General features: G+C 53.6%; 60 protein-coding genes and 1 other RNA gene (2 of these 61 only partly in view). 24 read left to right on the top strand and 37 right to left on the bottom strand.

Annotation, left to right across the window (positions count from 1 at the left end; translation table 11 throughout):
* Nucleotides 1–1101, bottom strand: partial view of a proton-conducting transporter membrane subunit gene (locus tag JWZ98_RS02905; protein WP_205453160.1) — the 5' portion only. Its footprint begins 492 nt before the window's first position; 1101 of the gene's 1593 nt are visible here — the first part of the coding sequence; its start codon is at nucleotides 1099–1101; the stop codon falls past the left edge of the window.
* 188 nt (nucleotides 1102–1289) lie between these two features.
* Between JWZ98_RS02905 and JWZ98_RS02910 the strand changes: the two genes are divergently transcribed.
* The 9 genes from JWZ98_RS02910 (at nucleotide 1290) to JWZ98_RS02950 (ending at nucleotide 13249) form a co-directional block, all read left to right on the top strand.
* Nucleotides 1290–2219: a LysR family transcriptional regulator gene (locus JWZ98_RS02910; RefSeq protein WP_205453161.1), complete on the top strand. Its 930-nt coding sequence runs from the start codon at nucleotides 1290–1292 to the stop codon at nucleotides 2217–2219.
* Nucleotides 2220–2619: 400 nt separating this feature from the next.
* Nucleotides 2620–2934: a hypothetical protein gene (locus JWZ98_RS02915; RefSeq protein ID WP_205453163.1), complete on the top strand. Its 315-nt coding sequence runs from the start codon at nucleotides 2620–2622 to the stop codon at nucleotides 2932–2934.
* 339 nt (nucleotides 2935–3273) lie between these two features.
* On the top strand, nucleotides 3274–3960 hold the full coding sequence (modB, locus tag JWZ98_RS02920) for a molybdate ABC transporter permease subunit (RefSeq protein WP_205453165.1): 687 nt from the start codon (nucleotides 3274–3276) through the stop codon (nucleotides 3958–3960).
* Nucleotides 3957–5048, top strand: coding sequence for a molybdenum ABC transporter ATP-binding protein (modC, locus tag JWZ98_RS02925; protein WP_205453167.1), 1092 nt, complete (start codon nucleotides 3957–3959; stop codon nucleotides 5046–5048). The genes modB and modC overlap by 4 nt, the downstream gene beginning before the upstream one ends.
* 266 nt (nucleotides 5049–5314) lie before the next feature.
* Nucleotides 5315–7351, top strand: coding sequence for a TonB-dependent receptor (locus tag JWZ98_RS02930; protein WP_225893006.1), 2037 nt, complete (start codon nucleotides 5315–5317; stop codon nucleotides 7349–7351).
* Between the two features lie 27 nt (nucleotides 7352–7378).
* On the top strand, nucleotides 7379–8467 hold the full coding sequence (locus JWZ98_RS02935; RefSeq protein WP_033156015.1) for a lipocalin family protein: 1089 nt from the start codon (nucleotides 7379–7381) through the stop codon (nucleotides 8465–8467).
* A 183-nt stretch (nucleotides 8468–8650) separates the two neighbouring features.
* On the top strand, nucleotides 8651–9286 hold the full coding sequence (locus JWZ98_RS02940) for a YfiR family protein (protein WP_033156016.1): 636 nt from the start codon (nucleotides 8651–8653) through the stop codon (nucleotides 9284–9286).
* A 4-nt stretch (nucleotides 9287–9290) separates the two neighbouring features.
* The gene (locus JWZ98_RS02945) at nucleotides 9291–12323 is read left to right on the top strand and encodes a response regulator (protein ID WP_205453169.1); all 3033 of its coding nucleotides are present in this window, start codon (nucleotides 9291–9293) and stop codon (nucleotides 12321–12323) included.
* A 2-nt stretch (nucleotides 12324–12325) separates the two neighbouring features.
* Nucleotides 12326–13249 carry a diguanylate cyclase gene (locus JWZ98_RS02950; protein WP_033156018.1) on the top strand — a complete coding sequence of 308 codons (924 nt, stop codon included), beginning with the start codon at nucleotides 12326–12328 and terminating at the stop codon, nucleotides 13247–13249.
* Nucleotides 13250–13288: 39 nt separating this feature from the next.
* On the opposite strand, the gene JWZ98_RS02955 is transcribed toward JWZ98_RS02950, so the two are convergent.
* Together JWZ98_RS02955 and JWZ98_RS02960 are read right to left on the bottom strand one after the other, a co-directional pair.
* A complete protein-coding gene (locus tag JWZ98_RS02955) occupies nucleotides 13289–14143 on the bottom strand; it encodes an SIR2 family protein (RefSeq protein ID WP_033156019.1) in 855 nt (284 codons plus the stop codon).
* A 196-nt stretch (nucleotides 14144–14339) separates the two neighbouring features.
* Nucleotides 14340–14891, bottom strand: coding sequence for a hypothetical protein (locus tag JWZ98_RS02960; protein ID WP_205453170.1), 552 nt, complete (start codon nucleotides 14889–14891; stop codon nucleotides 14340–14342).
* A 159-nt stretch (nucleotides 14892–15050) separates the two neighbouring features.
* On the opposite strand from JWZ98_RS02960, the gene JWZ98_RS02965 reads away from it, so the two are divergent.
* Both JWZ98_RS02965 and JWZ98_RS02970 read left to right on the top strand, forming a co-directional pair.
* Nucleotides 15051–15533: a YajQ family cyclic di-GMP-binding protein gene (locus JWZ98_RS02965; protein ID WP_026602211.1), complete on the top strand. Its 483-nt coding sequence runs from the start codon at nucleotides 15051–15053 to the stop codon at nucleotides 15531–15533.
* Nucleotides 15534–15733: 200 nt separating this feature from the next.
* Entirely contained in the window at nucleotides 15734–16390 is a 657-nt protein-coding gene (locus JWZ98_RS02970; protein WP_205453171.1) for a TlpA family protein disulfide reductase, read from the top strand.
* A 239-nt stretch (nucleotides 16391–16629) separates the two neighbouring features.
* Here JWZ98_RS02970 and JWZ98_RS02975 read toward each other — a convergent pair whose 3' ends face one another.
* Nucleotides 16630–17370: a hypothetical protein gene (locus JWZ98_RS02975; protein WP_205453172.1), complete on the bottom strand. Its 741-nt coding sequence runs from the start codon at nucleotides 17368–17370 to the stop codon at nucleotides 16630–16632.
* 490 nt (nucleotides 17371–17860) lie between these two features.
* Between JWZ98_RS02975 and JWZ98_RS02980 the strand changes: the two genes are divergently transcribed.
* The 7 genes from JWZ98_RS02980 (at nucleotide 17861) to JWZ98_RS03010 (ending at nucleotide 24488) form a co-directional block, all read left to right on the top strand.
* The gene (locus tag JWZ98_RS02980; protein ID WP_205453173.1) at nucleotides 17861–19366 is read left to right on the top strand and encodes a helicase HerA-like domain-containing protein; all 1506 of its coding nucleotides are present in this window, start codon (nucleotides 17861–17863) and stop codon (nucleotides 19364–19366) included.
* A gap of 82 nt (nucleotides 19367–19448) precedes the next feature.
* On the top strand, nucleotides 19449–19823 hold the full coding sequence (locus tag JWZ98_RS02985) for a VOC family protein (RefSeq protein WP_205453174.1): 375 nt from the start codon (nucleotides 19449–19451) through the stop codon (nucleotides 19821–19823).
* Between the two features lie 49 nt (nucleotides 19824–19872).
* Nucleotides 19873–20559: a YafY family protein gene (locus JWZ98_RS02990; RefSeq protein WP_205453175.1), complete on the top strand. Its 687-nt coding sequence runs from the start codon at nucleotides 19873–19875 to the stop codon at nucleotides 20557–20559.
* A gap of 100 nt (nucleotides 20560–20659) precedes the next feature.
* Nucleotides 20660–21922, top strand: coding sequence for an ATP-binding protein (locus JWZ98_RS02995; RefSeq protein WP_205453176.1), 1263 nt, complete (start codon nucleotides 20660–20662; stop codon nucleotides 21920–21922).
* Between the two features lies 1 nt (nucleotide 21923).
* Nucleotides 21924–22529 carry an RloB family protein gene (locus JWZ98_RS03000; protein WP_205453177.1) on the top strand — a complete coding sequence of 202 codons (606 nt, stop codon included), beginning with the start codon at nucleotides 21924–21926 and terminating at the stop codon, nucleotides 22527–22529.
* A 21-nt stretch (nucleotides 22530–22550) separates the two neighbouring features.
* Nucleotides 22551–23969, top strand: a complete 1419-nt coding sequence (locus tag JWZ98_RS03005; protein ID WP_205453179.1) for a phosphomannomutase — start codon at nucleotides 22551–22553, stop codon at nucleotides 23967–23969.
* A gap of 72 nt (nucleotides 23970–24041) precedes the next feature.
* A complete protein-coding gene (locus tag JWZ98_RS03010) occupies nucleotides 24042–24488 on the top strand; it encodes a hypothetical protein (RefSeq protein ID WP_205453181.1) in 447 nt (148 codons plus the stop codon).
* A 75-nt stretch (nucleotides 24489–24563) separates the two neighbouring features.
* On the opposite strand, the gene cysN is transcribed toward JWZ98_RS03010, so the two are convergent.
* Genes cysN through cysD form a run of 5 tightly spaced genes read right to left on the bottom strand, consistent with a single transcriptional unit; the run spans nucleotide 24564 to nucleotide 28211 of the window.
* Nucleotides 24564–26189: a sulfate adenylyltransferase subunit CysN gene (cysN, locus tag JWZ98_RS03015; RefSeq protein ID WP_205453183.1), complete on the bottom strand. Its 1626-nt coding sequence runs from the start codon at nucleotides 26187–26189 to the stop codon at nucleotides 24564–24566.
* A 55-nt stretch (nucleotides 26190–26244) separates the two neighbouring features.
* Nucleotides 26245–26613 carry a type II toxin-antitoxin system death-on-curing family toxin gene (locus JWZ98_RS03020; protein ID WP_205453184.1) on the bottom strand — a complete coding sequence of 123 codons (369 nt, stop codon included), beginning with the start codon at nucleotides 26611–26613 and terminating at the stop codon, nucleotides 26245–26247.
* A gap of 11 nt (nucleotides 26614–26624) precedes the next feature.
* Nucleotides 26625–26828 (bottom strand): DUF2281 domain-containing protein, encoded by a 204-nt coding sequence (locus JWZ98_RS03025; protein ID WP_205453185.1) that lies wholly within the window; start codon nucleotides 26826–26828, stop codon nucleotides 26625–26627.
* Between the two features lie 18 nt (nucleotides 26829–26846).
* Nucleotides 26847–27266 (bottom strand): DUF4124 domain-containing protein, encoded by a 420-nt coding sequence (locus JWZ98_RS03030; RefSeq protein ID WP_205453186.1) that lies wholly within the window; start codon nucleotides 27264–27266, stop codon nucleotides 26847–26849.
* Nucleotides 27267–27302: 36 nt separating this feature from the next.
* A complete protein-coding gene (cysD, locus tag JWZ98_RS03035; protein ID WP_033156035.1) occupies nucleotides 27303–28211 on the bottom strand; it encodes a sulfate adenylyltransferase subunit CysD in 909 nt (302 codons plus the stop codon).
* A 90-nt stretch (nucleotides 28212–28301) separates the two neighbouring features.
* On the opposite strand from cysD, the gene JWZ98_RS03040 reads away from it, so the two are divergent.
* Both JWZ98_RS03040 and JWZ98_RS03045 read left to right on the top strand, forming a co-directional pair.
* The gene (locus JWZ98_RS03040; protein WP_205453187.1) at nucleotides 28302–28724 is read left to right on the top strand and encodes a hypothetical protein; all 423 of its coding nucleotides are present in this window, start codon (nucleotides 28302–28304) and stop codon (nucleotides 28722–28724) included.
* Between the two features lie 115 nt (nucleotides 28725–28839).
* Entirely contained in the window at nucleotides 28840–30210 is a 1371-nt protein-coding gene (locus JWZ98_RS03045) for a UDP-N-acetylglucosamine-peptide N-acetylglucosaminyltransferase (RefSeq protein ID WP_205453188.1), read from the top strand.
* On the opposite strand, the gene trxC is transcribed toward JWZ98_RS03045, so the two are convergent.
* Genes trxC through JWZ98_RS03065 form a run of 4 tightly spaced genes read right to left on the bottom strand, consistent with a single transcriptional unit; the run spans nucleotide 30205 to nucleotide 32909 of the window.
* Nucleotides 30205–30639, bottom strand: coding sequence for a thioredoxin TrxC (trxC, locus tag JWZ98_RS03050; RefSeq protein WP_205453189.1), 435 nt, complete (start codon nucleotides 30637–30639; stop codon nucleotides 30205–30207). The genes JWZ98_RS03045 and trxC overlap by 6 nt on opposite strands.
* Before the next feature lie 57 nt (nucleotides 30640–30696).
* Entirely contained in the window at nucleotides 30697–31650 is a 954-nt protein-coding gene (locus JWZ98_RS03055) for a zinc metalloprotease HtpX (RefSeq protein WP_205453190.1), read from the bottom strand.
* A 2-nt stretch (nucleotides 31651–31652) separates the two neighbouring features.
* Nucleotides 31653–31961 (bottom strand): chaperone modulator CbpM, encoded by a 309-nt coding sequence (locus JWZ98_RS03060; protein ID WP_171696580.1) that lies wholly within the window; start codon nucleotides 31959–31961, stop codon nucleotides 31653–31655.
* A gap of 3 nt (nucleotides 31962–31964) precedes the next feature.
* Nucleotides 31965–32909 carry a DnaJ C-terminal domain-containing protein gene (locus JWZ98_RS03065; RefSeq protein ID WP_205453192.1) on the bottom strand — a complete coding sequence of 315 codons (945 nt, stop codon included), beginning with the start codon at nucleotides 32907–32909 and terminating at the stop codon, nucleotides 31965–31967.
* A 358-nt stretch (nucleotides 32910–33267) separates the two neighbouring features.
* Between JWZ98_RS03065 and ssrA the strand changes: the two genes are divergently transcribed.
* Together ssrA and JWZ98_RS03075 are read left to right on the top strand one after the other, a co-directional pair.
* Nucleotides 33268–33648, top strand: a transfer-messenger RNA (tmRNA) gene (ssrA, locus tag JWZ98_RS03070).
* Nucleotides 33649–33908: 260 nt separating this feature from the next.
* Nucleotides 33909–34373 (top strand): hypothetical protein, encoded by a 465-nt coding sequence (locus JWZ98_RS03075; protein WP_205453193.1) that lies wholly within the window; start codon nucleotides 33909–33911, stop codon nucleotides 34371–34373.
* 2 nt (nucleotides 34374–34375) lie between these two features.
* Here JWZ98_RS03075 and JWZ98_RS03080 read toward each other — a convergent pair whose 3' ends face one another.
* The 24 genes from JWZ98_RS03080 to JWZ98_RS03200 form a co-directional block, all read right to left on the bottom strand.
* Nucleotides 34376–35299 (bottom strand): site-specific DNA-methyltransferase, encoded by a 924-nt coding sequence (locus tag JWZ98_RS03080; RefSeq protein ID WP_205453195.1) that lies wholly within the window; start codon nucleotides 35297–35299, stop codon nucleotides 34376–34378.
* 285 nt (nucleotides 35300–35584) lie between these two features.
* A complete protein-coding gene (locus tag JWZ98_RS03090; RefSeq protein WP_205453197.1) occupies nucleotides 35585–36460 on the bottom strand; it encodes a hypothetical protein in 876 nt (291 codons plus the stop codon).
* Between the two features lie 81 nt (nucleotides 36461–36541).
* Nucleotides 36542–37231 carry a hypothetical protein gene (locus JWZ98_RS03095; protein ID WP_205453198.1) on the bottom strand — a complete coding sequence of 230 codons (690 nt, stop codon included), beginning with the start codon at nucleotides 37229–37231 and terminating at the stop codon, nucleotides 36542–36544.
* A complete protein-coding gene (locus JWZ98_RS03100) occupies nucleotides 37228–37788 on the bottom strand; it encodes a hypothetical protein (protein ID WP_205453199.1) in 561 nt (186 codons plus the stop codon). Before JWZ98_RS03100 ends, JWZ98_RS03095 begins: the two co-directional genes overlap by 4 nt.
* Entirely contained in the window at nucleotides 37785–38477 is a 693-nt protein-coding gene (locus JWZ98_RS03105) for a hypothetical protein (protein WP_205453200.1), read from the bottom strand. Before JWZ98_RS03105 ends, JWZ98_RS03100 begins: the two co-directional genes overlap by 4 nt.
* Nucleotides 38477–39223 carry a hypothetical protein gene (locus JWZ98_RS03110; RefSeq protein WP_205453201.1) on the bottom strand — a complete coding sequence of 249 codons (747 nt, stop codon included), beginning with the start codon at nucleotides 39221–39223 and terminating at the stop codon, nucleotides 38477–38479. Before JWZ98_RS03110 ends, JWZ98_RS03105 begins: the two co-directional genes overlap by 1 nt.
* Before the next feature lie 9 nt (nucleotides 39224–39232).
* A complete protein-coding gene (locus tag JWZ98_RS03115) occupies nucleotides 39233–40549 on the bottom strand; it encodes a phage tail protein (RefSeq protein WP_205453203.1) in 1317 nt (438 codons plus the stop codon).
* Nucleotide 40550: 1 nt separating this feature from the next.
* Complete coding sequence (locus JWZ98_RS03120; protein ID WP_205453205.1) at nucleotides 40551–41075, bottom strand: phage tail protein; 525 nt, start codon at nucleotides 41073–41075, stop codon at nucleotides 40551–40553.
* Nucleotides 41075–42241, bottom strand: a complete 1167-nt coding sequence (locus JWZ98_RS03125; protein WP_205453207.1) for a baseplate J/gp47 family protein — start codon at nucleotides 42239–42241, stop codon at nucleotides 41075–41077. Before JWZ98_RS03125 ends, JWZ98_RS03120 begins: the two co-directional genes overlap by 1 nt.
* Nucleotide 42242: 1 nt before the next feature.
* Entirely contained in the window at nucleotides 42243–42569 is a 327-nt protein-coding gene (locus JWZ98_RS03130) for a DUF2590 family protein (protein WP_205453209.1), read from the bottom strand.
* A complete protein-coding gene (locus tag JWZ98_RS03135; protein ID WP_205453210.1) occupies nucleotides 42569–44317 on the bottom strand; it encodes a phage tail tape measure protein in 1749 nt (582 codons plus the stop codon). Before JWZ98_RS03135 ends, JWZ98_RS03130 begins: the two co-directional genes overlap by 1 nt.
* 182 nt (nucleotides 44318–44499) lie before the next feature.
* The gene (locus JWZ98_RS03140; RefSeq protein WP_205453211.1) at nucleotides 44500–44784 is read right to left on the bottom strand and encodes a putative phage tail assembly chaperone; all 285 of its coding nucleotides are present in this window, start codon (nucleotides 44782–44784) and stop codon (nucleotides 44500–44502) included.
* Between the two features lie 9 nt (nucleotides 44785–44793).
* Nucleotides 44794–45066: a hypothetical protein gene (locus JWZ98_RS03145; RefSeq protein ID WP_205453212.1), complete on the bottom strand. Its 273-nt coding sequence runs from the start codon at nucleotides 45064–45066 to the stop codon at nucleotides 44794–44796.
* A gap of 4 nt (nucleotides 45067–45070) precedes the next feature.
* Nucleotides 45071–45529 (bottom strand): phage protein, encoded by a 459-nt coding sequence (locus JWZ98_RS03150; protein ID WP_205453213.1) that lies wholly within the window; start codon nucleotides 45527–45529, stop codon nucleotides 45071–45073.
* Between the two features lie 28 nt (nucleotides 45530–45557).
* Nucleotides 45558–46685 (bottom strand): DUF2586 domain-containing protein, encoded by a 1128-nt coding sequence (locus JWZ98_RS03155; protein ID WP_205453214.1) that lies wholly within the window; start codon nucleotides 46683–46685, stop codon nucleotides 45558–45560.
* On the bottom strand, nucleotides 46675–47346 hold the full coding sequence (locus JWZ98_RS03160; RefSeq protein ID WP_205453215.1) for a phage virion morphogenesis protein: 672 nt from the start codon (nucleotides 47344–47346) through the stop codon (nucleotides 46675–46677). Before JWZ98_RS03160 ends, JWZ98_RS03155 begins: the two co-directional genes overlap by 11 nt.
* Nucleotides 47343–47807, bottom strand: a complete 465-nt coding sequence (locus JWZ98_RS03165; protein WP_205453216.1) for a phage tail protein — start codon at nucleotides 47805–47807, stop codon at nucleotides 47343–47345. The genes JWZ98_RS03160 and JWZ98_RS03165 overlap by 4 nt, the downstream gene beginning before the upstream one ends.
* Entirely contained in the window at nucleotides 47804–48136 is a 333-nt protein-coding gene (locus tag JWZ98_RS03170; protein ID WP_240348190.1) for a phage holin family protein, read from the bottom strand. The genes JWZ98_RS03165 and JWZ98_RS03170 overlap by 4 nt, the downstream gene beginning before the upstream one ends.
* 9 nt (nucleotides 48137–48145) lie before the next feature.
* Complete coding sequence (locus tag JWZ98_RS03175; protein ID WP_205453217.1) at nucleotides 48146–49993, bottom strand: hypothetical protein; 1848 nt, start codon at nucleotides 49991–49993, stop codon at nucleotides 48146–48148.
* Between the two features lie 11 nt (nucleotides 49994–50004).
* On the bottom strand, nucleotides 50005–50505 hold the full coding sequence (locus JWZ98_RS03180) for a head completion/stabilization protein (RefSeq protein ID WP_205453219.1): 501 nt from the start codon (nucleotides 50503–50505) through the stop codon (nucleotides 50005–50007).
* 103 nt (nucleotides 50506–50608) lie between these two features.
* On the bottom strand, nucleotides 50609–50872 hold the full coding sequence (locus JWZ98_RS03185) for a hypothetical protein (RefSeq protein WP_205453221.1): 264 nt from the start codon (nucleotides 50870–50872) through the stop codon (nucleotides 50609–50611).
* Between the two features lie 13 nt (nucleotides 50873–50885).
* Nucleotides 50886–51653, bottom strand: coding sequence for a phage terminase small subunit (gene gpM, locus JWZ98_RS03190; protein WP_205453223.1), 768 nt, complete (start codon nucleotides 51651–51653; stop codon nucleotides 50886–50888).
* 2 nt (nucleotides 51654–51655) lie between these two features.
* Nucleotides 51656–52744 carry a P2 family phage major capsid protein gene (locus JWZ98_RS03195; RefSeq protein WP_205453225.1) on the bottom strand — a complete coding sequence of 363 codons (1089 nt, stop codon included), beginning with the start codon at nucleotides 52742–52744 and terminating at the stop codon, nucleotides 51656–51658.
* A 25-nt stretch (nucleotides 52745–52769) separates the two neighbouring features.
* A complete protein-coding gene (locus JWZ98_RS03200) occupies nucleotides 52770–53648 on the bottom strand; it encodes a GPO family capsid scaffolding protein (RefSeq protein WP_205453227.1) in 879 nt (292 codons plus the stop codon).
* Nucleotides 53649–53826: 178 nt separating this feature from the next.
* Here JWZ98_RS03200 and JWZ98_RS03205 point away from each other — a divergent pair, with 178 nt between their 5' ends.
* Nucleotides 53827–55722, top strand: coding sequence for a terminase family protein (locus tag JWZ98_RS03205; RefSeq protein ID WP_205453228.1), 1896 nt, complete (start codon nucleotides 53827–53829; stop codon nucleotides 55720–55722).
* Nucleotides 55723–55729: 7 nt separating this feature from the next.
* On the top strand, nucleotides 55730–56020 hold the 5' portion of the coding sequence (locus JWZ98_RS03210; protein WP_205453229.1) for a phage portal protein. 759 nt of this gene lie beyond the right edge of the window; only the first 291 of its 1050 coding nucleotides appear in the window; its start codon is at nucleotides 55730–55732; its stop codon lies beyond the right edge, outside the window.

A 56020-nucleotide genomic window follows, 5' to 3' on the forward strand; every position in this document is an offset into this window, starting at 1 on the left:
GAACGCCAGCAACAGTTCGCCTGGATGGCGATTGTCACGAGGCGCCGGCGCCCAGGCAGCCCTGGCAATGTCCACCACACTGCCGCTGGATAAAAAGGCGTGTGCTTTGTACAAGGCGTGGGCGACGATATGCAGCATCGCAGAAGAAAATGCGCCGAGCCCACATTGCAACATCATGAAACCCATCTGGCCGACGGTGGAAAAGGCCAGCGATTTTTTGATACTGGTTTGAGTCAGCATCACCAATGAGCCGAAAAGAGCGGTAATGGTGCCGATGACTGCCACCACGTGCAGTGCGGCGGGCGCCTGCACCAGTATGCGGCTCATGCGTAGCACCAGAAATCCGCCGGCGTTGATGATGCCGGCGTGCATCAGCGCCGATACGGGCGTTGGGGTTTCCATCACCTCCGGCAGCCAACTGTGAAATGGAAACTGCGCCGATTTGATCACAGCCCCAATCACCAGGGCAAAGGCTGCGGCGTTCAACAAGCCGGTGTCCGCAACCGGTTTGTCTGCAAGTGCGAACAATTCCCTGAATTCAAGGGTGCCGAAGACTTGATAAAGCCAAACCCCTGCCAAAATCAGCGCGCAATCGCCTAAGCGGCTGAAGACAAACTTCTTGCGCGCGGCGATGCGAGCCCCCTGGCGTTCCGGATAAAACAACAATAATCTGTGCAAACACAGACTGGTGAGAATCCAGGCCAGCACGAATAATATGAAATGGCCGGCGATGACCAGGGTCATGACTGCCGCGATAGTCCATGCCAGCCACTTAAAAAATCGGCCCTGACCGGGATCGCCATCCAGATAATGACGCGAATAGCGGATGACCACGGCACCTATGAACGCCACCAGCATCAGCATGATGACCGAGAGTCTGTCGATGTATAAGCCGTTATCTGCGACACTAACAGGCGATGAATCCTGGTAGAAAATGCCGATGCCGGAAAGCCCGGCTGTGAGTACCGCCATGATGGATAAAGTGCCGCACAGTTTGCCCATTTGCTGCAGGTGGCGTGTCGCCCAGGCGGAGGACGGAGTGCCGGATAGAAACAACAGCAGCGGAGTCGAAACAGCCAAGTAACTGATCAAGGATGTCATGGCAGCAACTCCTGTTTGATTAACAATGCAGCGTTGCTGTCAGATTGTTCGATGCATAAGATTGCCCAGCGGATAGTGCGGTTCATGAGAATCTCCGAAGTGTTGAGAGTAGGGTCATGCTAGCAACCGGCTATTGATTCATCCAATATATGTATTTAATCTAAACGTTCTTTTTTGTTAATGTGTAAATGGCCTCTCTGAACTATCACCATCTGCGTTATTTCTGGATGATCGCCAACGAAAACAATTTGACGCGGGCTGCTGAACGCTTACATGTGTCACAGTCGGCGCTGAGTATTCAATTGCGTCAGCTAGAAGAATCGTTTGGGCAAAAGTTGTTTGAACGCGAAGGCAAACGCCTGCAATTAACGGAAGCCGGACGAATTGCCTTGGATTATGCCAACGCCATTTTTCGCGCCGGGGATGAATTGATCAGCTTGATGCATGGCCGTTCGGCGGGCGAGCGGCAGTTATTGCGGATTGGTGCAGTCTCGACCCTGTCGCGTAATTTTCAGCTGGAGTTGGTCCGCTCCTTAGTCCTGCGCAGCGATGTCGAACTGGTGTTGCATTCCGGCAGCCTGCGCGAATTGCTGGCGCAAATGCATACACACACCATCGATCTGGTGCTGTCCAACCGGCCGGTTCCGCGAGATGCGCAAACCAATTGGCATTGCCATCTGTTGGACGAACAGCCGGTGAGCTTGGTGGGTAAACCCTGCGCCGACAATCTGCCGTTTCAATTCCCGCAGGATCTGCATGGCAGACCCCTGCTGTTACCGAGCATTGAAAGCGAAATTAGGGCCGCGTTCGACTTCTTGCTGGAACAAGCCGGCGTGAGGCCGTTGGTGGTGGCCGAAGTCGATGACATGGCGATGCTGCGCTTGCTGGCGCGCGAGTCCGGCCATTTGACCCTCGTACCGCCGGTGGTTGTGCTGGATGAATTACGCCAAGGTCTGTTGGTGGAGCGCTACCGTATCGCGGATATTCGCGAGCGCTTTTATGCCATCACGCCGAGCCGGCGTTTCCCGAATGCTTTAGTCAAAGATTTGCTGGCCAGCTCGTCTGAATCAAGGGTTTCTGACGGTGATCATGTTTCAACAGCTGGCAGCAAGGCTTAAGTCAGAATGGGCGTGCGTAGTGGGTTTGCATGCCAATTTGCCGAGGCGGCTTGGCAAGGCCTGAAGTGCGGGAGTAAACCATCAATGCAATAGCGGAATGTGTTGCCTGGGTGCTAAGTCTAGTGACTGGCAAAGGCATCGCTCCCATGAAGACGTCTGCATTTGTATCACTGACAATTTTTCTGAATGTTGCGGTCTTGTCGCATTCCTGTCTCAAAACAATACACTCAAACTGTGACACATCCCTGAAAGTCCTTGTGTTCCGCGGCTTGCGGGCGCTGAGTTCCATGGCATTGATATTGCTGTGGGTCAATTGAAAATCACTGGGATTTTCAAGAGGGCGGCAGGCGCGTGCCAAAGCCGGTCGCCGATTTTTTGGCAATGTCATTAAGGTGATGAGATGAGTGAAGTGATATGGGTCGGTTTGATTATGTTGATTGTGGCTGCCTGTGCATTCGCGCCCTTGGGTTGCATGCTGTCGGCTTACGCAAAGTCCAATAAATCCAGCGGCACTAGTAAAGCAGTAGGCGATGTCGGTGGGTCGGCAGAGGGACTGCCCGAGGATTCGGTCCTCAAACGGCATTTTTTGACGCAATTGCAAAGCGAGATTGAGGCAACCTTGTTTCCGCGGCCAACCGATTCGATGCTGCAACGGCATTACGATGCCTTGGTGGCGGCCAAGCTGGAAAACCGCTTGCAGATTATCGGAAAATAAGCCCTTGTTGTTGATTTAACTGCAATAACTTTAAATCTTTAAGATATACCCTCTTTGAAAAAGAGGGGGAAGCAGCAAGTCGAAGACTACTCCGGCCCTTAAAATCGGCGCTTCCGCCTTTGCAGGCACGACGACGCCTGGGAATTTAAGGGCCGGGCGAATAACTTAATCGGGATAGGCGCTGATAATGTCGCGCCTATTGTGCCGATACTCGTCGTAGCTGCGGGTTTTCTATACGCCATTGCGTATTTTGCTGGCGTTCTACCAGCCCGATTAGCGAAAATAGACCGCAGATGTGTCGCCTTGTCGCGATTCCCCGTCACTTAGACCAAGCCTTGCATGCTAAACGCCGCCGATCTCGACACCTTGTTTTTGACCTTTCGCGTCGCCAGTCTGGCTACCTTACTGTTGCTATTGTTGGGCACGCCGCTGGCCTGGAGGTTGGCGCGCAGCCGCTCGCGCTGGAAAGGCGTCATCAATAGCGTGGTGGCATTGCCGCTGGTATTGCCGCCGACGGTATTGGGCTTTTACTTATTGGTGTTGATGGGGCCGGCTGGGGTGGTAGGGAAATTCACCCAGTGGTTGGGTATCGGCACTTTGCCGTTCAGCTTTGGTGGTTTGGTGGTGGCGTCGGTGTTGTATTCGCTACCGTTCGTGGTGCAGCCTTTGCAGAACGCCTTCGTGGCGATGGGTGATGCGCCGCTGGAAGCGGCCGCGACCTTGGGAGCCGGACCGCTGGATCGGTTTTTCAGCGTGGCGCTGCCTTTGGCGAAGCCGGGATTTTTAACCGCCGGCGTGCTGGGGTTTACCCATACCGTCGGTGAATTCGGCGTGGTATTGATGGTGGGCGGCAATATTCCCGACAAAACCCGCGTGGTATCCGTGCAAATTTACAATCATGTCGAAGCCTTGGAATATGGGCAGGCGCATTGGCTGGCCGGTGGCTTGCTGATCTTTTCTTTCTTGGTGTTACTGCTGCTGTACAGCAGCCAACAAACCCAAACGCTGACGCAATCCTTGAAATGATTATGTCCCCAGTGCCCAGCATTCAGGCGCGCTTGCGCTTGGCGTACGACCAATTTGCTTTGGATGTCGATTTAAACCTACCCGCCAGCGGCGTGACGGTGCTGTTCGGGCATTCCGGTTCCGGCAAGACCACCTTGTTGCGTTGTATCGCCGGCTTGGAACGGCCGACGCAGGGCTTTTTGAAAATCGGCGCAACGCTTTGGCAAGACAGTGAACACGATTTTTTCCTGCCCACCCATCGCCGTAATTTGGCCTATGTGTTTCAAGAAGCCAACCTGTTTCCGCATCTTTCGGTGCGCGGCAATCTGGATTATGCCGTGCGGCGCTTGCGAACTAAAGATAGGCTGTTTTCCCTGGGGCAAGCGATTGAATTACTGGCGATAGGACCGTTGCTGGAGCGTTTGCCGGACCGCTTATCCGGTGGCGAACGGCAACGGGTAGCGATAGCCAGGGCCTTGGCCGCCAGTCCGGATGTGTTGTTGATGGATGAGCCGCTGGCCGCGCTGGATGAGCAACGCAAGCAGGACATCCTGCCTTACCTGACCGGCTTGCATCAGAATCTGCAAATCCCGATTCTGTACGTCACCCACTCCTTGCAAGAGGTCAATCAACTCGCAGACCATCTATTGGTGATGGCTGCCGGCAAAGCAGTAGCGTGCGGGCCGTTGGCAGAAACCTTGACGCGGCTGGACGGGCCTATGGCCTTGGACCGGCAAGCGGCCAGCGTCTGGCAGGGCAAGTTGATCAGCCACGAAGCCGAATATCATCTTAGCCATGCCGAATTCGCCGGCGGCAGCTTGAGTTTGCCGTATTTGGACATGCCGGTCGGTAGCCCGGTGAGAATCAGAATTTACGCCCGCGACGTCAGTATTACCCTGCAACCGCCGGAAGCCTCCAGCATCCTGAATATTCTGCCGGCCAGGGTGCTGGCGCTCAGCGAAATGGGGCAAGGCCAAACCGTCGTGCAACTGGCGGTCGGCGACGAGGTTTTATTGGCGCATATCACCCAAAAATCGGCGATGTTGTTAGATGTGCAGCCAGGTATGGGCGTCTACGTACAAATCAAGGGTACTTCCATAGTTCGGTAAGGATTACCACTCACTTTTACGGATCGGCTGCAAATTGCGCTGCCTTAGCGCCGTGCCGATTACTTGTCGCTGGTGCGCAATTCCGCCGCATGAAATGTGATAGCCCTCAAAAAACGCGATGAATTTGTCGATGTTGGCGCATTGCGGACGCCTTATCGGCATTTAGCGACTATCTTGATAAACGGTTTGCCGGAGAAGGTATCGCTGGATGGATAGCCGACGGCCCTCCGCGTCAAAATAGTTGTCACCTCAAAATAATAAAAAAAATGAAATCAACGATATGGCTGACTGGCCGGTATCAAACACAAGCGACGAATCGATTAAACCTGTTTCTGTTCGGTGTGGCGCTTAACGTCAATATCTTCGGTAGCGCGGTAGCCGATAACGCGCCGGATATCGAAGCTTTTTCCATCAACGAACTGATGCAAATGGAAGTGTCCTCGGCGTCCAGAAAGTCGCAGACCGTATCCGATACCGCGGCGGCGGCGTTCGTGATCAGTCAGGAAGACATTCGCCGTTCCGGTGCCACCAGTATTCCCGACGCACTGCGCCTGGCGCCCGGTCTTGAGGTAGCGCAAATCAACGCCAGTGTCTGGGCGGTGACCGCGCGTGGCTTCAATAGCCGTTATGCCAATAAATTGCTGGTACTGATGGACGGCCGCAGTGTTTATACGCCTTTATTTTCCGGGGTGTTCTGGGATTTGCAGGACACCCTGATGGAAGACATCGAGCGTATCGAGGTCATCCGCGGACCGGGCGCGGTGATGTGGGGCGCCAACGCGGTAAACGGTGTCATCAATATCATTACCAAGAAGGCCAAGGACACCCAAGGCAATTTGTTCGTGGCCGGTGGCGGCAATCAGGAGCGCGGCTTTGCCGGTTACCGGCACGGTGGCCGTATCGGCGACGACGGCAGTTACCGGGTGTACGCCAAAACCTTTGAACGCGATACTTTTGTTAATGCGGCCGGAGACAGGCTGCACGACGATTGGCGCTCGGTGCAGGGCGGTTTTCGTATCGATGACCGGATCTCCAACGACAGCCGTTACACGATACAAGGCGATGTTTACCGCAAGACCATAGGCAATACCGTCACGCCGCAAACGGTGCTGCCGCCGTTTAACCGCGAGTTCAATTTCGACGACCATGCCGACGGTGCTAACCTGCTGGCGCGTTGGGAAGGTAATTTCAGCGACGGTTCGGAATTTATGCTGCAAGGCTATTACGACCGGGTCGCTTTCAGTGCCGCAGCGTTGTCCGACAGTCAGGACATGGTGGACATCGATTTTCAGCATCGCCTGCATCCCAATGCCGACCACGATTTGATGTGGGGCGCCAGTTACCGATTCATTCACAGTACCACGGTCAACACTTCGGCTATCGCCTTCACACCCAACAGCTTGGGTTACCACAACGGCAGCGTGTTCGTACAAGACGACATCACGTTGATCGACAACACTCTGCGCCTGACGCTGGGTACCAAATTGGAAGAAAGCCATTTCGGTAACACGCAAGTGCAGCCCAACGCCCGTTTAATGTGGACGCCGGACCAAGTGCATTCGGTATGGGCCTCGGTTTCCAGGGCGTCGCGCACCCCGGCGCGCGGCGAAGCGCAGGCCAACGTGGGGCTGGGCGGCGTACCGACAGGTTTGCCGGCGCCTTTTGATCAGATCCAGGTCATCGCGCAGCCCGACCCCAAGCTACGCGCAGAAAAAATCTTTGCCGCCGAAATCGGTTACCGCACCCAGTGGACCGAAAAATTCTCCACCGACATTACCGCCTTCAGCAATCATTATTCCGACTTGGTGATGTTCCGCCGCGGCGAGTTGGTGGGGCTGACCCAGTCTTTGATCTGGAGTAACGCCCAGCAAGACTTCACCACACGCGGCATCGAGATTGCCAGCGAATGGCATGTGTTGGATTGGATGCGCTTCAGCGGCAATTACAGCCATTTGAAAATGGAAATCCCCCAGGACCCGCTCAATCCGGATATCGCCGGTCTGAGTCCTCGCCATCGCGGCTCTTTGCGCTGGCAGATGGATTTGCCGGAAAAAATCAAGTTGGACTTTACCCTCAGGCATGTCGGCCGCTTGCATTCCAACAGCCAGGCCGTACCGGCCTACACCACCTTCGACGCCAGACTGGCTTACGAACCCTATAACGGTGTGGAGTTTGCCGTCATCGCCCAAAACCTGTTCTCGCCCAGCCATCCGGAATATAAAGACTCATCCGCGCTGTCCTTGCCGAGTAGCGCGGTGGAAGTCCCGCGCTCGATCTACGGCAAACTCAGCTGGCGCTTTTGATTTTTCAACCCGTAAAGAGTATCGACCATGCGTAAGCTCTGGAAAAAATTGCCCTGGATTATTGCCGGGATTGTGTTGATTGTCGGCCTGCTGAAGCCGCCTTTATTGCCTTGGCTGTTGTTAGTATTAACCGTGCTCGCGTGTTTGTTCCTGCCGCGCCGCGGGTTGATCGGCCCGGTCGAATTACCGGCCGACGATGCGTTTTTACCCAGTGAACAAGTGCAGTGGTGGTATTGGACCGGGCATTTGTTCACCGACGACGGCCGCCGCTTCGGCTTCGAAATCGTGTTTTTCTCGTTCGATAGTTTGGTGATTTTTCGCGATCAGCTGGTGCAGGCGGCGGTGACCGATGTGAATGGTCAACGTTTCTCGTTCGAAGAGTTCGTTGAATTCCATCTGCCCAAGCGCATTCCCAACGGCTTTAACCTGACTTCCGGCGCCGACAATAAAGTGACGGCGGTTGGCGGCGACGGCCATGACCGCTTGCACGCGCAAGTCGGCGATTATGTGCTGGATCTGGAACTGAAAGCCACGCAGGCTCCGGCTTTGCATTACGGCGGCGATCCCCATCCTTACCGTTTCGGCGGCTACACTTATTATTACTCGCGGCCGAAAATGGCGACTACCGGCACTATCAGTATCGGCGGCCAGACTTTTCAAGTCACCGGCAACAGCTGGTTCGACAGACAATACGGCGAACTCTATCAAGCCATTCTGCAGGGTTGGCAATGGTTTGCGATTGAACTCGATGACAACCGGCAAATCATGTTGTTCGACTTCAAGGGCAGCGACACGTCGGTCGAAAAATCCGGCTCGATTACCGATGCCCAAGGGCAAACCGTCACGCTGGCGGCACACGAATTTACGGTTACCGTGCTGGGCGAATGGGTCAGTCCGAATACCGGCTGTACCTATCCTTCCGGTTGGGAAGTCGAGGTGCGCGGCGAAAAATTTACCGTGCAGCCCTTGGTGCTGGACCAGGAATTACACGCGCAGCATACTTTTTGGGTGGGGCCTACATACTGGGAAGGTGCGTGCAGCGTAGCCGGTGCCTCCGCCGGAAATGCCTACGTAGAATTGAACGGTTTTTGCCGTTGCCCCGGCCGAGGCGGTTAAACTATTCAATCATTCGACATCAAGCATAGAAACGCAAGCCGGTCCCCGACAGGACTGCTGGGGTTTGCGTTTCTACTTTCACAAACTTGATTGCCGGCTTCCGCCAAACCACATCGTCGTAAAGCTACCCGGACGGTTCTTAACCAAAACCCGATGCAAAAAGGATCTCGCATACATTCCGAAATGGCCGGACAGAAACGTTTAGCTGACGCGATGGGCGTGATGCGGGGTATTGTCAAAAACTATCTGCGCCCGCGTTTTTTCGCGCCGCAATCCAGACGCTATCTGGCGCGCCAATGGGTTTTCGCCTGTCTTTGCCTAGTGGTGCCAGGCTGGCAGGTATTGCCGGCCGCCAGCCTGTCGGAGGCGCAGATCAAAGCCGCCTATCTCTACAATTTTGCCAAATTCGTGGAATGGCCCGCCGACGTATTGCCGCCTGGTGCGGACATTTTGCTCTGTGTGGTCGGCAATAGCGCGCTGGACAGCGAGTTGCAAGCCCTGGACGGGCGCAAGGCCGGCGAACGCATTTTGCGGTTTGTCCAACATAGCAATACCGATCCCGACTTGACTACTTGCCATCTGTTGTTTCTCGGCAGCTCCGAGAAATCTCACTTTGTGGTGACCTTAAAGGCACTAGGCGATGCGCCGGTGCTGACCCTATCCGACATCGACGACTTTGCCGAAAAAGGCGGCGGTATCAGCTTGCTGTTTCGCGAAAACAAGGTGGTATTTGAAGTGAATCTGGAACCGATTCGTAACGCCCGGCTGCATTTGCCCGGCCAACTGTTGAATATTGCCGCCATTGTTTACGGGAGATAGTGTGATGCGCGTTTTGCCCAATTTTGCCGACTGGTCTCTGCGGCGCAAACTGGTGTCCATCATCATGTTCAGTTGTGCGGTATGCCTGTTCGTCAGTCTATCGGTGATGGTGGTTAGTTCGGTGGTGAGCCGCTATCGCAGCGTATTGCACGAATTGTCCAGTTTGGCGGACGTGTTGGCCGAAAACGGTCAAGCCGCGTTGGTGTTTGCCGATAAATCCGAAGCCAGCCGTTTGCTGGAGTCGTTGAAAGACCGGCCGGAGCTGTATGCGGCCTGGATGGTGTCTGTCGATGGCAGCGTACTCGCTTCATGGAGCCGGGGAACGGCGAATATTGATGTACCCAGCGACTTTCGCCGGCCGTTCCGCGAACTGCGCACCAACTTCTGGAGCCGGCGCGCCGAGCTATTCACGCCGGTGATCAAAAATACCGAGTTGGTCGGTTATGTGTTGTTGCAAGCCGATTTCACCGCGCAATGGAACGATCAACTGGTCGATTTAGGCAAGAGTTTGGGGGCGGCGGGGCTGGCGCTGATATTGGTTTATCTGTTGGCAATCCGCTTGCAGCGCATCATTTCCAGACCGATAGAGGAGTTGGCGACGGCCGCGCGGCTTATCGCTGAGGATAAAAATTACACTTTGCGGGTGACGCAGCGCGACCGAGACGAGATTGGCGATTTGGTGCAGGCCTTTAATACCATGTTGGGCGAGATCCAATTGCGCGATGAAACCCTTACCGGGCATCGGGACCGCCTGGAAGCCGAAGTGGCGCAGCGTACCGAAGAATTATTGCAAGCCAAAGACGAAGCGGAAGCCGCCTCGCGCTCCAAAGGTATGTTCCTGGCAAATATGAGTCATGAAATCCGCACACCGATGAACGCGATCATCGGCTTGTCGGATTTGGCCTTGAACAGCGATCTGTCGCCCAAGCTGCGCGATTATCTGCGGAAAATTCACACCTCATCGCTGGCCTTGCTGGGGATTACCAACGACATTCTTGATTATTCCAAGGTCGAAGCCGGCCGCATGGAATTGCAGGCCGAAGCGTTTAGTTTGGAGGATGTGCTGGAGAATGTGCTGAATCTGTTCATCGTCCGCGCCGAGGAAAAAGGCCTGGAACTGGTGCTGGAACTGGATTCCGCTTTGCCGCCGCGCTTGATTGGCGATGCGTTGCGCTTGGGGCAAATATTGAACAATCTGGTTGGCAATGCGGTGAAATTTACCGAGGTCGGGGAAATTCATATCAAAGTTTCCCAGTTGGCAAAAACCCACGGCTACTCCACTTTGAGTTTTTCGGTACGTGATACCGGTATCGGTATGTCTGCGGAGCAGCTCGAGCATTTGTTTCATGCCTTTACCCAGGCCGACGGTTCGATTACCCGCCGCTTCGGCGGCACCGGGCTGGGATTGACCATCAGCAAGCGGTTGGTGGAAATGATGGGCGGTAATTTAGCCGTGCAGAGCCAGCTTGGCGAAGGCAGTCTATTCGAGTTTACGCTGCTGCTGCCGTTTCCGTCCGAGCAGAAAGCCCGACAAATTCCCGGCCATCTGCAAAGCATGCGGGTGTTGATCGTCGACGATTTGGACATTTCCCGGCAGATGTTGCGCGATATTTTGCTGGCCTGGGGCTTTCAGGTCGAGGAAGCGGCATCCGGCGCACAAGCCTTGGAAGCGCTGCGCGCGGCCAACGACGCTGATCGGGACTTCGAATTGGTGTTGCTGGATTGGAAAATGCCCGGTCTGGATGGTGTGCAGGTCACCAGGGAGATTCGGGAGATGGTGCGCCGCACCGAAATCCGCAGCGCCCCGGTAGTGATTATGGTGACTGCCTTCAGCCGTGAGAAATTGTTAAGTGCGGCCGGCGATGCGGTACCCGATGATATTTTGGTCAAGCCGGTGATGCCATCCACCTTGCTGGAAGCCTTGACGCGCTTGCAGGGCGGCAATCCCGAGCAAGGCAATGAACAAAGCCGGCCGCTGTTGGCGGGTATGGCCGCTTCGATACGCGGGGCGCGCATTTTGTTGGTGGAGGATAACGAGGTTAACCAAATGGTAGCCAGGGAATATCTGGAAAGCTCCGGCTTGCGCGTCACTGTAGTTAACAACGGCCGGGAAGGGGTGGGGGCGGTCAGGAAAAATCGTTACGACGCGGTGCTGATGGACTTACAAATGCCGGAGATGAGCGGTATCGAAGCGACCCGGCTGATCCGCCAGGATGCGCGGTTTGCCGATTTGCCCATCATTGCCATGACGGCTGCGGTGCAGGAGCGTGAGCGCAACGATTGTTACGCTGCCGGCATGAACGATCATATAGGCAAGCCGGTGTTGCCGCAGACTTTGATGGCTGCCCTGTTGCGCTGGATAAAGCCGTCCGAACGAAGTGTGTCGGTCGAGCCGGTGCCGCCGAAACCGGAGTCTATAGTCTCCGGCCTATCCAGGGAGCTGCCTGGATTCGATATGGGGTATATTCGGATTATGATTGGCGAGGACAGCCATAAATTGCAACTTTTGTTCGAGTGCTTTCGAGATAAATTTGCCGATACCATGCAACGCCTCAGAGCGTTGCATGGCGCCGGAAAAACCGAGCAGGCGGTTGATTTGCTGCACAATTTGAAGGGCGCAGCCGGCGTGCTTGGCGCTGTAGAACTGAGCCGGGCCGCGGCGAACTTGGAGGAAGCTTTGCATGTCGGTATGCCGTTTGACGCTAGCCTCCCCGCATGCGAGGCCAGTCTGACGGCCACCCTGAACACGATTGCCGATTTCACCGCTATGGGTGCCGTTGCCGAGCCACAGAATCAAGCCGCCGATTGGTCGGCGGCAGACGAGTTGGCCGGCCAGTTGCGCGACTTGTTGGAAGGTAGCGATTTTGTCCCCAATGATTTGATCGAGCAATTGAAGGCCGCGCTACCTTGTCCGGAAACCCGGCTACTGATAAAAAAAATAGAAAAACAGGTCGGCAATATCGACTACGGTCAGGCTAGAGTGACCTTGGCGGAGTTGCTGGCCTTGATAGCGTCACAGCGACAAAACAGAGGATAGTCATGACTGCCGAGATCTCCAAGCCCTTGATTTTGATCGTAGACGATACGCCGACCAACATTCAGGTGTTGGCTGAAAATTTGATCGACGAGTATCGCATCAAGGTGGCGGTCAGCGGCGAGGCGGCGCTGGAGGCCATCGACCGGCAAGGTCCGCCCGATTTGATCCTGTTGGATGTGATGATACCGGGCATGGACGGTTATGAAGTCTGCCGGCGTCTGAAAAGCGACCCGCAAACTGCGGCAATCCCGGTGATATTTGTGACGGCAATGAACGCGGCGACCAACGAAGAATACGGGCTGAATTTGGGGGCGATGGACTACATTACCAAGCCGTTTTATTTGCCGGTGGTTAAGGCGCGGATCCGCAATCATATCCGCCTGAAACGGATGACGGACATGTTGGAAGCGATGGCCTGGATGGATGGCCTCACCGGTATCCCCAATCGCCGGCGCTTCGATCAGGTCTTGGAAAACGAATGGAAGCGCGCGCAGCGCAATCAGTTGCCCTTGGCTTTAGTGATGGTGGATGTCGATTATTTTAAAGCTTATAACGATTGCCACGGCCACGGCGCGGGCGACATTTGTCTGCGGCAGGTGGCCACCATATTGGCGGCTTCGGTGAGTCGCTCCGGCGATTTGGTGGCGCGTTACGGTGGGGAGGAGTTTGTGATGCTGATGCCGGAAACCGACATTGAAGGCGCGCAGCGCGTATCCGAATTGCTGTGCCGGCGTGTTGAAGCGCAGCAAATTTCACATACCCGCTCCAGCGTTTCGCCTTGGGTGACGATTAGCGCCGGTTTTGCGGTGGTGGTGCCGGCGCTGCAACAATTGCCGTCCGAATTACTGGACGAGGCTGATCGGCAGTTGTATTTGGCTAAAGAAAACGGTCGAAACGGCGCCCGCGGAAGCTATTCGACCGTTTAGCCCGGCCGCGTGTCCTCACCGGCCGAGCTGCGGGATTTTTTAAGCAGCCACAGCCGAAGCTTGCACCGATTGCAGGAAATCCTGGCAGTCGGCGTTAATCAGTTCAAAGCCCATTTTCGCACTAAAGCGTTTTTCCTTGTCGGTAGGGTTTTTTCTTAAAAACCAGCCTCTATGTTCGTCGGCGCCATAGGTGATGTCGCTCATCACCATCCGCTCGGAATCGCGATTGAGCGGCAAACCCAACAACAGGTATTTTTTGCCTTTGCGGTACTCCTTTAAAAAGTCCGGAATCGCGAAACCGCCCATCAGCTCGGTGATGTAATCCACATAGTCGGCATCGGAGGCGATGTAATTGGCTTCGGGTTTTGGCGTGCCCATCGGTTTAAACAAAATCGGCAGATTTCTATCGACTTGTTCCTGCGGAATCTCGAAATATTGGCTGCCATCGTAATGATAAATTTTGAAGCGAAAGGCGGTAGCGACGATGCGGGCTACGCCGACGATTAGCGTGTGTTCTTCGTCGGCATAACTGTCTTGCAATTGGGTATCCCGATTAATGTCGATCACATATTTGGGCCGCCATTCTTTCAGCCAGTCGTGCATCGATGCGCGGGTGTATTGAATTTGTCCGTAGGTTTTGTCAAGAAACTGCGATACATAGTTGCGGCCGCGCTTCAGTTCCTGGTTCATCGCTGCGCGCGGAAACTCGTACATCAGTTTCGGCGCCATCGGTTTGCCGCCGTTCATCGCCAAAATCAGGCTGTCGCTGTCGGCAGGCATCGGCTCTTGCGTCAGTTTGCTTTTGGCGTCGAACACCGCTCCCGGCCCCAGATAGGGAATGACTTGGTTATCGTACAAACCGCTTAGAATTTCCGAAAATACCGTATTTGACATGGTTGGCCCCAACTAAAAATGAAAAGTAATGCTTAGCCGAAGCAAAATTCAATCCACTTTAGCAGGATGGGTCACCAAGCCCCGATGTGGCTGAGATGTGGCCCGAGTGGTCAGTCGGAGATTAAGGTAACAACCGTACGAATTGGCGGTGATTTGTCGTAAGCCCGACAATTGCCGCTGTTGCCGGGGTAGTGCGCTAATGCCAGCCGCCATACTGGGTAGTAGGGTCGCCACGAAAACCGGATGTGGTTTTATTGGCATCGGGCACATGTGCGGTGCTTTCCGCTGCTTGCACCATATTGTTATGGGTATAACCGCCCATGGCCTTGGCTTGTTTGGCGATGGCGGTGGTCGTGGGGTTTATGTCGTATTTGCTGGCGTCGGGATGGATCACCACACTGATTAATTGTGCCTCTTTCGGCGCATTGGGGCCCGGTGTGTAACTTAGAATGACCGGTAAATCGGTGCCGGCGGGTACTTGAATTTCATAGCGCTGGCTATTGTTGAGTTCGGTGCTGGCAAGCTTTTTCCCGCTTTCGGATAGTAAGCTGACAGTGCCGGTTTTCAGCGGTCCGGCGTTATCGCTGACCGCGCCGAGCAACGATGTAGTGCGCAGGGTTTGTTTGACGGCGGCTTTGCTGGGAGCGCTTGATTTTGCTTGGTCCTGGCCGCAACCGGTCATTATTCCGCAGCTCAGCAGGGTAAGGCCGGCGATCAGGGCAAGTGTGAATGTAGTCGGGTTATTCATCTGTGTCTCCGTTGACGTCAGTTTAAGATACCCGCTAAATCGGCCACCGACAAGTGGGCTTTACGCGCCATCAATCGACATTGGGCGCTCATATAGCAGTTGAATAAAGCCGCTAAGGCCGTTATAGTTGCCCAACTTTTATACTTGTAAATCAATGCTATGCCATCATTCGACATCGTTTCAGAACTCGACAGCCACGAAGTGACCAACGCAGTGGACCAGGCCAATAAAGAAGTCGCTACCCGATTTGATTTCAAAGGCTCCAATGCCTGTTTCGAACAGCAGGACGACAGCATCGTGATGAAAGCCGAATCGACCTTTCAACTGCAACAAATGTTGCCGATTTTGTATGCCAAAATGGGTAAACGCGGCATCGATATTTCCAGTTTGGAAAGTGGCAAGATTCAGGACACCGGCAAAACCGCTCAGCAACCTATCACCTTAAAGCAGGGTGTGGGCACCGATCTGGCGAAAAAAATCGTCAAGCTGATCAAGGACAAGAAACTAAAAGTCCAGGCCGCGATCAACGGCGATAAGGTGCGCGTGACCGGCAAAAAACGTGACGACTTGCAGGAAGTGATTCAAATGTTGCGCACGGAAGATTTGGAGCAACCCTTGCAGTTCAATAACTTTCGCGACTAGTTTCGGTTCCGAAGCTTTTAAGTAAACTAAGAGGGTTGTCGGCCGTCTCGCGGATTTGGATTCTTCAAGGACTTCCGTTTAATTCCTTCCGGCTGACCATGGAGGCCAGATAACAAGTTGATCTCGTTCGTGCCAGGCTTGCACAGTGAACCGCATCAACTTGTTCGAAGATTTCGTTAAAACTATCGGGGGAGAGCGATATGCGAACGGTAATGATCGGTCAAAAAGTGCCGCCCCTATCGGTTTCCGAATGGGTGCAGGGACAGTCTGCCAATTTCGAACAATTGCGTGGTCAAGTTGTGTTGGTGGCGGTGTTTCAAGTCAACTGTCCCGGCTGTTTTTTGTCTTGTTTGCCGCAGGTCTTGGCGTTAAAACAACGTTATGCCGAGAGCGGTTTGACTGTGCTGGGGCTGGCTACCGCGTTTGAGGACTTCGATAAGAATAATCTGCAAAATCTAAAACGCTTGGTTGAAACCGGCGAAGTGATCGGCGAAACCTTGCGAGTGTTAAGTGCGCGAGGTCTGTTGCAGGACGGCAAGTTACCGTATCGCCTCGATTTTCCGGTAGCAATGGATAGATTGACCAAGCGCGAATTTGGCAGTATCGAAAGCGAAATTGACGCCTTTATCAGCCAACGCTTGAGTGATTTGGAACAAGACATCGGTTTGCGGCAACCGCATGTGCGAGCGCAGGTAAAACAATATTTACAAACCCTGGATTATCACGCCGAAACCTTCGAATTTTTCCAGTTACAAGGTACCCCATCCTATATTCTGGTTGATAGAGCGGGCTTGCTGGTCCAATGTAAGTTTGGCGAGTATCCCGATCTGGAAACCGATATTCTCAAGCTGTTGTAACTCCCTTTCGGGTGCGCTAGGTTCGCTGCTTAGCCGCCAGATAGTGCGATAAACGGTATTGAATGCGGCCGGTGAATGTCACTGTGGCTCGCGAGGGGCTTTAGACCAAGCAGTTACAAAGCCAGCGACTGCTTGTGACGAAATCTTAAGGCGACATCCGTGTCTAGTGTTAACGTTTTTTAGCAAGCCTAACAGGCCGTTTCCGGATAAGTCAGGCTGGGGTATAGCTATACAACTTCTTACGCGCTTACTTTGCGGCGCAAGCCAATCAGACCAGCCAATGCTGATCCAAATAACCATACAGCACCCGGAACAGGCACTGCGGTTGATCCACCTTCAACAAACGGCGTAAATACCAGACTTTGTGATGATTGTTTTTTCTCGATCAATGCGGAATCACCTACATTGAAAGATTCGGCGGTTAAGTCGTTTTGGATTCTGACGCGAACATCGGCATTACCCCAAGCAACAGGCGTATTCAACGTAGCCGAGGCCGACCAAGTGCTTAGCGGGCAGCCGGACGATGTGGCGCATGAGTCTGTCAATGGCCCAGCGGAAAAGTTGGTCGCGATATGATCCACCCCATTCCACAGATTGGTTAAGCGCAATTGACCGGATGCGTCGACCGAAGGCGCCAAGGTGATGCTGCCGGAGCGATTGACCAGGCGGTAGTCGCCGTTTTCCACCAGACTCACGCCACTCAAACTCAGGTTCGCGTCGGGTCTAATGTCAAACTGCACATTGCTGTTGGTGAACACCGTGCCTTGGGTACCGGTTGCTTGGGCTTTAAAGTTTAACGGCGAGAATAAAACGCTATTGCCGTCACCCGATAAAGTCGGGGCGCCAAACAAGCCTAAATTGGTGTCGTCATAGATGGCCGTGAAGCCGTTGCCGTCCAGCGAAATTAATGCCGCCGAGGCACTCCCGCTAAATATTGAAATTACCCCGGCAAATGCCAGGAGCCAAGATTTAATTTTCATAACAGTCCCTAATAACTTTAAATAGGCAAGTTGACTTCGAGTCGCACTAGTCGCTTTCGCTAAAGGTCTATCGAAGTCGGTTAAAGTGTGCTGGCCGCATTGTGTTTGGAACTTTTCAATGCGTTGCCGCTTCCATTGCCAGCTACCTGCTTCCAGTCTTTTGTCGAGAAAAACTCGAATAAAAACAAAGTTGTCGGTATTCTTCCTAGAAATTCTGTTTTAGCGACCTAACAGAGTTCCGGTCGGTGCGCAATCGTACGAATTGTCCAAGTCAAAACAGTTACCGATCCGTGAAGGTTTGAAGAAATGTATTACAAAGGTATTCTGCCCATTGCATAGATGGCTGTACTGAAAGCCCAAGGCGAGCCTTTGATTGTTTGAGACAAAGCAGTAAGAACTGCGGACGATAATGCCAATCTATACCTAACAATTCAGGTCATGGTATGGTTGCGCGACTTTTTTATCCTTGTCGCTTTTTCAGGAAACGCCCATGACCGAACCCTTGCTGATCGCCAAATCCCAGACTGCCGAACTTTGCCTGTTGCCGGCCATGGCTAACCGCCATGGCTTGATCGCCGGCGCGACCGGTACCGGCAAAACGATTACCCTGCAAACTCTGGCCGAAGCCTTTGCGCGAATCGGCGTACCGGTATTCATGGCGGATGTGAAGGGCGATTTGTCGGGGATCAGCCGAACCGGCGGCGGCAACGCCAAAGTCGAGGCGCGGCTGGCCGAGCTGGGCATGGCCGCCGCCTATTCCGCGATGCCGACGCTATTTTGGGACGTGTTGGGTAAAAAGGGCCATCCTCTGCGTTCGACGGTGTCGGAAATGGGGCCGCTGCTTTTGGCGCGGATGCTGGATTTGAACGAGGTGCAAAGCGGCGTGCTTACCGCCGCGTTCAAGATTGCCGACGATAACGGCTGGCTGTTGTTGGATTTGAAAGACTTGCGGGCCTTGCTGCAATACGCGTCCGAAAATGCCTCCGAGTTGTCAGGCGAATACGGCAGTATCTCGGCGGCCAGCGTCGGCGCGATTCAGCGCGGTTTGCTGCAACTCGAGCATGAGGGTGGTGAGAATTTGTTCGGCGAGCCGGCTTTGGATTTCAACGACTTTCTGCAAACCGACGGCGGTAAGGGCGTGATCAATATTCTGGCGGCGGATACCTTGTATAACTCGCCGCGCGTCTACGCCACCTTGTTGTTGTGGCTGTTGTCCGAATTGTTCGAAAATCTGCCGGAAGCCGGCGATTTGGATAAGCCCAAATTGGTGTTCTTCTTCGACGAAGCACATTTGCTGTTCAACGATGCGCCGGCGGCCTTGCTGCAAAAAATCGAACAAGTGGTGCGCTTGATTCGTTCCAAGGGCGTGGGCGTGTATTTTGTCAGTCAAAACCCGTTGGATATTCCCGATGTGATTTTGGGACAGCTGGGTAACCGGGTGCAGCACGCCTTGCGGGCGTTTACTCCGCGCGACCAAAAAGCCGTTAAAGCGGCAGCCGAGACCTTCCGGGCGAATCCAGGTTTGGATGTTGAAACAGCCATCACCGAGCTGGGCGTTGGCGAAGCCTTGGTGTCTTTCCTCGACGAAAAAGGTACGCCGATGCCGGTAGAGCGAACAATGATCAAGCCGCCTAGTTCCCGAGTCGGCCCTGCCAGCGATGCCGAACGCCAGGAATCGATCAGTACCTCCGTCATTGCCGGCCATTACGAAAAACAGGTCGATCGCGAATCGGCCTACGAAATTCTGAAAGGCCGCGCGGAAAAAGTCGCTCCGCCTGAGCCCGCCGCCGAGAATGGTGGTTCCGGCTCAGGTTTCAATTGGGGCGAAGTATTGCTGGGCGGCGTGGGCGCGGCTACCAAATCGCGGCGCGGTCGCAGCGGCGGGCAAAGTGTGCTGGAAGCGGCCGCGAAAAGCGCCGCCCGCAGTATCGGCCAGGAAGTGGGCAAGCAAATTATTCGCGGCGTGTTGGGATCATTATTGGGTGGTCGGCGCTAAGGCCTAAAACATTACTGACACAACGCTGTCAGGAGGGCTGTTTTAGGATGACGGCTCTTTTAACCACAACGAGGACCACATCATGATCAACAACTTAGCCACTTGGTTTGAATTACCCGTCATTGATATGCCGCGCGCACAGGCGTTTTATCGCGGCGTTTTAAATGCATCGTTCAAGGAGGAGGAAATGAGCGGCTATCAAATGGCGATTTTTGACGCTGAAGAAGGCGCGGTCAGCGGTATGTTGATATTGGGCGACCATTATCAGCCCAGCGCAACCGGCGCGGTGGTGTATTTCAACGGCGGCGCCGATTTGAACGAGCCCTTGGCCAAGGTAGAGGCAAACGGCGGTAGTGTATTGATGCCGAAAACCCCCATACACGACGGCGAATGCGGTTATTTTGCGATGTTGCTAGACAGCGAAGGTAACCGTGTTGGTCTGTATTCCCAAGCTTAACGGCAATTAAAACGGCGGGCAGTCTCAATTATGACTGCCCGTTTTGCAAATGCGCCGCGCTGATCGTCTATTTCAAATCGTCCAAATCCTACGTAACCGAAGGCTGGTTACCGCCAAGGCGCTTGCCGAGCGTCTGGAAGTATCCGAACGCACCATCTATCGCGACATCCAGGTGTTAAGCCTGTCCGGCATTCCTATCGAAGGCGAGGCCGGTGTCGGTTACATGCTCCGTCACAGTCTGGATATTCCGCCCATCATGTTCAGCGCCGCCGAACTGGAAGCCTTGGTAATCGGCGCGCGGATGGTGAAAACTTGGGCCGGTAAGGAGCTGGGACATTCCGCGCAGTCGGTGCTGGACAAAGTGACGGCGGTAGTGCCTGCGGAATTGCGCGAACAACTGGAGCGCAGCAAATTATTCGCGCTGCGTTTTTCGCCGCGCGAAGATTTGGATGTGACCATGGATATTTGCCGCAAGGCGTTGGACGGCAAGTGCTTGCTGTCCATGGATTACCGTCGCGCCGACGGCACATTCAGCCAACGACGGATCAGACCGCTGGGCTTATATTTTTGGGGCAACGTCTGGACCTTGGTGGGCTGGTGCGAACTGCGCGGCGACTTTCGTAATTTTCGGCTGGACCGTATCCTGCGGGCGCTGGTGCTGGACGAAGCGTTTACCGATGACCCTGGCCAAACCTTGCAGGATTTTATTCGGCGGATGCAGTGTGTGCCGCAGTGATTAGTAACCATTGAGCAGATCATTTGTAGAAAATCTGCAAATGATCTGCTAATTCGCTATATTTATCGATAACTATCTTATTTATTTGCGGGTTTTCTGCATGTTGATCGAGTTTTCAATTAGTAATTTCCGTTCTTTCCGCGAGAAGCAGACTTTTTCGATGGTTGCTGCGCCCAGATTACGGAAACGTGAAAATGTGTTCAAGCCTGTCGTAAAGGGCGAGAAACTCCCGGATTTGTTGAAAGTGGCGGCAATTTATGGACCTAATGCCTCTGGCAAAAGCAATTTGATTAAAGCGCTTCAAATTGTTAGCACTGTTGTGATGCGTCAACCTGCCGCTCAGCCATCGCCGCTCCCTGTATCACCATTTCGCTTCGATCCAGATTTGTTGAATCAGCCCAGCCGTATTGAGTTACATTTTATTCATGTTGAAATGAGGTATGTGTTTGAGTTGGCTTTGACTCAAGACCGTATTGTCGAGGAACGATTAATTATGTTTCCAATGGGAAAACAATCATTACTCTATGAGCGAAAACATGAAGAAAATGGAGATACCTATGTTTTTGGAAAATTGTTGGAAGGTGGTTCTGATTTACATGAGGTCTGGAAAAAATCGACAGGCCCAAACGTATTGTTTATTAGTCAAGCCGTAGCTAATAGTAGCGAAGAGCTAACCCAGTTGCGCCAGCCGTTTAGTTGGCTCCAAGGAGGTATGTTGGTTCTGACTGGAAAGATGGAAGAATGGGCGGATATTAGTCAGCGGATTGCTGAAAAGAATACGATGTTTGCGGAAAAGATTTCTTCGTTCTTGCAAGATATTGATGTGCCTGTTTCCAATATGCGTTTTGAAATTGCAGACTCCCCATTGAATAATTCTATAGGGCTATTAAGGAATGCCCAAAAAGAGACTGTAAAAACTTCGCTTAAAACCATCTTCATTCATAAAACTGTTTTAGGAGAAGCTGAATTTGATTTTCAAGAGGAATCGGAAGGAACCAAAAACTTGGTCGGGTTTTGGTTCCCTTGGATGCTGTATAACAAGTCAAATCAATTTTCTAAAGAAAATTTAACTTTAGTTATAGACGAATTTGATAGCAGCTTGCATCCAGATATTGTCGCGACTCTGATTGCAAAGCACTTAGCATTTGATTCATCGGCGCAGCTCATATTTACCACACACGATACGCACCTGATGGACACAAAATTATTACGCCGCGACCAATTCTGGCTAACCGAGCGCGATGCCAACGGTGCAACCCAGCTGCGTTCCATTCACGATTTTGAGGGAAGGGAAGGTGAAGATCTGGAAAAGCGCTACTACGAAGGTCGTTACCGTGCTTTGCCGATAATTCGCCGAAGTTAAAATGTCTCGTAACGCCGCGTCTTTTAATCGGAGTAAGCCGCGTTTCAAACCGCAACCGACTGTCTTGGTGATTTGCGAAGACAGCAAGTCAGGTAAGCGTTATTTAGAAGATGCTAGTGGGTATTTTCGGGTAAAGGTACAAGTCGAAATCTGCCATTGCGGTAAAACCGACCCGTTGAGCATTGTCAATGAAGCGATTGGCAGAAAAGGCAAGTTCGACCGGGTGTTCTGCGTGATAGACCGCGATACCCACGCCAACTTCGAAAAAGCGTTGGACGCAGCGAAAAGCCAGGCAAAAATTGACGCGATTGTTTCCTACCCCTGTTTTGAGTTTTGGTTGCTGCTGCATTTCGGATATAGCCGAAAGCCGCATTCGCCTGACTCTTTGCTCAAAGACTTACGCGCTTATCCCGATTTCGTGGACTATGACAAGGGCAGTGATCGAAATATTTTCCGGAGCCTGGAAAGCCGGCTCCCTGAAGCCAGGCACTTCGCGCCAAAAGTCTTAACCGAAGCACTCGATAGCGGCGAAATGAATCCGAGCACTCGTCTGCATGAGTTGCTGGCGTATTTCGAAGAATTATCTCAACCGCAAAAAATTCGTTAACTCAAACCATCCTAAGGTTCCATGACAACAATCAACATCCAACAAATGATGGCCGACAGCGGCGTGGCGTTCGGCACCAGCGGCGCGCGCGGCCTGGTTAGTCAAATGACCGGCGAAGTCTGCGCCGCTTATACGCTGGCGTTTATCCAAGGTTTAAATCTGGCGCGGCCCGGCCAAAAAATTGTTTTGGGTATGGACCTCAGGCCGTCCAGCCCGGAAATCGCCCAAGCCTGCGTGGCCGGCATCCGTCAGGCCGGCTGCGAAGTGGATTTTTGCGGGGTGTTGCCGACGCCGGCTTTAGCTTTGTATGCGTTGGTGCAAGGTCTGCCGGCGATTATGGTCACCGGCAGTCATATTCCGTTTGATCGTAATGGCATCAAGTTTTATCGGGCCGATGGCGAAATCAGCAAGGCCGACGAAGCGGCGATGACCGGTGCGACGGTGAATGTGCAAGACGTGACGGCTGAACTGCCCGCTGTTAATTCGGCCGCGCTGACGGAATTTCGCCAACGCTACGCCAGTTTGTTCGCTGATGATTTGTTAAACGGCTGGCGGGTTGGCGTCTACGAACATTCCAGCGCCGCACGGGATGTGTTGAAAGAAGTACTGGCGGAACTGGGCGCGGAAGTGATTGGTTTGGAGCGCACCGATACCTTCGTACCTATCGACACCGAAGCCGTCGGCGAGGCGGATCGGCAACGCGGCCGCAACTGGGCCGCCGAATACAAATTGGATGCTTTGATCTCCACCGACGGCGACGGCGACCGTCCCTTGATCGGCGACGAAACCGGCGAATGGCTGCGCGGCGACATTGTTGGTTTGCTGTGCGCGAAATTTCTGGGCGCTGACACGGTGGTGACGCCGGTGAGTTGCAATACCGCCATCGAAGCATCCGGCTGGTTCAAGCAAGTGGTTCGCACGCGGATTGGCTCGCCATACGTGATTGCCGGTATGGAGCAAGTGCCAAGCGGCGGCGTAGCCGGCTTCGAGGCCAACGGCGGCTTTTTGGCCGGGAGCGGTTTGTCGGTAAACGGCAAGGTTTTGGCGCCGTTGCCGACTCGCGATTCATTGCTGCCGGCCTTGGCTTTATTGGCGATGGCGAGCACCCAAGGGGTAAAGTTATCGGGGCTGCTGCAAGGTTTGCCGCAACGTTACACTGCCAGCGACCGCATCCAGGCGTTTCCGGTCGCCAATAGCCGGGCCTTGCTGGAACGATTGCAAGCCGATGAGACCGCTTATCGCGGGCTATGGGGCGACACGCTCGGGGCTCCGGTTAGCCGCGATACGACGGACGGCCTGCGTTTGACCTTCGCCAACGGCGAGATCGTGCATCTGCGTCCCTCCGGCAATGCGCCGGAATTGCGTTGCTACGCCGAGGCCGACGCTATGGCGCGCGCGGAAGAGTTGGTGGCTTTGACGTTAAAACGGATTGCCGGCTAGCGGTTAATCCGCCGTTAAGTTTCCTTGTAGTATTGTCTAATCTCGATAACAACTAAGTACGAGGGTAACACCATGCAACATAAAGCGATTTTATTCAGTTCTTTAGTCTTGGTTTCCGGCGCCGCGTTTGCGCAGTCGGCGGTATTGGAAGGCGTGGCCAAACAAGCGGCGAAAGATACCGCGACAGCCGTTGCCCCAGGCGCGGTGCAGCGTGCGGAGCAGGCCAACGAAGCATTGCAGCGTGCCCAGGAAGTCAAGCAAGGCGTGGAAAATGCACCGGGCCAGTTGAAAAGTCAGGCCCAGGAAGCAGTAAAAGATGCCGCTCAGCAAAAACTGGAGCAAGCCGTGCCGTCCGAGGTTAAGCAAGGCGCCGAAACCCTGAAGGCTGGTAAGGAAACGGCAAAACAGTTGAAAGGTAAAGTCGACGCGGCGCCCAAATCAACCGGCGAAGCGGTCAAAGCCGTGAAAGGCAAAGCCAAACAAAAAGCGGCGGCAAAAGCGCTGGATTTGTTGAACTAATCTGCTGGAAAAAGGGCGGCGAGGTTCGCCGCCCTTCCTAAATATCGCCAAGACTAGTGCTTGGCGAATACATCACTAACGAATCACTTCCCGATTTTTCAACGCAACGTAAATATCATCGACGTTGTATTGATCGCAATCGAAACTTAGATCGGCCACAGCGGGTTTTTCGTCCAGGCACAGGCACAATAAACCGGCGTTTTTGATCGCAGTGGCTAGCGCATTGTTGGCTTGTTCCAATACCGTCGTGGCATGGCCGGTATCGAACAGTTTGCGTTCCAGCTGATAAGCTGCTTGTTGGGCATTGGCGCCGCTCAAGGCGATGATGCTGGCGGTTTGGCTGAAGCGAGTCGCCCGTTCCGCGGCGGAGACTGGCGACCAGTCTTCGGCGCTGGCGTCACCGGTGATCATGCCGGCGCCGACCGTGACGTTGGTCAGCCGGTCTATGACGATGAACGAGCCGGTGGTTTTGTTGCGTTTGTATGGGTCGAATACCACCGGCGCATTGACTGCCACGGTGCAAGAACCGATTTCGTTCAGTTTCAACTCATTGGCATCGTGGTGTTCCAGCGTGTTGACGTCGATACGGTGGTGAATCATCGACACTGAGCCGGACACGCTGCGCGTCGCCAGCTTAATCACATACTGCCGTCCAGGCACCATGGCTTGCTCGGTCATCCAGACGATAGTGGCCTTGAATTTGTCGGCGATGCTGGGCGAGGCTTGTTGCTGGCCCAGGATGATGTCGCCGCGGCTGACGTCTATTTCATCTTCAAGTGTCAACGTGACCGCCATGGCCGCAAACGCTTCGTCCAACTCGCCATCGAAGGTGACGATGGATTTGATCTTGCTGGTTTTGCCGGACGGCAGCGCGGTAATGGCATCGCCTTTATGAAATATGCCGGATGCAACGGTGCCGCAAAAGCCGCGGAAATCCAGGTTAGGGCGGTTGACGTATTGCACCGGGAAACGGGCGTCGGCGAAATTGTGGTCGCTCGCGATCTCGATGCTATTCAGCAACTCCATCATCGGCATGCCGGTAAACCAGGGCATGTTGGCGCTAGGGTTAACCACGTTATCGCCGTCCAATGCGGACATCGGAATGAAATGAACGTCGTGTAGATCCAGTGATTTGATGAACGCCAGATAATCGTCCTGAATCTTGCGGAAGGTTTCTTCGCTGTAACCGACTAGGTCCATCTTGTTGATGGCGACGATGATGTGCTTGATGCCCAGCAAGGAAGCAATGAAACTGTGGCGCTTGGTTTGGGTTTGCACACCGTAACGGGCGTCGATCAAGATCACTGCCAAGTCGCAGGTCGAGGCGCCGGTGGCCATGTTGCGGGTGTATTGCTCGTGGCCCGGGGTGTCGGCGATGATGAATTTGCGCGTCGAAGTGGAGAAATAGCGGTAGGCGACGTCGATGGTAATGCCTTGCTCGCGCTCGGCTTGCAAGCCGTCGACCAGCAAGGCCAAGTCGATCTTGCCGGCGCCGGTGGTGCCGGATTTGACGCTGTCGGCCTGCACTGCAGCCAACTGGTCTTCGTAAATCATTTTAGAATCGTGCAACAAGCGGCCGATCAGGGTGCTCTTGCCGTCGTCGACATTACCGCAGGTTAAAAAGCGCAATAGCTCTTTGCGCTCGTGTTGCGCCAGATAGGCGTTGATGTCGGTGCTGATTAGGTCGGATTGGTGGGTCATGGGGTTCCTAAGTGCCTTATTTGTTTAAAAGGTGCCGCGCTATTTCATGAAGCGCTTACTTGCAATATTGTTTTAATAAGTCGGCTAGTTCGTCACGACTCAATTGCCGGGTTGCTACATTAATCACCCATTCGTAGAGCTGGGTGTTATCCATGGCCGGTTGTTTATGGTTGGCAGCCAGAAAAACCAGCATACAGGCCGCAGCGGCTCGCTTGTTACCGTCCAGAAACGGATGGTTATTGGCCAGCGAATAGCAGTATTGAGCGGCGGTTTGAAAAATGTCGCCGCTGTAGTGCCAAGTTTGCCGGGCTGCGCCGAGCGCCAATTCCAGCAAGGCTTCATCCCTGATGCCCTGCGTGCCGCCGAAGCGTTCTATCTGTTGCCGATGTATCGCTAAAGCCAATGTTTTTGAAATAAAAGACAAGTCGGGCACTGTTACTGCGCTAGTTTTGCAAAGGCGTCGGCATATTGATCCATCAATTGCTCGTGAATCTTTAAGGCCTCTTCATCGTTAATGACTGTATCGGGTAAGGATTGCTGTTGTTTTTGTTCCAAAAACAAGACGAAATCCAAAACCTCGGCTTGCAGATTGGGCCCCAGTCTTGCAAGGTGTTCTTGTATTTCTTCATGTAATTGCATAGTCACCACTAAAAAGACTTATCGACACCACTGTTTTTCGCAGGGAATGCCATCATTGTTGCCATCCATTTTGGTGTCCGGGCAGTGATTGATGAAGTACGTCGCCTCTTCGCACGAGCTCATTTGCGAACAATAGACGCGGCCGTCGCAAACGAAGTTTTGTGCATTGCGCTCTGCGGAGCCGGCTGCTGGATTGTTAGGCTCTGGTTTTGGGGCGCTTTCGAAAAGGCCTTTAACTTTGTCGGTTAGTTTTGAGGAAAGCGGCTGTTCTGCTTTCACTTCCGCGAGCGGTTTTAAATCCGGTGTCTTGCGATCCGCTTTGTGATCGCAAGCGGTATCCGAATAGACTACATGACCTTTAGCGTCGGTACATTTGTAAACACCGGCCAAGCTATCCGCGGAGTAAAACAGGATAAACAAGCACAAGAATTTCTTCACTATTCGTGTTTCCTCATTCGCTAATGGTACAAGCGTTTAGAAGTAACCTTCCCGTTTCTTCTGCTCCATAGACCCAGCCTGATCGTGGTCGATCAAACGGCCTTGGCGCTCAGACGTAGTGGTCAGCAGCATTTCCTGGATGATTTCCGGCAAGGTGGTGGCGGTGGATTCGACTGCGCCGGTCAGGGGGTAGCAACCCAAGGTGCGGAAACGCACCATTTTCATTTCGACTTTGTCGTTGGGGCCTATCGGCATGCGCTCGTCATCGACCATGATCAGCATGCCGTCTTTTTCCACCACCGGCCGCTCTTTGGCGAAATACAAAGGCACGATGGGGATGTTTTCCAGGTGGATGTATTGCCAGATGTCCAGCTCGGTCCAGTTGGATAGCGGGAACACGCGGATGGATTCGCCTTTATCGACTTTGCCGTTGTAGATGTTCCAGAGTTCCGGACGTTGGTTTTTCGGGTCCCAACGGTGGTTTTTGTCGCGGAATGAATACACCCGTTCCTTGGCGCGGGATTTTTCCTCGTCGCGGCGCGCACCGCCGAAGGCCGCGTCGAACTGGTATTTGTTCAAGGCTTGTTTCAGCGCATCGGTTTTCATCACGTCAGTATGCTTTTTACTGCCGTGCGTGAACGGGCCTATACCTTGGGCGACACCTTCTTCGTTGATATGCACAATTAAATCCCAGCCCAGATCTTTCGCCATGTTGTTACGAAACTCAATCATCTCGCGGAATTTCCAGGTGGTATCGACATGCAGCAAAGGGAAGGGCGGTTTGCCGGGGAAGAAGGCTTTGCGGGTCAGATGCAGCATGACCGCGGAATCCTTGCCGATGGAATACAGCATGACCGGCTTTTCAAATTCCGCCGCCACTTCGCGAATGATATGGATGCTTTCTGCTTCGAGCTGTTTCAGATGGGTTAATTTATAATCGGTCATCAATTATCCGGGGCGCACGGCCATGATTGCTGTGGAGTGTAAGCCCGCTATTTTAAAGGCAAACCCCCATCGACGCTATCGGCAAAGCTTATGAGACAGATACACGGACTGGAAAAACTGGCCGCGCAGCAGCCCGGTCGGCTCAATGCGCCAAAACTGGCGGACCTGTTACTGATGGATTTGCGCCAGTGCCTTTGCAGTATTTACGGCACTATCGGCGATGACGACAAGGTGTTGTTGGCGGAGCTGGCGCTGTTGCCGGAAAGCCTTGAATACGAAATGTTCGATCAGCGCATTGATTTCATCGTCGCCGGGCCGATACTGCGCAACGACTGCGTACCGTTAATTTATCGCCTGCAGGGCGAGCAGTTTGCGCTCAGCGGCCGCTGCTCAATGATCGCTCGGGTGTGCGGTGTGGATTTGTATCTACAGCGCAGTTATACCGGCGTGATTGGCGATGTCGCCAGGCAAAAGTTCTCCATTCCGCTCAAACCACTGTTACAAATGCTGTAGCGCTTTAGTCCTTACCTCGATAAATCAGGCACTGCGGCGGATTTGGGGTACCATGAGGTTCAAGTCCCGCGTATCTTCGCGGGCCATTAGGCAAGATGGCGACGGAGTCAGGCAGATGAAATTCTATGATCGCAGTCGCAGCCTTTGCGAATGGGAGCGTTTCGAGGAATGGCGCCAGAAGATGCGTCTAAGCTTGGCGGCTCAGGAAAGCAATAAAGTCTCGCCGTTTCATTTGTTATCAATGACGGGGGTGTCGGCCGCGGAACAACGCTTGTGTGCTGATCTCTGGTTGAAAGACCGTATCGATGCTAGTGCGCTGGAACGAGCCGATCTGGCTTTTAACTACCCTACGAGCAACAGACCTAAAATTCGTTTGGGCTATTTGTCTTGCGATTTTCATGAGCATGCCACGGCATTTTTGCTGGCCGAGTTGTTCGAAGCCCATGATCGAGAGCAGTTTGAAGTGTATGCCTATTCTTATGGGCCGGACGACGGCCTGGGCATGCGCCAACGCCTGTGTGAATTTTTCGACAGTTTTGTCGATCTGCAAGCCCTGTCTTTATCTGAAGCCGCCCAAGCCATCCACCACGATAACATCGACATTCTGATCGATTTAAAAGGTTACACCCGCGGCACCCGCACCGAGATTCTTAGCTACCGACCAGCGCCGATTCAGGTCAACTACCTGGGGTATCCCGGTACCTTGGGCGGCGATTTCTGTGATTACATCATCACCGATCCCTACCTGACGCCGGCAGCCAGCGCAGCTGATTACAGCGAAGCCTTTGCCTACCTGCCGGATAGTTATCAACCGCACGGCCGGCATGCGGAAATTGGCAAGCAGACCAAACGCGCTCAGCATGGTTTGGACGAGCACAGCTTCGTCTTTTGCTGTTTCAACCAAGCCTATAAAATTACCCCGGAAGTGTTCGATATCTGGTGTCGACTGTTGTATAGCGTGCCGGGCAGTGTGTTGTGGTTGTTAAAGAACTCCAAAGCCAAAGGCCGGCTTAGAAATGAAGCGTATCAACGCGGCATAGCGCCGGATAGATTGATATTTGCCGACGATTTACCGCAGGTCGAACACTTGGGCCGCCTGGCCTTGGCCGATCTGGTGCTGGATACTCAGCCCTACAACGCGCATACCACCGCTAGCGATGCCTTATGGGTGGGGGTGCCGATAGTCACTTGCGTCGGCGATACCTTTGCGTCGCGGGTCGCCGGCAGCTTGCTGCATGCGATCGGCTTGCCGGAGTTGATTGCCGCGGATTTGGAAGGGTATTACGATTTGGCCCTGGAATTGGCGACCAACCCGGCGCGCTTGAGCGAAGTCAGGCAGAAACTGGCCGATAATCGCCTGAGCACGCCGCTGTTTGATATCAAAGCCTATACCCGGCATTTGGAAACCCTGTATAAAACCATGTGGCAGCGGCATGTCGCCGGCGATCTGCCGATAGCGATCGGCCAAACCGAGCCGCGCTTATAGCTGGCTATTGACCCAGCGAACGATGTCTTGCGCGCTTAGCGCGCCGGCTTGTCTGGTCAGTTCTTTTCCTCCCTTGAATAGAATCAGCGTCGGAATACTGCGGATATTGAAACGGGCGCTGAGCGCTTGCTCGGCTTCGGTGTCGACTTTACCCAGCCGAATTCGTGGCTCCAAAACCTGTGCGGCTTGGGCAAACGCTGGTGCCATCATTTTGCAGGGTCCGCACCAATCCGCCCAAAAATCCACCAGCAGTGGAATGTCGTTGCGCGCCAGATGTATTTCAAAACTTTTCGCAGTCAACGCCAAAGGATGGCCGCTGAACAAGGATTGATGGCATTGCCCACATTTTGGATTTTGCGACAAACGGTTTGCCGGTAAGCGGTTGACAGCTAGGCAATCTGGGCAGACTAAATGTAGGGATTCACTCATATGGTGTTCTCGAAATATAGGTTTCGGCGAATCTATTCGCCCCTAAAAATTAACCAACTATCGCCACAAACCGCCGATGCGCCAACGAACTGGCCGAACAACCACCCGGTTACCGAAACTCGGAGCGATGAACGGTTCGTGCCAAAGCGTTTGCGGCCGGCTGGGGCTTAAGGCTTGCAGGCGGCGTACCCGTTCAGCGGTGGGCGGATGAGTGCGCAGCCAAGAAGGCTCCGGATTGCCCCAGCCCGGTAGCAGTATCGACTTCCAGCCGCCACTGACTCGTTCGATATGCGCCAAGGCTGTCGCCAAACCCAAGGGGTCGCCGGTCAGCGCCGCCGCATTCAGGTCGGCATCGTATTCGCGGATGCGTGATAAGCCCAGCTGCATCAATAAGGCCAGATGCGGCGAAAACAACAGCAGCAACAAACCCGGCCAATTGATTTGAAAACTGATCTCACCGAACAGCAGCAAAGGGATGGACAGCAACAAAAACAACTGTCCGGTGGCGGCGAATAAAGCGGTAATCCGGCTAATCGCATCGGCCAAGCCCATCACCCGCAAATCGTTATTGGCAATATGCGCCATTTCGTGCGCCAACACGCCGGCCAGTTCCCGCGAGTTAAGTTGTTTGAATAAACCGTCGGTCAACGCAATGGCCGATTGTTGGCGGCTGCCGACCGCAAAGGCATTGATAAGCGGGCTGGGAATGTAATACGGCGCCGGAACGCTCGGCAGTTCGGCGCGTTCGGTCAGTACCTGCAGCATTTGCCACAGCGCCGGCGCTTCTTGCGGATGGATAGGCCTCGCCCGGTAAAGACTTAGCGTCAAGCGCCAGGCTGCCGCCGGTTCGAAGATCAGCGCAATCGCGCCGGTCGCCAACGCAATCCAGATACCTTCTTCGCCGAACAACAGGCTGCCGGCCAAGGTGCAGATTACCAGTAGCGCCAACATTAAAAGTAATGTCTGCAGGCGGTTGAGCCAACTGTGGCGATGCCATTCGATAGTTTGCATGGTTACTCCAGGCCTGCCCGGCGTAATCGGCGGCGTAAGTCGTCAATTTCTTCTTGCATGTCCGCGACCAGTGCCGCTAGCTCAGGCAAGGCTTCGAAATTGCGTTCCAGGCTAACGATACGCCGCACCCGCACCAAGTGGGCGCTGGAAAAACGCCATTCGCTTTGCTGTTGCGGCAGCGGATTGAGCCAGCCTTCTTCTATATGCCGGGTAATCCATTCCGGTTCTACTGCGCAGATGGCCGCCAGTTGCTGCAAAGTCAGGCCGCTGTCTTCCAGAACGGCGTCGATCAAGTTCTCGGCTGATGACATGCTTTAGCTCCTGTGGTTTGTGCGCGGGTCGAAAGCCAGTTCGCGCGCCATGGTTTCGTAAAGTGCTTTAGCTTTGGCCGTGTTGGCCGGCGGCAATACCACCTGAATATCCAACAGCAAATCGCCGGGTGTCGTGCTGGGTATGCCCTTGCCGCGCAGCCGCAGTTGCTGGCCGCTTTGCGTGCCTTCCGGGATACGCACTTTCAGGCCGGTATCGAATAAATTCACTGGCACCATCGCGCCAAGCGCCGCTTCCCAAGGTGTGACCGGCAAGCTCATATGCAGATTGCTGCCGTCCACCCGTAAACGCCGATGCGGATTGAAATGCACCTCCAGCAGTAAGTCGCCAGATTTGCCGTTGCCTATGCCCGGCGCGCCCTGGCCGGCTAAGCGGATAATCTGTCCCTCGTACACGCCCTTGGGGATTTTCACATTCAAGGTGCGGGTGTCCAACACTACATGGCCGCCGGCATCCATGCGCGGCACGCGCAAGCTGATTTGCCGGGCCGCGCCGTTAAAAGCGTCGGCTATATCCAGCAGCACTTTGGCGTGGTGATCTTCGCCTTGGGCATGAAAGCCGGCTTGGCCCTCAAAGGGTCCGCCGCGAGCTCGGCCGGCGCCCATCTTGCCGAATAATTCGCTGAAAAAGTCGCCGAAATCGGCAGTGTCGGTGCTGGAAAACTCGAAGCCGGCATCCCAATTGGGCGGGGGATGGAACTCCTGGCCGGGCCGATAACCGCGTCCGAGTTGGTCGTAAGCTGCGCGTTTTTCCGTATCAGAGAGCACCGCGTAGGCTTCGTTGATCTCTTTCATGTGCGACTCGGCATCCGCTTCCTTGGAAATGTCCGGATGATATTTGCGCGCCAGTTTGCGGTAGGCTTTTTTGATGTCCGCAAGCACCGCGTCGCGATTGACGCCGAGAATTTGATAATAGTCTTTGTATTGCACGTCATGCCTCCTGTGACCGACGTTGACCAAGCTAAATCTAACTGCCGCCCGGCTCTAATTTACCGCAGACATACTGTTCTGGCGGAACTTGTCGAAGCCCACGGTGGGCTGCCTTCCGACGAACTCTAGGCGAACGCTGCTTAAGGCCCGAGTTGATAACGGTTTTATAGCGGATTGCCTGGAGTGCGACAATCTTAAATAAAACCCGTCAAGTGAATATGCCTGAAAAATGGTGGTGCGCTCTTGCAAAAACAAGAGGCTTTGCCCTGCGGTTATTTTTTGGAATAACTTGAAATCGTTGATTTCAAACCCATCTTAATGACAATTATTTTATCGATTTGATAAGATATAACTTCTTGGGGGTGACATGGCTTCGACGTGGGTAGCAAAACCTCAGGTGCATGCCGAGCACAGTACAGCTCGTAAAACCTACTGAAAACAAGTATTCGCAAACGACGAAAACTACTCAGTGGCCTTAGCAGCTTAAAACCTGCACCACTTCTCTGACCAGATGTACTTATGCGTCTGGAGTCTCCCTCGGGAGGCGCTCAGGGATCATATTACATAAGATCGCGCCAGGGCTTAGTTCGGAGCCTGAATCGCTAAATCCAATCGAAATCGCTGTTGATCCTCTTGGCCCGACGGGTAGTCAACAGTTAAATTAAAAGCGCGGGATAAGCATGTAGAGCTTGTGGCGGAGTGCTTGCGGACGGGGGTTCAATTCCCCCCACCTCCACCACCTAAGTAACTGAAATACAAAGATAAATCATTTTTGTATTCCGGTGTTTGGCGTTAAATTGGCGGTTTGTTTTTTCACAAACCGCCTTTTTTTTGCAAATTATGAAATTAAAAAAATGACCAGCTATGCCGGATTTAATGGGGCTGGCGTGCTGGTTATTTCAATTTCTCATTTCGCTTGCAAAAATTTATGCAAAAACCGCGCGGGCGAGGAGGAGTGTTTTTTGACCGAGGCGTTGCTATGCGGCTAAGGGGCTGACTGTGCAGAACATAATCCGCTATTTGTTTATAGCGTCCGCTGCTTTATGTGTTTCAAGTAGCTACGCGGCTGACAATTCAATGAAGGTTATCAACGTAACCGACTTCAAATTCACCCTCAAAGACAAGCCGACTGTGTTAATCCATTTTGGAGAGAGCGACACAAACCATTGCACCGCCACTGTTTACAGATCGAAAGTCAAGTCAGGTTACACCGCATCGTCTTCGAAGCGCAGCAATACCGATTTCTCGATCAATTGCGATTGGAACCGTGATTACTTTGTTGAATCATCTAACCACCACACCTTCACCGATATCGCTATCACTGCACTCGATAAGAAAAGTAAATCAGCATCAATGCTGATTTCGTTCAAGCTGGTAGGAACATCAACCGGCGTTTACCTTGAACGGCATGACGTTGTCCTACCGATATCCGGGAAACAATTTGAAAACCTAACAATCAAGTAACATCAGTCCGATAAACGCGAAACAGCCCCGGCATACTCAAGTTCACCCATCTCACACCCGACAAACCCTCGCCCCAATTCCCGGCAAGCCAGCACCGTCGATCCTGATCCCACAAACGTATCCAACACCGTATCGCCAGGCCTGGAACTAGCTGAGACGATGTGCTTCATCAACGGCAATGGCTTCTCGCACGGATGTTTACCTGGATACCATTGCACCGGCTTAAAGTCCCACACATTAGTAAACGGCACGTGTTTGGTCACTGAAAAATGCCGTTGCTGTCGCTTGATCGTTTTATATTCCGCTTTCAGATCCGCGTAAGGCTTAAGCGTGTTACCGAACAATCCATTCATCGTCTCGTAGTGGCTGACGCTGGGGAAGCTCCATTGCGAACGGTCGAACCAATGCCCCGACATTTGACAGCCACAGGCCTGATCAACTTGCTTACGCGACACCTCTGCCGATGTTCTTGCTGCATCCAGATAAGCCCGAATAGCTTCAAAGGCAAACGGCATCTTCTTCCGGCTCTCAGCAAACATAATATGCTCGGTTTGCGGAAAGTAGCGCCGTAACGACTCCTTATTGCAACCATTATGGCGCCCGCTGGGTTTACGCCAGATAATATGGTTCAACATCTCAAAGCGTTCAGCCACCGAGATCTCGACACGGGTGGCTAAATGAGGTCCGGCAAAAAGATACAAAGAACCGGCTGGTTTTAACACCCGCTCATATTCAGCAAGAATGTCATCCAGCCAGGCGAAAAACCCAAGCTTATTTTTCCACTGGTTGTCCCACGCTTCGCCCTTGACTTTATAGTAAGGCGGATCGGTGGCAATAAGGTCGACGCTATCATTCGGCAAAGTAGCCAAAAGACTTAAAGCATCGGTGTTATGCAGGGTGATATTGTCCTTCTGGAATGTCTTCACGTGTGTCTCTCTTACAATGACACTCGTGGTGTTCTGATTTGAAGCGCTCGGCTTTCAAAATATTAAGTGTTTTACAACGCGGACACTTGATTGCAATAATCAAATAATCCGCTTCAGCCAACTTCCGTTGGCACTTTCCACATTTCACGATTTCCATAAATGGTTGCTCTGTACTAGCCTTAGCAACGCTGTGTGCACAGCACGGTGCCTTGGCTTGACGCAGCTCATACCTGCCGAAGGTGGTCACGAGCAATGCGTCAACATTTCTCGCGGTCGCACCGTCTTTTATTCCTTAATCCCATCCAACCGCGCCTGAATTCCACCCGTATCGCTGCCGATCGTATTGATCTGACTGCCCTGGCTACAGGGGCCGACAGTCGGGTGGGTATGACTAGCCAGCACATTACACAAATCAATCACCTGGCCCATTAACTCCGACAAGATCCGCAACACGTTCTCGCCATCGCTGCCGATCCAAGTCTTCGGCGCCCTGTGTAACTGCTTGGTTTGGCTGGTGGCTGTAATGTTATCTAGCGCGATTACATCCCATCGACCGCCGGCATTCAGCCGCAGCGCGCCCATCGCGTCGATACGCTTGGTCCCGCCCACCGTCTCAGTGCTGTCTGCCTCAACAGTCACTGCCGATTTTGTATAAGTCTCCAGATTCTCCAGCGCCGAGATAATCCGCTTTAGGCTATCTTCATTGATATTGGTGTCGGTCTTGGTTTCCCAATTGCCGTCCTTGTCGCAACGCTGAAAACTGCCCGCGCCGTGCTGCCAGCGCTGCTCGCCGCGTTCGACCTGCGGCAGACTTAAATTGTGCGGTTGTATCGAGCGGATAAACGGCTGATTCGGCGAACCGTACGCAAAACCAATCTCCACCCGGGTGCCGTCCTGCGGATACGAAAAATGGCCTTGCTCATGGCCGGCGCCGGCGGTTGGCAATGGCACGTCATGCAATACCGGAAACGTTTTGTCGGGCTCGCCGTGCTCGTTCAACACCTGCACGTCCACCGCGTAATAAGGCCGGAACGGATCGGCCACCGCGCCGTTCTGCGGCGTTTCCCGCACCGCCACCACCTCGGCAAAACGCGGTAAGTGATATTTGCCGGACAGCTCCGGATACAACTGATCGATGATGCCTTTGATAGCTTTTTTCATGGCGATTAAGGTGTGTTAAATGGGCAAGGCCGTCGTGTTGGGTTACGGCTATCGCCTAACCCAACCTACATGGTTTGATGCTTACCAACTCAAAGTCATTAAATTCCCGGAAAACTCCACCGTCTGCACCCGGTTGCCGTTCACCACCACACCGGGGCGCATCGCCGGAATCGCCGCAACACTGGCCGCATGGCTGCTCAACTGCTCGGCAAAATAACTCACATCAATGTCGACGGCGCTATCCTGCCAACGCGAATCAGCCCAAGCGCCGACATAAATCACCCCTTCGCCTTGCTGTTGATAAATAAAATCGGGGATTCGAAAAGCATTACCCACGCCGGCCATGGCCTGAAAGCCGCTGCCGACGTTGGCAAAATGCGGGATCTTGGTCGAGGCGTAAGCCGCATCCGGCGCACTAAAGTTAAGCCCGGTGGCATCATGCACCGCGGCCAATACATCGCGCAGGGTAGGGTGGCGCAGATTCAACGGCACCGTCATCTTCAGCAGCGCCGCCAACTCCCGGCAAAAAATCTTGCAATGCTTGCTGTCGATAGGCGTCACACTGTCCACATACCCCAAAAACAAGCGCTGGGCATCGTCGTGGCTGGCGTAACCAATATCTAGCGCCATTGCCGACATCACCGACACATCAGCCGCCGCCGCTTCAATAGTCAATTGCGCCCGGCCGGGTTCCGTCAACGACAGCAGCACCCGTTCGTCCACCACCGGCACCGTGCTCCCGCCAATCGTCAACACCCTATCCAGTTTCATAGCGCCTTGATTTTATCGTTTGCCGCCTTCAACACTTCTTCAAACGGCGTTAACGTCACCGTCTCTGTCGTGGATCCGCTCGCCGATGCCGTAGAAACCGGCGCCACCGGCTGTCCGGCGGCGCGTTGTGTCGTCACCGGCTTGGCCTTCGCTTTAGCCTGAGCCCGCGCCTGTTTCTTTTCCGGTACCGAACGATGCTCAACCAACGTAAACGTCACATCCCAGCAACGCAAATTGTATTGCTCCGATGCGTCGACATTGCCTTGAAACGTCACCTGACGCATATTCAGCGCTTGCGCGGTATCGTTGATGATGTTGTAAACCGTCCGGTCCGTGGAACTGGCTCGAGACTCCGCCAGCTGGTAAATCGCCGATAGTTCTCCGGGATTCGTAAATTTAATGGTCGTGCGCACGCTGATGGTTTTGGGTTTGTCGCCTTTCTCGGCTTGCGTCGTGCTGCTGCTGTTGCCGCTTAAATCCTCGCCGGCCAACACAAGATTGGCGGATACGCGCAGACCATAGCCCGGAATCTTCACCCCGTTCAGATAAATACTCATTGGAATATCTCCGCCAACAAGGCCAAATCAGTCGGCGAACCCAAAAACAACTGAATCGCCGTCAAGGTGTATTCGTGCCCCGGATGATTCAGCCGCAGTGCGCTGGCCACATTATTGGCCGCGTAAAACCTAAAACCCGTACCGCCGGTCAATCCGGCTGATGCCGCCGCCTGCACACCCGCCACCATCGCCGCGTGTGCGGTTTTGGCCGATTGAAACGCCGAGACATTGCCGGCTGTGCTACTGGTCTTGAAAGATTCCGCCGCATCGCTGGCCGCTTTGATCATATCCGCGCGTTGTAAACCGCGCACCGCCGGCAAAGCGTTGATAGGCAAACCGCCGCCATGCTGTTGATGCGGTACCAGCTGCATTTTGCTGATTTCCAAGGTCGCCATTTGCGCCGCGCGCCTGGCCAGCCTGGACAAACTCGGCATCGGGAAGGCATTGCCCAAGCTGGTCAGCTGCCCGACAAAATCGCCCATACTCGCCGCCGTCACCGCAATGCCCAGCGCCGCGCCGTTGTGGCCGGCCGCCTTGGCAATCACCGCATCTACCGCGTTCGGAAACGACAGCACGCCGCCTTCACTCGATCCATGCGTCCAAGGGTCAACGGCAATCACCGACAAAGCAGATGCTGCCGAAGCGGCGCTGCTAGTGGGTGCGGATAGGGTTAGCGGCGTCCAGGTCATTACCAGACAATCGCGTCGAATTGTGCGTCGGTCGCCGTATTCGGCAAGGCCATTACTTGCGCCGCCAAGTTGGCATTTTTAACCAATCTCTGCAAAATGGCCGCCTTGCCAGCCCGGCCAACTTGCTGAATTTGTGCGGCGGTATGTGCGCGGTAGGCCCATTGGTTATTGCTATCCGCACACAAAAACGGCGTGGTCCAATCAACGGGCAACCCAGGCAGCGTGGAATCGACGACGGATGCCGTTAGGTTTTGCTGATCAAGATCGCCAGCCGGATAATGATGATTGTCGCCCAGGGCATCACAGACAAAGCCCGCCAAAATCTCGGCCCGGCAAGCGGCCGCCAACGCTGCTACCTTATCCGCCTGTTTTTTAACAAAGGCGGCATTTACCTTGGTATTGTCTAGCGCCCAATGGTCGTTCACCCAGCTATGCAAAGCGCTGGGCGGTTGTAATTCCGTCGCGCCAATATCGGCCGGTTTGATATTAATGCCGGTAATCGAAACAGGTTTGCCCGTTTGTTTATCAAACAGCGGCACGTTGCGCCAATCATCGACTAACTGCCAGGATTGCGTTGATTCAACAAAAATCTGCGTTTTTCTCGGTGGCACATTGGCCAATAACGGCACGTCGGTGGCGTTCGCCGGAATCAAATAGGCACCGGCCTCTAACGGCGATTCATCGGCTATCGTGCTGGATAAATATTCGCCGTTTTCATGGTTGTAATTAAAAATAGTTTTGCTCACGATATGTCCTCAGTATTTTATGCAAGCCAACATCGCCACATTGCGCGGCCTACTAATACCCCACGCCACGCTCACGCCGTTTTGCACGACCGCATTCGAACTGGATGGCACGTCGGCAAAATAGGTTGAGGCATAATTGGTATCACTGGCTTGATAATCCACGCCTACTTCGTCTTGCGCCGCGCCGCTCGATAATGCGGACGACGTGAGACCGACTACACCGTTTATGCCAATATCAAACGGCACAGCCGTGCCTTTTTGCGCGCTGCCTACCGTCCGGCCCGGATCAATCCCGCGCCCGTCATCCAAAAATCGCGGAAACTCGCCCCGGCAATCAGGAATGCCAAACGTAGTGCTGCCATCGCCGGCGCCGAATGTCGTGCCATACACCGCAAACAATTTGGCGTAAACCGTCCTGGATAACAGTGCGCCGTTGGCTTTAATCCAGCCAGGCGGCGCGGAGGTGCGCGGGAACAAGCCGATCACACCGGTGTTATCACCCACCACCATCCGCGTATCGGTAATTACTCCGCCTGCCGAAATATCGGCAATCTTCGTCACATAGTGCTTAAACCCGCTGCCGTCGGTGTAATTGGTCAACGTTGCCGCCGTCGCCGAAAAACTAAACACCGCCGACACGCCGTTAATGTCACCCTGCAAACTGGCATCCATCCAGATCGACTTCGGCAAGCCGGTGACGTTAATCGTCGCCACGGACAATTGCTCGCACCGGATGCCGCCCACATAGCCAATCCCGGCCGCCATTTGATAAGTCGATCCGGATTGCAACGACACCTTAAAACCGTCGGCAAAAAACGCCGCCTGGCCGTAAATATCAAAATTGCTCAAGCGCTCGCGCTCGTCTATCTGCAAAAGCCGGGTGGTAAAATCGATTTGCCAGGTCTCCGCTGGTACCGCAATGGCCGTGGTCGCGGCAATCCCGGAAAACGCCAACAGAAAGTTGCGCGTCACGTTGTTGCCGGGCACTGCGCCGGCGGTGGCGCGTTTTTGTTGCGTGGGAATATGCGAACAAGCGATCAGCACGTTGTCGGCGTCTTTAATCCCCACCCAATTAAAATCGAAATCGCCGATGGTGCTGTCCATGGCCAGGCTGTAAACTACCTGATTAGCGTTGACGTACCCTTTGCGGGTCACGGCCTGGGTATGCACAATATCGCCGGAAGCGGGCAAGCCCTCGATCCGGTTAGCCGGCTCGGCGCCCAAGCCGGCAATATTGGCTAACACAAAATGCGTGATGTTCAACAGCAGGCTGTTGCCTTGCTGGAAGGCAATCTTGTTTTCACCGGCAATCGTGATAAATGCCATGTTATATCCTTGCTACGTCGTAGCCGTAAGCGTGACCGACCGCCCAAGCCGGCGATGTCACCGTCAAAGGCGTAATGGTTAAAAATTCGTAACGCCGGCAGGTGCGGCCGTAGGCGTAAATGATCTGGTTCAGCAGCTCGGTATTTCCGGAAATCTGCGAGTCAGACAACCCAAGGCCGATCACATCCCAATCCACGCTATCAAAGCGTTCGGTAATCTCCACATAGCCAATCCCCAGCCGCTCGAAAATCCGGATAAACCCGGCTTTACTGCCGGCGTCTTCGGCATTGATATAGGCAAACTTCACCCGCTTTCTGAACAGCTCCAGCGGCTCGCCGGTAAACCGGGCGACATCGCGTTGAAACGCCAGCAGATTCAACACGCCAATCGAGCAGGTGAGGGCGTCCATTTGCGTCACCGGCCACTTGATCCAGGTCTCCACCACATCCCACCAAGCCGCCACCGCCGCGCGCAGCTTGCCCAGCTGCTCGCCGTCCATCCAAAACGGTAATTTAATCTCGATCATTACTCGGTCTCCTGCACAGTCACGGTTAACGAGGTCAGCCGCGGTATCCATTTGGTCGTGACGATGTCTGTCAAACTAAACGACACGCTATGCACCGCCGGAAATTGTGCGTGGATATCTTCTGACAGCTTGGAAAACGAAAACCGGCTATACGGATACGTCAGCGTGGGTTTATAGGCTTGGTTTTCCCGAAAGGCGGCGTTGATAAATACCGTCACATCGGCGTCTATCTGCGCCTGTTGTTCGGTGGTCAAAAACTTTTCCACCCAGACCGTGGCCGTCAAGGTGCGGGTCTGCTCGGGCATCTGGTACACAATCAAATCATCGCCGTGGCCATGGTTGCCCTGGTCGGTGATGTATTGGTTGATCGCCAACAGATACGTGGAAACCGGCGCGGAAAAGTCGAACAACACGTAAGCGTTCGCGGTGCCGGGTCCGCGCGGGGCGTTATGCTCAAACCAAATCGCATCGATCGCCACGCCAGGAAACTGCGCAATCAATGACCGGTACACGCTATCCGTGTGATAACTAGACGCCGTGCCGAACTGGTTGCGGATGCGCGCCCGTAAAGCGTCGTCCGTTTCCACGTCGGTACCCGGCGAACTAATCCAGTCCACGCCATTCGCTACTGCTGTTATGCCGATAATCGGTACCGGCAACACGTTGTAATAATTGGCCGCCAGGTTATAAGCCGATCCGGTTTCTACTGCTTCCACCGGCACGGCCAAGGTGGTGTTGGTACCGACAAAGCTTTTGGCTTCCGTGGTTTTTACCTGATAGACCTTGCCGTTTATTGTGGCGGTTTGCACCACGGTATTAATCGGCACGGTAATCGCCAAACCAGTATCTACCCGGACAAAGGTGACGGCGCCTTTGGTCTTAGTCGGTTGTTTGCGGAATAGATTTACTGCGTCGGCTAATAGCTCCAAAAACTCGCCGACCGCATACTTAACGTAAGCGTTCGGCATCACCGTCACAGCAATAAAGTTGACCAGCCACAGCACCGGATTCGTCACCGCCGCCGTCACAAACCGCCAAAACGGCGACATGATGCTGTCGTTACTGATCGCGGTACCGGCGCTGGCGACAATATCCCGCCAACGGCTTTCTAGTTCCGCTTGCGTGGTGGGGATGCCGTTGTCTTTTAAAATCTGGGTAAAGTCCATATCAAATCGCAATGTAAAGATCGATAGGGCCGAAATCGACGGTGTCGGCGGTCACGTAAAACAGTTCGGTGTCGGCTTGGGTAATAGCGACGGTGCCGGGAATCAATCGCTCGTCGTCCTCGATCAACAGCACCAATTGCTGTAAGCGGATCTTCACTTGAATCGGGTCGCGCATGCCGATGATGACCACCATCAACCCGGATTCCCGAATCAAATGCTTAATGTCCTGGGCAATGCTGTCGCGGTTGTTCAACAGCAACGGTTCGCCGCCGCTGTCCAAGGTCAAATCGTTGTTGGTAATCAGCAGATCGACAAACAGCTCGGCCATCAACCACCCGCCATCATCACGTCGTCAACCAATTGCGACAGGCTACGTTTAGACTCGTAATTGTTGATTTGCACCGTGCCGATGCTGCGCGATTGGTTTTGGTTGTTGTTCATCGTGCTGAACTTGTTCATTAGCCCGCCTTTGCTGCCACCGCCATTCAAACCGGCCGGCGCGGCTATCGGTTTCGGCGCGCCGCCCAGGTCGATGTTAATGCCGGGGATCATGTTGATTTTGCCGATCAGCGCATCCACGCCGGACAACAAGAATTCCCACAGGTTGAAATTCTTAAACCAAGCCTTTAAGCCCTCGAACTTGTTCATCACATACTCGATCACGCCGGTTACCCAGCTTTGCACGGTTTCCCAACCGGAAAAGATGCTTTCGAATACCTGATATTCACCGACCAGATCACGGCTATAGTTGATGAATCGATACAACTGATAGCCCACGGCAGCAATGGCCAGGGCAATGCCGGTAATCGGGCTGGATAACACCGCCATAATCACCGCAAAGCCGCCGCCGGCTACCGTAGCTACACCCATCACGATCGACAACAGCGACACGCCGGCAATCAAACCAAAAATGCCCAGCGCGCCCAGGCTCACCCAGCGGGTTAATTCTGGAAACAACTCGCTCCAACGCAACAGCGTTTGAATGCCGCCGTTGATCTTGTCGAAAAACACATTGATGGTAGGCATCAATTGTAGGCCCAGCGCAATTTTCAAGGCGTTAACGCCTTGGGTGGCCCGGTCCCAGCCCATGGTCATAGTTTGCGCCATTTCGATGGCGTTTTGCATGCCGGTCTGGTTGCCTATTTGTTTGATGTTGTCGTTCAGGCCGCCAATGTCGATAGCCAGCAGTTTTACTAAGGCGACAGCCTCATCGCTGCCAAAGGCTTTTTTGATTAAATCGGCGGTTTCCACCTTGCCCAGGTCGCCAAACTTGCCTTTGATCTTGTTCAGAATATCGACCATCGGCAACATATGCCCGAACGAGTCGGTAAACTTCAATCCCAGCTTGTCCTGGGCATTGCCCACGCCGTGCAGAAAAGCCCGGTACTTGGTGCCGGCCTCGCCGCCTGGCATCGTCGCCAGCAAACGGCCCAATACGCCAAACTGCTCGGCAATTGGTACATTCGCCGCCGTGGCTTCCGCGCCCAAAGTGGTAAAGGCTTGAGAAATGCCGGCACCGTCGGTCTTGAATATCTTCACCGCCAACGCGGTTTGGCCGGTCAACTGCTCAATCCATTGGGCTTTGCCCATGGTTTCGGCGGTGTCCTTAAAAATGCCGTACATGGTGCCGAAGTAGTTGGTGATCTCGCCGACGTTGGCTTTAGTGCCTTTCGCCAATACGCCGGCGGCATAGGTAAACTTAGGCAGATCGTCACCGGATAATGTGTCGATCGCGCCTTTAATCTCGTAAGACGACTTCACAAAATCCGCCGCCGATTCGCCGTATTGCGTGCTGAACTTCAGCGCGGTTTTCGTCAATTGGGAGAGGACGTCGTCCGTGACATCCAAACTTTTTACCTGTCCCAGCGCCGCCTGCATTTCCTTGGTCGGCGCCAGTATGTTGTCCAGGGCATAACCGGTACCCACCACGCCGGCGATTCCATAGCCGATCTTGCGATAACCGGCTTGGATACGGGTAGTGACGTTATCCATGGTTTTCATCATCGCGCCGGCCGGTCCGGAGACCTTGTCCAGCAGCGAGACCATGAAGGTTAAATTATGTAGTGCCTGGCTCATGTTTATGCCTTATTCAAATGCCTGCGCAATCCCCGCCGCCACGCTGTTTCTCATTTGTTCCCAGTAGCGCTTTTCCAGCCACAACGCCGCGCCCATGCTGTTTTCATCCACCGGCATATTCGGTAGCCAGTGCCGGCTTAGCCACTGCAATTGGGCAAAGCCGTTGTCTTCCAGCGCCGCCGCTACGCTTTCGGCTTTTTTAAAACGATTTCCACCCCGCCGCCCAGTTCGCCGGTGACAATGCCGCCGATCTGCATCACCAACACGCCCTTGGGTTTGTTGTATTCCGTGAGGATCAAGCGCTTAAAGTCCTCTTTGCTTTCCGGCGCGACTGTACGCACCAAAAAGTTATACGTCGGGCCGATTTTGTCGTTCGGCATTTGCGTGTTGATCAACTGATTCAAATCGTCGTGATCCGCGTTAAACACCAAGTCGGTATCGCCAACGCTTACGGTAATTAGGCTCATAGGATCCTCTTAAATGTTTTCAGGGGTTTTGTTCACGACACTATCAAGCGTAAAGCCGGACAGAAACGCCAACGCCAGGGTTTGGCTGCTCAGCACCACATCGCCCACGGTATACAGCGTCGCCACCGCGCCAAGCGTGGTGCAAACGGAGGCAATCGAGTGTTTGCGGTGGCTGAGCATGTAGGCTTTAAACTCGGCTTTGGTTTGGCCGCGCGCCCACTTTTTTAGCCAATGGCAAAACAAACCAAACAGCGCCGCCAACAGCAATAACAACAACGTCATGGTCTTAAGCCAACAAGGCGCGGGTATCGTCCGCGTCCAGATACGGCACGCCGTTCAGGCGCACAAAATCAGGGCTAGTCACTGCAAAGCTGAGTTTGTGTTTGGATTTCTCGCCGCCCTTGGCATCGTTGTTCAGCAAGTCGGTGATATTGATCAAACAACCGAACATCTCGATTTTTTGCTTATCCGAGATGGTCACGCCGCTGTAGATAATGTCGAAGGTCGGCATCGCCCGCCAGCTGCCGTTGCTGCGCGCCACATCGGTGAACAGGTTAAAGTTTTTGCTGTCCAGCTCGATGTCGCCGGCACACGCCACATCGCCGTCAACATAGCCATCCGGCACGCCGCGGATAAATGTCGGTTGCCGGTTGTCGGTAATCTGTGCGCTCATGGTTTCCACATGCACTAACAAATCACCGACCATAATGTCGAAGTTTTGCGCGGAAAGTCTTTTATTACTCATTGCCTAATCTCCAATAATGCCGCGCGGGTTAAGCCACGGGTGCGGACAAATCCAACACGATGTTGGCGGTAATGTCTTTCGGAATTTCGAAAGGCCGCGCCTTCATAAAAATTTCTACTTGGGTGCGGGTAATCCAGTTGATGGCGACATCGCCATCCTGTGGCGGCTTTAACTCAGCCGGAAAGGGAATGCCCTGAAAGGCATAAGACCGGCTCATTTCCCGCAATGGCCGCATCAACTTGTTAATCGCCCAGGCCTCGCCGATAGGCTCGGAATTGAAACGGCGATTGCCTAGCAAGCCAATCAGCACCAAGCGCACCGCGCGCGCGGCTTTGTCCACCACCCGCAAATTTTCGATGACTTGATAATCGCCCGCCGGCGCGTCCAGGGTTTGGCCGTCCGACCAGAACACTCCGGGATAATCCGCATACAATTGCGGTACCGCAAAGCGTTGATCGTTCAGCGCCTTGGCATGGGCGTTGTTGTATTTCACGCCGTCTTTATCCGCCGGCAAACCGGTTTGATCCACGCCCACCAGCGGACCGGTTTCCACACGCATCGGCGTGTCGGCCACCGTCGTGCCGTAATTACACAATCGGCCGGCATATATGCCGATACTGTTAGCGTAGATTTGCGCCACTACGCTGACGCGGTAGGCACTTAAGCCGCTGGTCAGCGCGGTGCGTTCGGTAATAAATTGCGCCCAGGTTTTGCCGGTGCTGGGTGTGGGGTCGATAGCAATCGATTGCGCGATGAAAAAAACCCGACGGCCATAGGTGGTGTTAATGTCCTCCGCCTTGGTATTCATCGCGGTTAATTGCGCCGCTGCGGTGACCGGAGTACAGACCACAATCGCTTCCACGCGCACGTCTTGCGCCATGGCTAAATCCACCGCAGCCGCCCAGGCCGTGCCATCCGCCACCGGTATGGCCGCACAGGCCCAGTTTTGCCCGGCATTGGATCGCGCCGCGCTGATCTGGGTTTTTATCTCCGATGCCGCGCTGCCCAGCTCGGTATCCAGATTGCTGTCGGTGTTTAAAAACAGCACCGTGTCCCGATTGGTGGGGCCGACGCCGATAAACAGAAAAAATTTCTCAACGGTGGGAAATTCGCCCTGTTGCAAATTGAGTGCGTTGACTGTGACTTTACCTAACACGGCTGATCTCCTGGTTTATATCGTCGAAAATGTCTTGTATGTACTGCATCACTTCTTGATCGGTGGCCCCTAAAAACGAGCGGGCCGGTAATACGGTGTTCCAGCTGGTATTGGGCCGGATGCCGCGCTTTAAGCGCATGCTGCGGATAATCGCCCCGGCCCTGGCTATCGTCATGTTCTGCTGGATCCAGGCCATGCTGACAGCGCGTTTGCGTTTGCCGGTGCTGATCTTAAAACCCAGCGCTTTCAACGTGGCCGCCTGGCGTTTCGTCGCCGGTCCATTCTTCGCTGTGCGTTTGGTGCCATCACCGCCGGCCTTGGCCGTTACCGTCTCGCTGGCTCCAAACTGTTGCCTGGCGGCAATCCAGCCGGCGCGGCCTTTAAAGCCTATGCGGGCTGTCGAGCCGTCGTTACTCAGTACCGCCGCTTGCCGCATCAAGCGGCTGAGCATCTTCCGGCGGTCTTTGCGTTGCTTCCAGCGCTTCTTGTAGGGCATGCCCTGTAAATCGGTTTGGGTTTGCACCCGTTTCCGGCTATCGCGGATTACTTTGTTGCTGACTTTCTTCAACAACCTGGCCCGCTTGGCCAGCGGCATCTTTAACAAGGCCAGCTGTTGATCCAGCTTCAGCTTGCCGACAACATCGACAACAATCGGGGTCATAGCACCGCGTCAGCCGTCACATAACCCGTTTCCGCATACATAATGTCCTGCGCGTCCAGCCGGTAATGTTTGCCGGCCAAGGCAATCGGCCCGGTTGCGTCTTCGTAGGCGGTCACGTCTTCGATAAAGTCGATGGTGATAATCACGTCGGCGGTGCTGTCGTCCAGGATCTCCACTTCGGTTGTGATCGTTGCCTCGCTGCCGTCGCCGCGTTCGCCGTCGTTTTCCATCAGCCAGGCACACACCTGCCCGAATAGCAGTTCGGCCGGGTGTACCTTGTGCGGAAACCGCTCGATGACGATCATCGCGTCGTATTTCTGCCGAAACAACACAATGCTTTTCGCGCCCTTGTCGGTGCCGGCCGGGATGATCTGCGGGTTTTCCACCCAGGCGTCTATGTTCTCGGCGGCCACCAGATTCAGGTTGACCAAAAAGGCGGTGATGGCTTGCAGCTGCTTCATGGCTGTTTATCCACCGGCTGATCGTCACCCAGCAAGCGGCGCTGAGCCCACAGCTCCAGCCGAAAAATTGCCCGGCTGCCCATGTGCCCAGAGATGCCCACCAAAGCCGCGCTGACCAATTGCGGCACGCCGGTAGCCTCGCACAGGTAAAAGGTCAGCACGCCGACAAAAGCGCTGGTCAATATCTCGCCCAGCAATTCCATGATGTTGAACGGCCTGGCGGTGCCATTGCGTAGCTTAGTGTTAAAGCTTACTATGCCGCCGAGCATCGACAGCACGAATACCCAGGCGTAGGTCACTAGCGAGTAGCTGAGGGGGTCTTTGTCCATAATTATTTTTTAACCGGCATCAATAATATTCGTGTTATTTGCTGAGGTAGCGACGTTGTAATCCTCGCGGCTTGCCACCAAAAAGTTTTTACCGATTTTCATCGAGTCCGTCTTATTCATCGCGAACTTACCGCCGCCGACTATGGTATTCCCGTCAAACCGGCAGCCAACAGCCGTTTTATTGCCAGCGTCAACCGATCCGTGAGAGCCGCCAACTTTAGCATTTTTTGCAGAAATGAACGTGTTGCCCTCAATATTCGTGCCAAGGTTTGACGGCAATGATGTATCAGGAGCGCCGTATGCCCACGTTCCAAGAGCTAACGGGGTGTTCCCACGTGTATTCGCAGTAGGCTGGCCCTCGTACTGCATGCGGACATTATTACCCCGTACGTTATTAAGGCCGGAATAACCCAGGGTTGGGGAAAGAGGATTTCCACTGGAATCGGCACCATTGACCACTGAACCGCCTAGCACTGACGCTATTTGCAGACCAGTTTCAAGACATAAGACATTGTTATTGTCAACATTGTTGCCCCAGCACGAACCCCAAAGAGAAATACCAACGCAGCCGTTTCTGATAATGTTGTCACCGATTACGTTGTCCATAATGCCATACGTAATCAGCATCTTATCTCCGGTCGCAGCTACTAAATCACCCATATTGCGCGGGATAGTAATGGTTGCCGTGTTTGCAGATGCCGACGCAGTGGACGATATTACTGGAGCGATGAATCCTGCAGCTGCGCCGGTCAGCATGATGACATAGCACTGCAATGCCCAAGTAGAATCGGCGGCAACTCCGCCTTTTAAGGTCGGCTCTTGGATCGTAATTGTTTGCTGATTTGTGCCTAGCGACACAGATTGCAAGGTCCCAATAGGTACATAGGGGTTTTCGGCGGCATCAGCTGATTCGTTGCCGTGCGTATCGAGTCCGATTGATTCCTCGCTGATGCCATACAACTCATTATCGGTGATGATATTGCCAACGATACCGCGGTTTTGACCAATAAAACCAAATGTCAGGAAATTGATCCCGCAAATAGTGGAGCGATTTGCCACTGTTCTGCCAGTGTACGTAGTGCCGTGGATGTTGCTGCCGTATACCTTATTTGACGCCACCGTGTTGAACTTGCCACCATAGAACCGGAAACCAGCTCCAGCCGGCGACAAGATGACATTGCCACGAAACTCTGATTTCTGTGTATTGAGGCCCATAATTGCCTCGCCACCGTTTTTCATCCTGTTGTTTGTGACTTTTGCGCCAGTGCATCCCTGTTCAAAATAAATAAATTTTTCGTAAGAAAGCGCGTTGCCGCTTAACAATCCGTCGAATCGCAACCTGTCAAACTCAGCCTCTGTTGCGTTAGCTTTTGCGTATAGAACTGTTTTAACTTTAGAGTCATTGATATTACTAGCAAACTTAACGCCTTGGATACCACACCGCGAGTTTAGCTTGATGCAGTTTGAAATGGTATTATTCCCATCCCATCGTATTGTCCCTGAGCCTGTTATCTTAGTATCAGCTGGCATTTCAAAATCGTCCAACACAAAATCAGCATCATGCCCTATCCTGGCCGCACCGTATTCTGTTAATGCGGCATATAACTTACTTTCGTTTTTGACCAGAGGCGCATCTATGATCCATTCCGATCCATCAGATATAGCCGGTGCGCCGTTAACGGTGCATAGCATTCTGCCCTTTGTCGGGGATGGCAAATCTTGTGCAGACTGATAATGACCGACCAATGCGCCGGCTATCCGTTGCTCATCGCCTAATCCATCATATGCATTTTGCACAGCGACATAATCGTCAGGCTGTGGCGTTGTGCTTATTGGGCGTAAATTAATGTCAGCCATAAATATTATCCTTAAATCAGCGCAACATGCGCGCCATGATTGGCAGTTTTAATTTCGGTCGGCAGGAACAGGGCAAATAGTTGCTGCACGGCTTTGGCGGATTCATCCAGCCAGTATTGTTCGGTTTCCGGGGCTTCTTTCGCGGCGTTTTCCGCGATTTCCCGGCGGTTCATGCTGTTGAATTGCGGTAATAGCTGCGCTTTGGCAAAGCTGTACACGGCATGGGTGTACTGCACCAAGGTTTGATCGGATCCGTTCAGCGGGCGCGGATGGGCGGCGATATACGCGTCCAGCGTGACATAGCCCAGGCCGATAATCGCCAGCTTTACCGCTTCCAAGTCCAGATTGACGTTGACCACGGCCAGCGTCAGTCCCCATTTGATCGTGTCGTCAGCATACTCCCCAGGCAACCGGTACTTGGTCATCAAATCCCCCAGCGACAGATCCGCCCAAAAGCCGTCGTTGGTAAACGGCGCTGCGGTGGTCAATGAGGGTTTACCGGTCAAACTCATGGGTGCATCCCGTTAAAATTAGTGCCTGGACTAACCACCTGTCGATAACATCATCAGAGCGTGAGTATCGAGCGATGACAGCCAGCCAGGGCTTGAGGAGTCGTTATTCCGCTAGCGTAAAATCAACGTAATATTTGTCGCCAGTTTTGAATTGTCCAAACAGTTCAGGGTTGGCAATGTTGATATTCAACTGCGCACCGGGCGAAAACTTAGCGTACGTGTTGTCTTCGTCGCTGCCATCTTCCGGATATTTGGATGCGGCAACAGCGTACATCGACAAGGTTTCCTGAACTTTTTTTGTTTTGTCGTCGTAAGCGAAATGCTCTTGAACGAATCCAACCTGCAGTTTTGCTCTCATTTTTGCCATGTTTGCTCTCAAGTTATTCGGCCTTATCGACCGCTTTCAATTTTGCTTGCGCGGTGGTCTTTAAACCTTTCACGCCGGCGCCTTCCGGATTAACCGCTTCGGCTTTCTCGCATAGGGCCAACACGGTCTGCCATTCCTCGCTGCGCTTTTTGTGCTTAGCTAAGATGACGTACATCTTGCTTTGCACCGGCGGCGCTAAGGACCAGGCATCGTTGTCGATGGTGGCCACCAAGGCGTCCAGATACGGGCTGGCCGATTGTGGCGGTTCGGTTTTTAACAAGGCCGCGGCCCAGTCGTAGACGGCATCACACACAAAGGTCGGGATGTCTCTGTCGAACTTAGGCGGCGACACATGCACGCCTTGTTTGATCAGGTGAAACGCCAGCTCCAAACCGCGCTCTATGTCTAACGTATCGAATAGCCAGACCATCACCCGCACCGCTACGCTGTTCGGGTAGTTATCGCCGTTGTCCATGTAGGCTTTCACAAAACCCCAGTAGGTTTCGATCATGCGTTGTTTGGCAACGGCTTTTTCCGCCAGATCCTTGATAGGCGACAGATTGGCAATGTCGGCATCCATGGCGGCCTGGTAGTGAGCCAGATCGCCATGAACTACCTCACCCGGCGCCGACTCGGGTTCTCTTGGCTGGTATGGGGGCTCAACCGCTTTGACCGCTTGCAGCTTTCTAACCGGATCGGGGCTTGGTTCGGCAACCGCAGGCTTAAGGCCGCGCGCGGCGGCCTCAAGTTGCTGTTGTTTGATTGCGGCTATTTTGCTCATGATTAAACCAGGGTGATGCCTTCAACCATGGCGGTGGCAAACTCTTCTTGCACCACATAGGCCAGGTTCATGGAGTTAAACTCGCGCACCTCGTCTTTCGCCGGCCAATCTTGTTGGGTGCGGCGAATGCTGCTGTCTTGGTAATAAACGGCCAAGTTGCTCAGCGGGGTGATGACGATGGTGCTGTTCGGGAAAAACGGTGGGCTGAAGGTTGGCAGGCCGCCAAAATCGTTCGTTACCACGCCATTGATCAGCACTTTCTCACTGGGTGTATTGCCGTGGGTTTCATAAAACTTATCCATGGCATTAACCAGCAGGTTATCACCCACCAAAGCTACCAAGTCGCCCCGGTTTCTAAATGCCGCCGATACGACTTGTTTAATGTCGTGAATCGCTTCACTCAAGTTTTTGTAGGTACCAGTCGCGCCAATCGACACGCCAGATCCCACATGTTGCGAAGTGCTGTTGAACGTGCGGATTTTTTCCAGCCAGCCGATGTTTAAATCTTGCAGGTTGGGGTTGGTGCCGATGTTGGTACCCGCTGCGGCCGATGTGCCGTACCAGCCAGTCACCAGCATGTCATTCACAATCGCCTCACGAACGATTTGCATGTACAAGGCTTCAAAGTTTTGGAATTTTGCCCAGGCGTCTATGTCGGCATACGACAGCGCCACGTCAAAGTTGGTTTGTTTGACGGCCCAGTCTTGGTTGTCTTGTTGATTCAACCGTTTCGGTACCCGCTCGCCTGAGCTGGTATTCGTACGGCTGGCCACGCGACCTGTTAAACCCAAAATGACCTTTTGCCCGGTTGTGTCACTGACCGGAATCATCGGCAAGCTGGAAAAGAAAGGGTTAGCCAGCTGTATGGCTTTTGGCTGTAAAGATTGTTGCAGCGGCACAGTGGCGGCATACAACGAATCGGCCAGCACGTTACGTTTCAGGTTTTGGAAAAACTGAACGGCTTGCTCGGATGTCGGATTGAAATGCTGGCCTAAACGTGGGTCAGATGCACTTACGCCAAAAGCGGCGGCGGTGGCGGCAAACAAGGCATTTAAGCGTTGTTTGCCCAGTGTTGATAGTGGCTGGCTCATGATCGTTCCTTATTAAAAATTTCCGTTAGATGTATTGGCTGTTAGCGTCGCCGTTTGCGCCGAAATGCTCGCCGCCTTCGGTGCCTGGCTGTTCCTTCAACGCGTCATTCAGCGTGGTTTGCAGCTTGGCAAACTCTGCTTTCAGCTCATCCAGTTCAGTTTTTTCCGCTGATTGATTGCCGGCCGCTTGCAAGGCGTTGAACTTGGCTTGCAGCTCTTCGTGGCTTTTTTGCAGCGCGGCAAATTGCGCGGCCAGGTCGTCGGGTTTGGGGTCAGGTTGTTTGTCGGCGGTTTCCAATTTGGCAAACTTTGCTGCCAAGGCCGCTACGTCCGTGCTTAATTTTTCCAATGCGGCTTTGTCTGCCATGTCTGCATCCTCGGGTTTTTGGTTCGTGAAAAGGGCTTTGATTTGATCGAGCAGCGAAGCCGGCGCTTGATCAGTGAATGTTTTGGTTTCCGATTCAATGAATCCAGATAGGATCATTCCAGCGGCTTGGGCATGTTTATTAAACTTGATCTCACTGGTACCAAGGCTGGCAGGTTCATCCGTCGCGCCAAGACCGGTCAGATAAGCTTTGCCTGACTTGGCAAAATCAAACGTGATCTCCATGCTGGTAAACAGCCGTCTGTCGTATTTGTTGTCGAGTTGATAAGAGGTATTAGGCGATAACACAGCCCATAATTCGCGCCGCCCATCGACGCCGGTAGTGGCTTTCAATGATTCAACAGAACCATAATTCATGTAGCGCATGTGATCAGGCCAAATCAACGCTTTGAAGGTTTTTTCAGGATCGTAGGTTTCGGCCATTTCATCGATCCATACTGGATCAATCACTCGACCGTCTGACGTTGGCCCAGAAACTCCTATGCGCTTGTAATCGGTTGTTAACACTCTGCCTGTCATCTTTCGCACTCAAAAATAGGTGAACTTTGCGACAGATTAACGAATTTCCATAACGAAACAACCGGCGGTAATCCTGGCTTTACCTAATTGATTGATATAGGAATTTTTAGAAAACTGCGAAGGGGTTTGGGCTGAAAAAACACCTGATAATGAGTGTAAATCCATTATCGGCCCACTGATGACAAGACGCTACTCGCCGGAAATGCAGCAAACAGCTAAACAGCTGTACGTTCGCGGCTACACCATTTTAGAAATTGAGCGAGAAACGGGGGTTAATGCCCGCACGCTCTACAACTGGCGCGACGACAACGCCTGGGATACGTTTTGCCCGCCGGATACCATCGAGACCGCCATCGCCCGCCGTATCAATATCCTGGCCGAACGCGAGCAAAAAACCGCTGAAGAACTGGCCGAATTTACCGCGCTAACCAAAAACTTCGGAAATCTCAAAATAGAGCTGGCTAAGGCCAAGTTGATAGAAGCCCAAGCAAACGCCCTGGCCAGTGGCAGATCGTTTAATGTCGGCGTTCCTGGTGAGGCGGTATTTTTCGACCCCCAGGGACGGGGGGAGTGCGGCGGCGTGTCTGGAACACGCGCCGCCAGACACAACAATGAAGAAAAAACTGAGAAGCGGAAGAAAAAAGCCCCGAAAAACGATATATCCGGCATCACGCCGGAAATGTTGGACGATGCCAGGCGCAATCATCTCTTCAAAGATACAAACGAAAAAGGCGAAGAGGTTTGGCGAGGCGTATTCGATTATCAAGAGCTCTGGTACGAACACCGCAATGATCGTATTCGATTAATCCTGAAAAGCCGGCAGATAGGCGCGACGGCGTATTTCGCTTTCGAGGCGCTCGATAGATCTATTCGGACTGCTGAAAATTGTATTTTCTTATCCGCAAGCCGCGATCAAGCTGAGGTTTTCAAAGCCTACATCATCGCCTATGCCAAAAATTGCTTCGACGTCGAGTTGAAAGGGCAGGGCGTCATCATCCTATCCAACGGCGCCGAGCTGCGCTTTTTGTCCACCAACAGCAACACCGCCCAGTCCTACCACGGCCATCTGTATATCGATGAAGTGTTCTGGATACCCAATTACAAAAAGCTAAACAAAGTGTCCAGCGGCATGGCCTCGCACAAAAAGTGGCGGATTACCAAGTTCAGCACGCCGTCAGCGATCAGCCACGAGGCTTACGCGGAATGGTCCGGCGAGATGTACAACCAACGCCGCGCCGACAACAACAAAGCCGAGTTCGACATCAGCCACAAAGGCCTGAAAGACGGTGCTTACGGCCCAGACAAGAAATGGCGGAACATGGTGACGGTGGAAGACGCCGAGGCGCAAGGCTGCGACCTGTTTGATATTGAGCAGCTGAAAGACGAATTCAGCGAAGACGATTTCGCCAACTTGTATATGTGCAAGTTCATCGACGACAGCCAAAGCATTTTCAAGCTGTCCAAGTTGCTGGAATGTACCGTCGACGTGGACCAATGGCCGGACTACAAACCGGAAGCCGCGCGGCCGTTTGCCAACAAGCCTGTGGCCTTGGGTTACGACCCCAGCCGCACCCGAGACAACGCCAGTTTGGCGGCGCTGGCCATCCCGTTGATACCCGGCGAAGCCTGGCGCGTGCTGCGCACCGACAGCTACCACGGGCAAAACTTTCAATACCAATCTAACCGCATCAAGGACGTGCGCGACACGCACAACGTGCAATTCATCGGCATCGATACCACCGGCATTGGGCATGGCGTGTTCGAGCTGGTGCAGGTCTGGTACCCGGCAGTCACGCCCATCCACTACAGCATGGAGATGAAAACCAAGCTGGTGGTGAAGGCCTTGGACGTGATCGAAAACAACCGCCTGAAATACAAAGCCGGCGACCACGAAATAACCCGGGCCTTTTTGATGATCAGCAAAACCACCACCGGCAGCGGCCAGATTACCTATGCCAGCAACCGCAGCACCGAAGCCGGCCACGCCGACGTGGCTTGGTCGATTATGCACGCTTTGCAATACGAACCCATAGACAACAACGCGCGGAAATCCACCGCGACCTTTAGCAACTGAGGACGCCATGATCGAGAAATTGAAGACTTTTTTTAATACCGCGCCGCCGGCAACCGGTAAAACCATGGCCTTTTCCTTTGGCGAACCCGAGTCGGTACTGAATAACCGCTTGACCGACTACCTGGGCGTTGTCATGGATGGCAGCGGCGACTATTACCGGCCGCCCGTGGATCTATCCGGACTGGCCAGCTTGATGAATGCCAACGCCTACCACGGTCCGATTCTGCACTTTAAAGCCAATATGATTGCCAAGTGGTTTGTCCGCTCCAACTTGCTGGACACTGTGACCTTGCGCCGC

This window comes from Methylomonas sp. EFPC1 (genome assembly GCF_016925515.1).
In the GTDB taxonomy this organism is placed as follows: Bacteria; Pseudomonadota; Gammaproteobacteria; order Methylococcales; family Methylomonadaceae; genus Methylomonas; species Methylomonas defluvii.

Bases quoted from the DNA above. Each gene is read 5' to 3' on its own strand.
- JWZ98_RS02910 (WP_205453161.1), top strand. From the start codon at position 1,290: ATGGCCTCTCTGAACTATCACCATCTGCGTTATTTCTGGATGATCGCC.
- JWZ98_RS02915 (WP_205453163.1), top strand. From the start codon at position 2,620: ATGAGTGAAGTGATATGGGTCGGTTTGATTATGTTGATTGTGGCTGCC.
- modB (WP_205453165.1), top strand. From the start codon at position 3,274: ATGCTAAACGCCGCCGATCTCGACACCTTGTTTTTGACCTTTCGCGTC.
- modC (WP_205453167.1), top strand. From the start codon at position 3,957: ATGATTATGTCCCCAGTGCCCAGCATTCAGGCGCGCTTGCGCTTGGCG.
- JWZ98_RS02930 (WP_225893006.1), top strand. From the start codon at position 5,315: ATGAAATCAACGATATGGCTGACTGGCCGGTATCAAACACAAGCGACG.
- JWZ98_RS02935 (WP_033156015.1), top strand. From the start codon at position 7,379: ATGCGTAAGCTCTGGAAAAAATTGCCCTGGATTATTGCCGGGATTGTG.
- JWZ98_RS02940 (WP_033156016.1), top strand. From the start codon at position 8,651: ATGGCCGGACAGAAACGTTTAGCTGACGCGATGGGCGTGATGCGGGGT.
- JWZ98_RS02945 (WP_205453169.1), top strand. From the start codon at position 9,291: ATGCGCGTTTTGCCCAATTTTGCCGACTGGTCTCTGCGGCGCAAACTG.
- JWZ98_RS02950 (WP_033156018.1), top strand. From the start codon at position 12,326: ATGACTGCCGAGATCTCCAAGCCCTTGATTTTGATCGTAGACGATACG.
- JWZ98_RS02955 (WP_033156019.1), bottom strand. From the start codon at position 14,143: ATGTCAAATACGGTATTTTCGGAAATTCTAAGCGGTTTGTACGATAAC.
- JWZ98_RS02960 (WP_205453170.1), bottom strand. From the start codon at position 14,891: ATGAATAACCCGACTACATTCACACTTGCCCTGATCGCCGGCCTTACC.
- JWZ98_RS02965 (WP_026602211.1), top strand. From the start codon at position 15,051: ATGCCATCATTCGACATCGTTTCAGAACTCGACAGCCACGAAGTGACC.
- JWZ98_RS02970 (WP_205453171.1), top strand. From the start codon at position 15,734: ATGCGAACGGTAATGATCGGTCAAAAAGTGCCGCCCCTATCGGTTTCC.
- JWZ98_RS02975 (WP_205453172.1), bottom strand. From the start codon at position 17,370: ATGAAAATTAAATCTTGGCTCCTGGCATTTGCCGGGGTAATTTCAATA.
- JWZ98_RS02980 (WP_205453173.1), top strand. From the start codon at position 17,861: ATGACCGAACCCTTGCTGATCGCCAAATCCCAGACTGCCGAACTTTGC.
- JWZ98_RS02985 (WP_205453174.1), top strand. From the start codon at position 19,449: ATGATCAACAACTTAGCCACTTGGTTTGAATTACCCGTCATTGATATG.
- JWZ98_RS02990 (WP_205453175.1), top strand. From the start codon at position 19,873: ATGCGCCGCGCTGATCGTCTATTTCAAATCGTCCAAATCCTACGTAAC.
- JWZ98_RS02995 (WP_205453176.1), top strand. From the start codon at position 20,660: ATGTTGATCGAGTTTTCAATTAGTAATTTCCGTTCTTTCCGCGAGAAG.
- JWZ98_RS03000 (WP_205453177.1), top strand. From the start codon at position 21,924: ATGTCTCGTAACGCCGCGTCTTTTAATCGGAGTAAGCCGCGTTTCAAA.
- JWZ98_RS03005 (WP_205453179.1), top strand. From the start codon at position 22,551: ATGACAACAATCAACATCCAACAAATGATGGCCGACAGCGGCGTGGCG.
- JWZ98_RS03010 (WP_205453181.1), top strand. From the start codon at position 24,042: ATGCAACATAAAGCGATTTTATTCAGTTCTTTAGTCTTGGTTTCCGGC.
- cysN (WP_205453183.1), bottom strand. From the start codon at position 26,189: ATGACCCACCAATCCGACCTAATCAGCACCGACATCAACGCCTATCTG.
- JWZ98_RS03025 (WP_205453185.1), bottom strand. From the start codon at position 26,828: ATGCAATTACATGAAGAAATACAAGAACACCTTGCAAGACTGGGGCCC.
- cysD (WP_033156035.1), bottom strand. From the start codon at position 28,211: ATGACCGATTATAAATTAACCCATCTGAAACAGCTCGAAGCAGAAAGC.
- JWZ98_RS03040 (WP_205453187.1), top strand. From the start codon at position 28,302: ATGAGACAGATACACGGACTGGAAAAACTGGCCGCGCAGCAGCCCGGT.
- JWZ98_RS03045 (WP_205453188.1), top strand. From the start codon at position 28,840: ATGAAATTCTATGATCGCAGTCGCAGCCTTTGCGAATGGGAGCGTTTC.
- trxC (WP_205453189.1), bottom strand. From the start codon at position 30,639: ATGAGTGAATCCCTACATTTAGTCTGCCCAGATTGCCTAGCTGTCAAC.
- JWZ98_RS03055 (WP_205453190.1), bottom strand. From the start codon at position 31,650: ATGCAAACTATCGAATGGCATCGCCACAGTTGGCTCAACCGCCTGCAG.
- JWZ98_RS03060 (WP_171696580.1), bottom strand. From the start codon at position 31,961: ATGTCATCAGCCGAGAACTTGATCGACGCCGTTCTGGAAGACAGCGGC.
- JWZ98_RS03090 (WP_205453197.1), bottom strand. From the start codon at position 36,460: ATGAAAAAAGCTATCAAAGGCATCATCGATCAGTTGTATCCGGAGCTG.
- JWZ98_RS03095 (WP_205453198.1), bottom strand. From the start codon at position 37,231: ATGAAACTGGATAGGGTGTTGACGATTGGCGGGAGCACGGTGCCGGTG.
- JWZ98_RS03100 (WP_205453199.1), bottom strand. From the start codon at position 37,788: ATGAGTATTTATCTGAACGGGGTGAAGATTCCGGGCTATGGTCTGCGC.
- JWZ98_RS03105 (WP_205453200.1), bottom strand. From the start codon at position 38,477: ATGACCTGGACGCCGCTAACCCTATCCGCACCCACTAGCAGCGCCGCT.
- JWZ98_RS03115 (WP_205453203.1), bottom strand. From the start codon at position 40,549: ATGGCATTTATCACGATTGCCGGTGAAAACAAGATTGCCTTCCAGCAA.
- JWZ98_RS03120 (WP_205453205.1), bottom strand. From the start codon at position 41,075: ATGATCGAGATTAAATTACCGTTTTGGATGGACGGCGAGCAGCTGGGC.
- JWZ98_RS03125 (WP_205453207.1), bottom strand. From the start codon at position 42,241: ATGGACTTTACCCAGATTTTAAAAGACAACGGCATCCCCACCACGCAA.
- JWZ98_RS03130 (WP_205453209.1), bottom strand. From the start codon at position 42,569: ATGGCCGAGCTGTTTGTCGATCTGCTGATTACCAACAACGATTTGACC.
- JWZ98_RS03135 (WP_205453210.1), bottom strand. From the start codon at position 44,317: ATGAGCCAGGCACTACATAATTTAACCTTCATGGTCTCGCTGCTGGAC.
- JWZ98_RS03140 (WP_205453211.1), bottom strand. From the start codon at position 44,784: ATGAGCCTAATTACCGTAAGCGTTGGCGATACCGACTTGGTGTTTAAC.
- JWZ98_RS03145 (WP_205453212.1), bottom strand. From the start codon at position 45,066: ATGACGTTGTTGTTATTGCTGTTGGCGGCGCTGTTTGGTTTGTTTTGC.
- JWZ98_RS03150 (WP_205453213.1), bottom strand. From the start codon at position 45,529: ATGAGTAATAAAAGACTTTCCGCGCAAAACTTCGACATTATGGTCGGT.
- JWZ98_RS03160 (WP_205453215.1), bottom strand. From the start codon at position 47,346: ATGACCCCGATTGTTGTCGATGTTGTCGGCAAGCTGAAGCTGGATCAA.
- JWZ98_RS03165 (WP_205453216.1), bottom strand. From the start codon at position 47,807: ATGAAGCAGCTGCAAGCCATCACCGCCTTTTTGGTCAACCTGAATCTG.
- JWZ98_RS03170 (WP_240348190.1), bottom strand. From the start codon at position 48,136: ATGGACAAAGACCCCCTCAGCTACTCGCTAGTGACCTACGCCTGGGTA.
- JWZ98_RS03175 (WP_205453217.1), bottom strand. From the start codon at position 49,993: ATGGCTGACATTAATTTACGCCCAATAAGCACAACGCCACAGCCTGAC.
- JWZ98_RS03180 (WP_205453219.1), bottom strand. From the start codon at position 50,505: ATGAGTTTGACCGGTAAACCCTCATTGACCACCGCAGCGCCGTTTACC.
- JWZ98_RS03185 (WP_205453221.1), bottom strand. From the start codon at position 50,872: ATGGCAAAAATGAGAGCAAAACTGCAGGTTGGATTCGTTCAAGAGCAT.
- gpM (WP_205453223.1), bottom strand. From the start codon at position 51,653: ATGAGCAAAATAGCCGCAATCAAACAACAGCAACTTGAGGCCGCCGCG.
- JWZ98_RS03195 (WP_205453225.1), bottom strand. From the start codon at position 52,744: ATGAGCCAGCCACTATCAACACTGGGCAAACAACGCTTAAATGCCTTG.
- JWZ98_RS03200 (WP_205453227.1), bottom strand. From the start codon at position 53,648: ATGACAGGCAGAGTGTTAACAACCGATTACAAGCGCATAGGAGTTTCT.
- JWZ98_RS03205 (WP_205453228.1), top strand. From the start codon at position 53,827: ATGACAAGACGCTACTCGCCGGAAATGCAGCAAACAGCTAAACAGCTG.